Source organism: Duganella sp. GW821-FHT07F09, assembly GCF_059418705.1.
Map to the genome: position 1 here is coordinate 172,290 of NZ_JBWKQJ010000003.1, position 57,671 is coordinate 229,960.

Here is a 57,671-nt window from a genome sequence, read left to right on the forward strand (position 1 = left end):
TAGTCGGGCGGGTAGGACTGCGGCGGCGCCCCATCGGCGGCGGCGGCCGGCCCGGCGGCGGCGAGGGCGCAGGCCAGCAGGATGGCGGGGCGGATGGAGGGCGGGCTGGTCATCCCGATATTTTACCGGTATCCGGCGTGACGACCTAGATCAAATTGCTTGTTAGCCATGTCACTTTTGCATGGATAAGGGTGGAATTTTCGCTTTTATAATATTTTCAGCGCGGATCGCCGCTGCCGTCGTCAAATAAGAGGATGCCGAATGTTAATTAGCAAAGAAAAGATTGATCGGGCCGGGCGCCGTCGTTTCTTGAAGACCCTGTCCAGTGGCGCGCTGATGGCCGTGGTGCCGATGGCCGCGCAAGCGGCGGCGGGGCAGGGCGAGGCGGTCAGCATGCAGGGCGATTGGGCGGTGGGCCTGGACCGGGACGACCAAGGCATCGTCCGTGGCTGGTTCCGCGGGCCGCTGGCAGCATCCGTGCCGGCGCGGGGCTCGTTGCCTGCGGGCGCGCTGGGCGACGCCATCACCGTCGACACGCCATGGACGGCAAAGCTCTTCAACAGGCAGTTCTTCAACGACCCGGAATACGCGGCTTACCGCGCGCCGGACAACGTGAAGGTGCCGTTTTTCTTGCAGCCGGAGACGCACTATGTCGGCGCGGCGTGGTTTCAGCGCGAGATCGTCATCCCGCGCGGCTGGGCCGGCAGGCAAGCCGTCGTCTCGCTGGAGCGGCCGCATTGGGAAACGCGGGTGTGGATCGGCGACCGCTACGTCGGCCGCGACGACAGCCTGCACACGCCCCATGTGTACGACCTTGGCCGCCTCGGTCCGGGCAAGCACCTGCTGACGGTGCGCGTCGACAACCGGCTGGTGGTCGATATCGGATCGGACGCGCACGGCGTCAGCGATCATACCCAGGGCAACTGGAACGGCATCGTCGGCAAGGTCGAGCTGTCGGCGCGGCTGCCGGTGTGGATCGACGACCTGCAGGCCTATCCGGACATCCATACCCGGCGGGTCACGCTCAAGGGCGTGATCGGCAACGCCTCCGGCCGCGCGGGGACGGGCCGCCTCCAGGTCGCGGGCGGCGGCGCGGTGCGGCAGATAACCGTCAGCTGGCAGGAGCGCGGCGGCACCTTTGAAACCGTGGTGCCGTTTCCGGCCGACGCCGGGCTGTGGGACGAGTTCTCGCCCACCTTGCACGTGCTCACCGCCAAACTGGACGGCGGCCCGGCTGTCGACGTGCGCTTCGGCTTCCGCGAGCTTAAAACAGCGGGCACCCAGTTCGTTCTCAACGGGCGGCCGCTGTTCCTGCGCGGTACGCTCGAATGCTGCATTTTCCCGCTCACCGGCCATCCGCCGACCGGGATCGCGGAATGGCGCCGCATCCTCGGCATCGCCCGCTCGTTCGGCTTGAACCACCTGCGCTTCCATTCCTATTGCCCGCCCAAGGCCGCGTTCGACGCGGCCGACGAGTTGGGGTTCTACTACCAGATCGAGTTGTGCTGGCCGAACGGCTCCACCACGATCGGCGACGGCAAACCGGTCGACGCGTGGTCGATGGCGGAGGCGGCCCGCGTCTTGAAGGCCTACGGCAACCATCCCAGCTTCATGCTCATGCCCCAGGGGAATGAACCCGGCGGCAAGAACCACACTGCCTACCTGGCCGAATTCGTGCGCCATTTCGCGCGGCTCGACCCGCGCCGCTTGTGGACGTCCGGCGCCGGCTGGCCGGAACTGGCCGAGAACGAATACCATATCCTGCAGCAGCCGCGCATCCAGCAGTGGGGCGAGGAGTTGAAGTCGCGCGTCAACGCGCGGGCGCCGGCGACCATGGTCGACTACCGCGATTTCATCGGCGCGCGCAAGGTGCCGGTGGTCAGTCACGAAATCGGTCAATGGTGCGTCTATCCCGACCTCAAGGAGCGCTCGCAATACACCGGCTATCTGAAGCCGAAGAACTTCGATATCTTCGAGGACCGGCTGGCCGACAGCGGGCTGCTGGAACTGGCGCCGGCCTTCCTGCATTCTTCGGGCAGGTTGCAGACGCTGCTGTACAAGGAGGAGATCGAGTCGACGCTGAGGACGCCCGGCATGGGCGGCTTCCAGCTGCTGGACCTGCACGATTTCCCCGGCCAGGGCACGGCGCTGGTGGGCGTGCTCAATCCGTTCTGGCGCGAAAAGGGCTACGTCGGCGCGGCCGAATTCAGCCGCTTCTGCGGCCCCACGGTGATGCTGGCGCGGCTGCCAAAGCGGGTGTTCGGTGGCGATGAAACCTTGCGCGCACAGCTGGACGTGGCGCACGGCGGCGCGCGGGCGCTGGGGGCGGCGACCATTTACTGGCGCCTGGAATCGGGCGGGCACGTGCTCGAACAGGGTGAATTCCAGGTCGCCGGGGTGGCGCTGGGCACCGGGGTGCCGCTGGGCGCCATCGAAGTCGCGCTGGGACGTGTCGAGCGCGCCGCCCGGTGCAAGCTGGTGTGCGGGTTGCGCGGCGCCGGCCTGGCGGCGCCGGTGGAAAACGATTGGGATGTCTGGGTGTATCCGCAGGCTCCGGTGGCCGGGGCCGAGGTTGCCGTGGTCGACAGCGTCGCCGCCGCCTTGCCGTTGTTGGCGCGCGGCGACACCGTGCTGCTTGGGCTGCCGCCTAAAACGGTGCGCAATTTCGAGCGGCACCCGGTCAAGTTCGGCTTTTCCACGATCTTCTGGAACACGCTGTGGACCGAGGGACAGGGACCGACCACCTTGGGCATCCATTGCGATCCCGGCCACGCCGCGCTGGCGGAGTTTCCCACCGATGCACATACCGATTGGCAGTGGTGGCATGTGGTCCATCGCGCCGCGCCGCTGCGTCTTGACGGGCTGCCACGCGCCATGGCGCCCATCGTGCGGGTTATCGACGACTGGCATACCGGGCGCTCGCTCGGCCTGGTCATCGAGGCCACGGTCGGCGCCGGCCGCCTCATCGTGTGCGGATTCGAGCTGGGCGAACCGGCCGGCGCCGATCCGGTGTCGCGCCAGTTGCGCCGCAGCCTGACGGCCTACGCGGCCTCGCCGCGGTTCGCGCCGCGCGTGGCGTTGACGGAACGGATGCTCAGGGATCTGGTGGTTTGACTAGGCGGCCCGGTCCCGGCCCCGGCCCCGGCCCAGCGCCGGGTCGGCGGCGATGGTCTCGCGCAGCGCCAGCAGCAGCGCTTCGGCGCCGGGCGGCAGCACGTGGCCTTTGCGGGTGATGATGCCGTACACGTCCATGCTCAAGCCCAGCTCGAAGGGCAGGCGCGCCAACTGGCCCGAGTCCAGGTAGGCCTGCACCAGTTCCAGCGGCAGCGCGACCACCATGTCGGTGGTGCCCAGCAGCGACACGATCAGCGAAATGGCCAAGGTCTCCACCGTTTCCGCGGGCGGGTTCAGGCCCTCGGACAGAAACAGCGCGGTCAGCCGGTCGCGCAGGATGCTGCCGGTGGGCGGCACGATCCACGATTGTTGCGCCAGTTCGGCCAGCCGCAGGTCGGCGCGTCCGGCCAGCGGATGGCCCGGCCGCACGATCAGGTGATGGACTTCGTCGGCGATGGGTTCGAAATTAAGCAGGGGAACGCAGGCGGTATCCAGTATCCGCCCCAGCACGATGTCGAGCTGGCCGTCCAGCAGGCGCTCGACCATCGATTTGCTGGTGCTGAAGTCGACCACCACGTTGACGTTGACCAGGCGCGACTTGAACAGCTTGATCGCCCGGGCCAGCACGTCGGCCGCCGGGGTCAGCACGCTGCCGATCTCGACCTTGCCGCCCAGGCCGCCGAGCAGCTGGGAGATCTCCAGATGGGCCGCGTCCATCTCGGCCAGGGCCACGCCGGCCCGGCGTATCAGCATCTTTCCCGACCAGGTCGGCACCACGCCGCGCGCCGTGCGCTCGAACAGCTGCACCCCCAGCACGTGTTCGAGATCGCTGATCAGTCGCGAGGCCGCCGGCTGCGTCAGGCGGGCGGCCTTGGCCGCCGTGACGATCGACGCGTGCCGGCCCAGCTCCACCAGCAGGATCAGGTGCCGCATTTTCAGGTGGCTGCGCACGAAGCGGTCGGAGTCGGCGGTGTGGGCGGCTGGGCGGGCAGGGGCGTTCATCGGATCGGGTCGGGTGGGCGTCGGCCGATTATAAACACATATGCGGACACAGCCGGAAGACTGGCTGGCTGGAATCGTTTCCGATCCTATGCGAAACCGTTTAGCCCGCTTCGTTTTTACGTGTATATTTGCGTAACTTTTTCGCCCATTAAACTGACATGGCACGGAGACACGCATGACACGGAACTTGATCGCACGCTCGGCGGCAGCGGCGCTGCTCGCATTGATCGCCAACGGCGCCTGGGCGGCCGCCGGGGCGGCCATCCCGGAACGGGTCGAGGCGCTATTGCGCCAGATGACCCTGGCCGAGAAGGTCGGCCAGCTGAACCAGATATCGGACAAGGAATTCATCACCGGCCCTGAATCCGAACTGCGCCGCAACCTCGAAAGCGATCTGCGCGCCGGCAAGGTCGGCTCCATGCTCAACGTCAAGGGCGCGGCCGACACGCGCGCGGTGCAGGCCATCGCCATGCAGTCGCGCCTGAAGATACCGCTGCTGTTCGGGCTCGACGTCATCCACGGCTACGAGACCATCTTCCCGGTGCCGCTCGGCGAGGCGGCGTCGTGGGACCTGGAGGCCATCGAGCAGGCCGCGCGCATCGCCGCGCGCGAGGCCTCGGCCTCCGGCATCCACTGGACCTTCGCGCCGATGGTCGACATCGGCCGCGATCCGCGCTGGGGCCGGGTGATGGAGGGCGCCGGCGAGGACGCCTTCCTCGGCAGCCGCATCGCCGAGGCGCGCGTGCGCGGCTTCCAGGGCGCCAAACTGGGCGGCACCAGCTCGGTGATGGCCACCGCCAAGCACTTCGCCGCCTATGGCGCCGCCATCGCCGGGCGCGATTACAACGCCGTCGACATGAGCGACCAATTGCTGTACGAGACCTACCTGCCGCCATTCAAGGCGGCGCTCGACGCCGGCGCTGCCACCTTCATGAATTCGTTCAATACGCTCAACGGCGTGCCGGCCACCGGCAGCGCCTTCCTGCAGCGCGACATCCTCAAGGGCGCCTGGGGCTTCAAGGGCTTCGTCGTCAGCGACTGGAACTCGATCGGCGAGATGGTCCCGCACGGCTACGCCGGCGACCTGTCCGACGCGGCGGCCAAGGCGATTACCGCCGGCAGCGACATGGACATGGAGAGCAACGCCTATTCCGGCTCGCTGGCGCAACTGGTCGGCGCCGGCAAGGTCGACGTGAAACTGGTGGACGATGCCGTGCGGCGCGTGCTGACCAAGAAATTCGAGTTGGGTCTGTTCGACGATCCTTACCGATTCTCCGATGTGCAGCGTGAAAAACAGGCCGTCAACGATCCCGCGCACCGCGCCGCCGCGCGCGCGACCGCCGCCAAGTCCATGGTGCTGCTCAAAAACGAGGGCGGCGCACTGCCGATCAAACGGGGCGTCAAATCGATTGCCGTCGTCGGTCCGCTGGCCGACGCCCGCCGCGACCTGGAGGGCGGTTGGATCGTCAAGTCCAACGCCGAGCGCGTGGTCAACCTGGTCGACGCCATCCGCGCGCAGGCCGGATCGGGCACGCGTGTGAGCTTCGCCGCCGGCTGCGACATCGCCTGCGCCGGCGATGGCGGCTTCGCGGCGGCCGTGGCGGCGGCGCGCGACGCCGATGTCGTGGTGCTGGCCGTCGGCGAGTCCTGGGAAATGAGCGGCGAAGCCAAGTCGCGTGCCGACATCGGCCTGCCCGGACGCCAGGGACAACTGTTCGCGGCGCTGAAGGCGGCCGGCAAGACGCCGGTGGTGGTGATCCTGGCCGGCCGCCCGCTGGTCTTCGAGAACGTGGCCGAAGAGGCCAAGGCCATCGTGTACGCGTGGCTGCCCGGCAGCGAGGGCGGCAACGCCATCGCTGACGTGCTGTTCGGCGCGGTGAACCCGTCGGCCAAATTGCCGATGACCTTCCCGCGCCACCAGGGGCAGATCCCGATCACCTACCAGCAATACCAGACCGGCCGCCCGGTGACCGATCCGCGCGATGTACTCTACAAATCCGGCTACATCGACATGCCGAACACGCCGCGCTACGCGTTCGGCCACGGCATGAGCTATACCACGTTCGCCTATCGCGATATGAAGGTGAGCCAGAACGCGATGAAGGCCGACGGCAAGATCACGCTGTCGTTCACGCTGGCGAACACCGGCGCGGTGGCCGGCACCGAGATCGTGCAGCTGTATCTGCGCGACCCGGTCGCGTCCACCGTGCGTCCGCTGCAAGAGCTGAAGGGCTTCCAGAAGGTCGCGCTGGCGCCGGGCAAGCAGCAGACGGTCAGCTTCACGCTCAACCGCGACAGCCTGGCGTTCTTCAACCGCAAGCTGCAGTGGGTGGCCGAACCGGGCCGGTTCGAGCTGATGGTGGGCGCCGGTTCGGACGACATCCGGCTGCGCGCCAGCATCGAGTTGACCGAATGAGCCGGCCCGCCCGGCGCCAGGCCGTCGAATCAAGGTGAGGGCGTCACAGGTCGAGCGCCGACAGCAGGCGCACGCTGCCGGCGCCCCGCACCGGCCCACCGCTGTTCCACAGCATGTCGGCGGCCACCGGACCGTGCGGGGTGACGACATTGCCGGTGACCGGCACCACGATGGTGCCCGGTAGCGGCTGCCCGCCGCTGGCCTCGACCAGCTTGTTGGCGGCCGGCACCGGGCTGGCGCCGTTGGCGCCGTTCCACACCTGGGTATGGCAGCCGCCCGCGGCGCCGGGCAACGCGTTGAGGCCGTCGCAGTTGAACGCGTAGGAACGGGGCGTCGCCGCGCCGCCCGGCTGCAGGCGGATCGAGGCGTCAATCAGGTTCAGGCCGCCCGACGGCACCAGCTGCAGCTTGACGTACTGGCCGGCGGTGCGAATGCGGCCGAACAGGTTGGCGTTGTTGCCGCTCTGCGCATGGTCGAGGCAGATCTCGATGCCGAAGTCGATCGGCTTGCCGTTGGCGTCGTTGACGCCGGGCAGGCCGAACACCGCGCCGCCTTCGGCCACCCCGAGGATGTCGGCCGGAATCACCGCGCGCGGATCGAACGGCAGCACGTTGCCGGGGCCGTGCTGGATGGCCGCGCCCAGCTGGTTGACGAAGTCGATGTGGGAGATGTAGTGCTTGCGCGAGACGTAGTTGCTGTCGCCGTTGGCCGCGCCGCCGCGCTGGATCAGCGCGCTGTTGTAGATCTCGCCCATGGCGCCCGGATCGAGCAGGTATTTGCCGTTGGCGGCCTTGGCGGTCGGGAACGAGGCGCTGAGCGCGGTGCCGAACACGAACACCCAGTCCTCATAGCCGGGCTTGGCGACGAGCGCGCGCAGGCCGCCGAACAGGCCGTCCCAGCGGCCGACGTAAGGCGCCGGCAACTCCAGCTCGGCCGGCGCGTGGGCGGCCCAGCCGGTGATCATGTCGTGCAGGTAGGCGCCGCCGGCGCCGCGATAGAGGAACTCGGGCGCCATGAACACTTTCAGCGTCGTTTTGGCGTCGTCGCTTTTCTTTTTTGCCTGGGCGATGGCGTCGGCCGTGAAGGCGATGCGCGCCTCGATGTCCCAGCACTGGCCGAGCGCGTCGAGGCGCTTGTCGAGCGCGGGATTGAGCAGGCCCGAGTACCAGCCGGTGCCGGGGCGGGCGGCGGCGCGGAAGGGACCGGTGTACAGCTCCCAGGAAATGAATTGAACCTTGTTGTAGTTGCTCATGATGTTCACCTTGTTGTCAGTCGATGGAGGAATCAAAAGGGGCGGGCGCGCTAGGCGTCCAGTGCCTGGCGTGCGCGCAGCCAGTAGGCGCGGCGCTCGTCCAGGCCGTTGGTGCCGCCGTTGACGCGGCGCGTGATCTCGGCGAAGCGCGCGTCGGCGTCGGGGCCGCCGGCCTGGTCGGCCAGTTCGTTGAGGCCGTGCGCGCGCCAGAACCAGCCAGCCGACAGCGCCGCGCCGGCCGGCGTCAGCAGCAGCGCCGGGTCGGCCAGCGCGTCGATGGCCAGCGCGCGTGCCAGCGCGGCGTAGTTGTCGCGGCCGGTTAGCTGGATCAGGCCGCGCCCGCGGTAGCGCCAGCCGTCGCCGCTGGCCTCGTCGCCGTTGCCGAGCCGGTCGGCGTAGATGTGGTTGGCGAGCCGTTCCGGCGCGTGGCCGTAGGCCGCCGCCGCCTCGTCGGTGGGAAAGCGCCGCGGCCAGACCTGGCGCAGGCGTTGCGGCGAATAGTTCAGCGCCTCCTCGAGGTGGCGCAGCCCGCCCGATTCGTGCAGCACCTGGGCCAGGAAAGCCGCCTGGCGCGCCGGGGTGGCGATGTCGCAATCGTGCATGGCCGCGTTGAGGGCGTCGAGCCAGGCGCCGGGACGGGCGTCGTCGGCGGCGCAGGCGAGGATCGCGCGCAATTGTGGTTCGGTGATGAGGTTCATGGGAACTCCTGGGGGTATCGTCGGAAAGCGTCGCCGCCGGCCCGGTGCGCGGGGCGGCGGCGACGTGTCACGCGGCTGGCGCGGCGTCAGGCCGCCTTGGCCGCCGCCGGGGCGACGCGCGGCTGGATCGACGTTTGCAGGATGTCGAGCACGCGCGCCAGGCCCTCGGGCATGCCGCCATCCTCGGCCAGCACCTGCACGTGGTACTTGGCCGAGTTGTCCGAGCTGCGGGTGTTTTCCTTGTGGCTGGCGACCGAGCCCTCCAGGTGCACGCTCACGCTGAGCGGGCCCCAGCCGAACTTGGCGTCGGCCGAGAAGGCCGCCTTGGAGTCGGTCGATTCCTTGGCGCTGAACGAGGACTTGACCTCCATGTCGAAGGTGATGTCGACCTTGGTGATCGACAGGCTCGGGATCTTGACGATCGCCAGCAGCGGCACGTCGAGCGTGACGGCTTCCTCCACGGTCTTGCTGGCGTCGGCCGGATCGGCCACCGGCCGGGTGAACGCGAAATGGGCCAGGCGCGTGGTGCCGACGCCGCCGGGATCGTTCTCGCTCGGCGGCATGAAGCCGATGTACTTGATGAAGTTGGCGGTGGCGTTCGCCAGTTTCACCTGCGCGTCGCACGCCGCCGTCAGCGGGCCGCCGATCAGGTCGCCCATCGGCAGTCCCTTGAATTGCGATGCGATGTCAATAATTTCAGCCATTTTTTTACTCCAGTTAAGGTCAACCCTCGCGGGTCGTTGAATGCCACACGGGTGGCGGATATCGCTGCTCACGCGCCCCGGGATGGCGGCGGTGCGGTGGCGACATGGCTAGATTACGGCCCGGAAAACGGGCGGGGATGGCGCTTTCTGACGCCGCGCCGCCGTCAGGCGCGGGGCCGGCGCAGCAGCCAGGCGAGCGCGCGCGCGGCCACCGAGGCGCGGCGCGGCGCGCCCGCGTGCAGGCGCGAGAGCTCCGCCTGCAAGGCCGGCTCGAGCCGCACCTCCACTGCGGCCGAGGACGCGGCGGCCGGTGGCGCGACGGCCAGGTGGACGCTGGTGGCGCCGGCGTCGGCGCGCACCGTGAGCGCCAGCAGCGGCGACGGCCCCAGCAAGCGCCGCCACAGCAGCGGCGGGCGGGTGGTGAAGGTCGGTTCCATGCGCCGCTCCCAGCCGGCGCGTCTTGGCACGCAGTAGCCGTGCAGGGTCAGCTCCAGCGTATCGAGGCAAAGCGCATACTGGCGATGGAACATGGCGCCCGGGATGGCTCGCGGGCCGCCGCCTTCGGCCCGATCCGCCGGGGCCAGCGCCACGTAGCGGAAAGACGGCGGCGGCGCCACGCGGATGGCCGCGCCGCGCCGATCGGCATCGGCCGCCAGCGCCAGGTTGACGTCGCGCCACGCGTCGGCCAGCGCGCGGCGCAGGTAGGCGTCGTCGCATTCGGCGGCGGGCCGTCTAGGCGCCGCCATGCTGGTCCAGGAACAGCGGTTTGCGCTCGAAGCCGATGTGGTAGACCGCGTACTGCAGCACGATCTGGTGCTCGCCGACGTTGTACAGCCCGAAGCTCTTCTCGACGTTGAGCACGTAGCCGCGCGGCGACACCGTCAGGCAGCGGTTGACCAGGTCCATCGATTCCTGGACCTCCGCCTCGGTGCGCATGCTCTGCGGATTGTCATTGCCGACCACGACGCGCTTGATGTAGCGGATGTTGGTCAATTGGAAGGTCGCCATGCCCATGCTCCTTGAATGGCGGCTCAGGCCGCCGGTTGGGTGCGCACGGCAGCCGGGCCCTGGGCCTTGACGACGTCGTCGACCAGCCGCGCCAAGCCTTCGGACTTGTCGTTGGCGATCAGCTTGAGCTTGATGTGCACGGCGTTGCCGTTCTTGGCGGCCAGGCCGCCGTGGGCCAGGTTGACCATCAGCGCCGCCTTGCGCGCGGCCGGCGCGGCGCGGCCCAACTGATCGATGAGTTCATCGTGCGCGCCGGTGCGCTCGTGTTCCTCGAAGTCGCCCAGCTCGACGTCCAGTTCGATCTCGGCCTCGCCGATCACCAGCGAGCTGTGCGGAACGAGCGAGATCAGCGGCACGCGGTACAAATAGTTGGCGTCGGCCGGGGCGGTGCTGTGGATGGCCGGCAGTTCCAGCTCCATCACCGTGGGCTGCTTGTGGTCGTCGAAAAACGAGGCGATGTTGGCCAGTTGGGCCTTTTCCACCATGTGCTGCGCGTTCATCACGGAGCCGGCGATCGCCCGCACCATGTCTTCCAGACTCGTCAAGATAGCCATTTCTGTTCCCGTGAAGTGGTTGGGCGCCGACGGGTGTCAGCGCCCAACCAGCATAGCCAGGCGCGCCGCGCCGTTGCTGACCAATACTGGCGCGGCGCCAGCGAGCGTCAGCGCGCGCGCGGCCGGCGGCCCCACCATATTGCTGGGCGGGGCGCCGCGCCGGCCGCCATTTCCATCGGAGGACGACCATGAAATTGTTGATTTGCATCTTGGCGTGGGCGCTGGCGGCGGGCGCCGCCGCCCGGGACGGCGGGCCGGATGGCACGCGTGACCCCGGCGGCGACGACGCCTGCACGCCGCGCCTGGGCGAGCCGGCCGCCGCGCGGGTGGTGCGCCTGCGGGCGCCGGTCGCCGCCGCCATCGCCACCCTCGACAACGCCCGGGTCAGGTTGCCGTCGCCGAGCCTGGCGAGCGGCACCCTGGGCCACCTGTCCATTTCGCCCAACTTCGCCGAACGCCTCGACCGCATCTGCGTGCTCGGCTACTTCGAGCTGCGGCGCAACCGCGCGCTGTTGACGGTGCCGCTGGAGGTCGAGAGCGTGGAGATGGTCAAGAGCGCCAGCCCGCGCGACGCCGACCGGACCGAGGTGACCACGCGCGTCTACTTCCGCGTGCCGGCGGCCGACGACTTCGACAGCGCGGCCGCGCCGATGCCGTTCTGGAAGTTCTGGGAGCGCGACCAGTCGCTGCACCTGAAGATAGCCGCCTTCGCCTATGCGGACGGCCGGCGCGGCGCGCCGTACTTCGGCCGCGACCTGCCGCTCACGGTGTCGGGCAAAGGCGCCAGTCTGGTCGCCGCGCTGCTGTTCGCGGCGTTCTTTTATCTGGTGGCCGCCGCCGCCATTCCATTGGGCGCGCGCGTGCCGGGGCCGGGCGGCGCGCCGGGCCGGCGCTGGCGCGGCGGCGCCGGCCGCCTGCTGCCGTGGAATATCACCGGCGCCAACGGCCAGGCCAGCCTGTCGCAGCTGCAGATGCTGGTGTTCACCCTGATCGTCGCCACGCTGCTGTTCTACCAGTGGCTGCGCACGGGCCTGCTGCAGGAGCTGTCGACCGACCTGCTGTACCTGATCGGCATCTCGACCGCCGGCACCGCCGCCAGCCAGGCCGCCATCGCCATCCGCAAGGACCTCGATCCGGCGATCTACCAGTACGTGCAGCAACTCGGCTGGTTCACCGCGCCGGTCGCCGACATGCAGGGCAAAGGCCGTCCCAGCGGATTGTTGTTGACCAACAAGCGCTTCGACATCTACAAGTTCCAGATGCTGGTGTTTACCTTCGTCATCGCCGCGTACGTGATCGCCAGCGGCGCCAACGAGCTGGGCAACATCCAGATCTCGGCCACCCTGCTGACCTTGATGGGCATGAGCCAGGGCGCCTATGTCGGCGGACGCGCGGCGGCCGACCAGCTCACGCCGCTGCAGGACCAGTTGCGCGGCATGCAGAGCCTGCAGCTGCGCTACCGCGCCAATAGCGATCCGCGCGTGGCCGAGGAGCTGCGGCGCCAATTCCGGCTGGCCGCGACCCAGGCCGGCGCCATGTTCGGCGCCATGTTCGGGCGGGTGCTGCCGAGCTATATGCTGGACATGCCGGCCGACGCGGCCGCGCCCGCGCCGCAGGCCGACGCCCGCGCCGACGCCGACGCCGTGGCTGCCATGGCGGTGCCGGCCGCGCCCGCGCCATGAAAAAAAGCCCATCGCGGCGGGCCGCGATGGGCTTTCCCGGTGCGCGCGCGGCGTCAGGTTTTGGCTGGTGCGGCGGCGATGGCGTCATCGAGGGCACGGTGGGTGAGCACGGTGGCCGCCGCGTTGGCCGCGTTGAGCAGCGTGAAACTCTCTTCGGCGTGCGCGCGCAGCTTGCCGCCGACGTCCTCGGCGAAACCGGCGACCACGATCGCGATCTCCTCGCCGCCGCGCGCCTGGCACAGATCCTCGATGCAGGACTCGGCGCGCGCCGTCACCGCCTTGACGGCCTCGCCGCGCCGCGCCGCCAGATCGTCCGACAGCGACTGTTGCAGCGCCAGCATGTCGCGCAGCGGCACCGACCGTCCCTGCGACTGCAGCGCCGTCAACTGCGTATGCAACAGCTTGGTGAAGATTTCGTCCTGCAATTGCTTCCATTGCTGACCGAGGTCGAGCGCGGTCTTGAGCGCCAGCGCCAGCGCGGCCTGGTCGCCCGGCGGGCGGGCGCCGGCCAGGGAGGCTTGGTTCAGTTGCCGGTACATGGACAGCGACGCCTGGCTGAACGCGAGCCACGCGGAAAGTGGAGTGGAGGTCATGGTGGAGTCCTTTTCAAGGGCGGTTGGCGGAGGGGGCGGCGACGGCGGGCTGCGTGCCGCGCGGCAGACCCAGGCGGTCGATCATGCGCACGATGGCGGCCATCTGCGGCGCGCCCTTGGCGAAGAACGGCGGCTGCTTGGGATCGTAGGGCGGCGTGTTGGTGGCCGTCGAATAGCCCCAGAAGTCCCAGCAGCCCTTCGGGTTGGCCGGTATCCCGGCCGAGGCCACCGCCTGCGGGTACAGGATGATGAGGCGGTTGGTGTCGGCGAACTGGTTGTAGCCGGTGCCGCCGTGGTAGCGGTTGCCGATCTTGCTGGCACCCTGTTCGCAGCCATGCAGGGCGACGTGCACCGCGCATGACTCGCGCTTGCACACGTCGGGCACGTAGACGTAGGCCACGTTGTCCATGCTGGCCCGCTTGCTGTCGATGAAGTCGCTCTGCGAGAAGGCGGTCAGGCGGCCCGCCGGCGTGGCCTCGTTGGCCGCCCGGGTGCCCGCCCCGTACAGGTGGCGCAGCAGTTCGTGGGCCTGGACGAAGCCGCAGTTGTTGATGTACGGCGCGCTGGTCTGCGCGCAGGGCACGTCGCTGTCGACTTTCGTGACGATCGCATGCCCGGCCGGGCTGCTCTTGTTGTACAGGATGCGCGCCGCCGGCACGCCCGCCTTCAGGTAGTATTTTTCCACGGCGTCGACGACGATGGTCTTGACCGTGCGGTCGCCGCTGCCGCTGAACGCGTAGAGCCGCTGCCTGCCGATATGGGAGACCGGGTCGATCAAGCCCTCCTCGGCGAACTGGTTGGCGTGGATCCACGAGACGCCGGCGTCGGGCCCGGCCGCCGCTATCGGCGGTGTCATGCAGGTGGTGGTGGCGTTGGCCATCAGGCTTTGCGACGGGTAGGTGCCGGCGCAGTAGTAGGGGCCGCCGGCGATGACGCCGACGCCGACGAAGCGCGACGAGTACGCCGTGGCCAGCTGGGCGGCCATGAAGGCGCCGGAGGACAGCCCGGATACCGTGGTGCGGGTCAGGTCGGCGCCGAGGGCGGGCAGGGAGGCTGGTTCGGCCAGCGCGAGCCGGCAGGCGCCGGCCAGCAGGGCGGCGGGGATATGGCGTGTCATGATCTACCTTTCAGGAGTGGGTCGGACGTAACGCAGGCCGAAGGCGCTGCCGTTCAACTATAGGGAGCGCGCGGCGCCCGGGCATGGCCATTGCTGACCATGCGCCACGGGAAAGGCATCAAGGCGGATCAAGGCAGATACTGGTCGCCGGTGCGCGCCGCCGCCTCGTACACCAGCGGCAGTTCGAAGCCCCTGGCGCGCATGGCGGCGCCGTTCATCGTGACGATGAACTGGCGCGACGCCATCACCGGCGGCATGGCCGGCGGGCCTTCCCCGAGCGCGAGGCGCAGCGCCATGCGGCCGGCGAGCTCGCCCTGTTCATACGGCGAACTGCCGATCGCCAGCATGCCGCCGTCCTCGATGTAGAAGCCGTTGAACGAGACCACCGGCGCCGCCGAGTGGGCCTCGGTCCAGGCCACCACCTCGGGCGCCGGCACCAGCGCGGGCAGGCGCGCGTCGGCCGCGCGGCGCAGGCGGCGGTAACCGCTCACCAGCACGACGTCGTGGCTGGCGGACAACGCCAGCACCCCGGCCTGCCATTCGGCCCAGGTGTCGACCTGCAGCACGGTGCCCAATTCCAGCGGCCCCCAGGCGTAGCGCCGGACCTGGCCGGCGTCGCCGCCGACGGTCTCGGAGCGGTCGCCGATGAAGGCGACCCGTATCGGCCGCGACAAGGCCTTGAAGCCGCCGGCGCTGCGCAGGGCTTCGCGCATGGCGGCCAGCGGAATGCGTTCGAGCACGCCGGTGACGTTGGCCGCGCGCGCGTAGCCATAGTCGGCGGCGTCGCGGTTGACGCCGGCGAACACGATCTTGATGTGCGGATCGTTGGCGTAGTGGCGCGCCACATACTCCTGGGCGTCGTCGTCGATGGCGATCACCACGTCCGGCCGGGCGGTGTCGATGACGTTGCGCGCGGCGACGCCGGCGCTGGCCTTGAACGCGGCCGACGGATGGCGCTTGGTGTCCATGTAGTACCAGCGCACCTGGTACAGGTACTTGCGGTCCAGTACGCGGTCGAGGCCGACGTTGATGTCGCGCACCCAGGCGTACTCCGGATCGTAGCTGTGCAGTACCAGGATGCTCGGCTTGCTGGCGTTGTACCAGCCGAACAGCAGCAGCGCGCCGCACATGAACAGGCCGGGCAGGGTTTTTTCGAGGCGGCCCATCAGCGTATCCCCAGCATTTTCCAGTAGGGGAAGGCGGCGTACACGGCCAGCAGGCGCACCAGGTTCAGCATGGCGTTGAGCAGCAGGAAGCGGGTTTCGTCGTACAGCGGCGCGGCGCGGTTCATCTGCCGCATCGGCAGGTAGTAGCTGCACTGGTAGGGCAGCCACCAGATCTCGGAGAACACCAGGATGATGAAGCCGACCAGCCATTCGTTCACGCCGTTGACCTGCGCCAACGGCATCAGGATGGCGGCCAGGATCACCGTGGTGGCGTTGCTCGGCGCGGCCAATCGGATCAGGTTGACGACGGCGTACAGCGCCAGCACGAACAGGGCGAAGTGGTCGCGCATGGCGGCGCCCAGGTTGGGCAGGCGCGATGCGAGCGCCCGGTCCAGCCCCAGGTGGTCGAAGGCGGCGACGATGCCGGTGACGCCGCTCAGGTACAGCAGGAAGGTCCAGTCGACCTTTTGCTGCAGTTCCTTTTTGTCCAGGGTGCCGTACAGCAGCAGCCCGAACAGCATGGCAAAGCCCAACCACGGCGCTTGCACCTTGTGTAGCGAGCCGGTGACGATGCCGGCCGCCATGAAGGCGACGCCGGCCAGCGCGGCCCGCTCGCGCCCGGTCAGGGCGCCGAGCAGCGCGCACTGCCGGTCGAGCCGTGACCGGGACAGATGGGGCTGCTCCGCGTTGCGCCAGCCCAGGGCGATGACCACCGCCTGCGCCGCCAGCAGCACGCCGCCCGTCGCCAGCGCCGCCCGCAGCCAGGCCATCCACTGGAAGTGGTCCTGTCCCTGCGGCGAGAGCAGCCCGAAGACGGCGAAGTTGACCGACTTGCTGGTGATGAAGATGGCCGAGAACAGCGTGCCGCCGCCGAAGCAACTGAGCGCCAGCCGGCCCGCGGCCGGGCCTGGCGCGCGCAGTCGCAGGTTGTCGACCATGTCGGCATAGAACGGCGCCAGCAGGGCGATGCGGCCGTTGGCGGTGGGGATGATCGGCGTCAGCAACAACCCGGTGGCGAACAGGCCGGCGTTGTGCCAGCCCTGGCGGTTGGGCAGGCGCCGCAACAGCAGCAGCATGACGCGGTAGCCCAGGCCCGAGCTGACCACCACGGTGCCCAGCGCCAGTGTGCTGAGCGCCATCATGAAACCGTCCGAGGCGAAGCCGGACAGGATCACCGGCACCGGCACCAGGCCGGTCAGCAAGGTCGCCAGCAGCGCGAACAGCGCCGGGATGTAGTCGTCGACGAGGCTGAAGATCCACATCGCTATCGTCGCCGAGAAGATTGCCAGGAAGATCACGCCGCCACGGCCGACGCCGAGGCCGTCGCCGAAGGCCAGGGTCAGCAGCGGCAGCGTGATCACCAGCAGCCAGCCGGGCGCCACGTGGCGTGGGCGCGCGGCGGCCGGCGCCGGCGCCGACGAACAACGCGGCTGGCGCGCCAGCGTTTCGCCGGCCAGGTGGCTGGCCAGCGACAGCAGCAGGTCGGTGCGCAGCGCCGGATTGGCCTGGGCCAGCGCCTGCATCGCCGCGCGCGGCAGGCACAGCACGGTGGTGTCCGCCGTCGCCACGGCGCCGGTCAGGTAGGCGTGGGCGTCCGACGCCGCCTCCTCGCCGAAGCGCCCGGCGCGCACCGGGCTGCGCCTGCCCAGCGGCGAGACCAGGGTGACGGCGCCGTCGAGCAGCAGGTAGAAGCAGTCGGCGGCGTCGCCGGCCGCGTAGATCGGTCCGCCGGCGACGAATTGGCGCCGCCGCGCCTGCGCCAGCAGGCGTGCCAGGCTGGGGCGGCTGGCACGGCCGAGCAGGGCGTCGTCCAGCAGGTGCGCGGCGGTGTCCATGCTGGCGCGGGCATCGGATTCGGGGGATCGCATCGGCCTACTCCTTGTGCTTGTCGGCGCCCGCCGACGGATCGCCCGACGGCGCCGCGTTGAACCACTTGAGCACCACCAGTACGGCCGAAAAGACCGATACCGCCAGGCCGATGGTGGCCTTGAGCTGTTCCAGCAGTGCGCGCGAGAACAAGGGCTTGTCGCGGTCGATGAAGCGGCGCGTGCCCTCCGACGGCGCCGAGCCGCCGGCCGACAGGATGGCCTGTTCGTCGAGGCGCATCGGCAGGCGCGCCGCCAGCGCCGGGCCGTACAGCGTCTCCAGCAACTTGACGATGGCGCCGGCGTCGACGTGGCGGTTGGCCACCAGGCGCAGCTTGATGCCGACGGTCTTGATGGCGCGCGGCGGAACCGGTGGCGCCCCGCTGTACGTGTAGGCGCCGATCTCGGCCTCGGTGGCCCAGGTGTGGCGCAGCGCGAAGGCTGGCGCGAACGGCACCTCCAGCAACCGGTAGCCCTGCTCGTTGACGAGGTAATTGACCACGTCGGACGGCGCGAAGGAGGTGATGACGATGGCGTCGGGCAGGCGTTCGCCGCGCTGCTCGAGCAGCTGTTCGGTGGCGATGTTCGATTCGATGTAGTCGATCCCGGCGCGCAGGCCGGCGAAGGCCAGGATCTGGTGGGCGATCAGGCGGGTGCCGCCCTTGCGGGTGTTGAGGTTGACGCGGCGGCCACGCAGCGCGGTGATGCCGTCGATGCCGGGGCGCGCCAGGAAGTGCAGCAGCTCCGGCGCCACGGTGGCCACCTGCACCACGTTCTGGTCGGGCTGATCGAGGCCGCCCTGGATGAAGGCCAGATCGAGCTTGTTGGCCGCCACCAGCGCCAGCGCCTCCTGCGAGCCGCCGGTCGGGCGCAGCGCGAGCCGCACGCCGTTGCCGGCCGCCGCCTCCTGCAGCGCCCGGGCGAGGAAGTGGCGGTTGCCGGTGAGGTCGCCGCCGGAGATGGTCAGCGCGTAGTCGTGCGGCAGCAGCGCCAGCAGCGAGGCGCCCGCCAGGGCGGCCAGCGCCAGCATGCCGGCCGCCGCCAGCGCGCGCGCCGCGCGGCCGTGTTGACGCCAGCGGCGCGCCAGCGGCGCCAAGGTGGGAAGGTGGGGCATGGTGGCTTTCCGTCGAGGTCGGTCAGCAAACGGCGACCAGGCCGAAGCCGGACACCAGCGCCTGGCCGGCGCCGCCGCGGGCGAAGCGCACGAAGGCGTCGCGCTCGCCGCCGGGTTCGCCGTGCAGCAGCAGGTGGAAGCCGTGCGTGTACGGGTAACGTCCGGACAGCACGGTGGCGGCGGTGGCCGGCACGCCGTCGACCGACAGTAGCGTCACCGGCTCGCGCCCGGCGCGCGCGTGGCCGGCCAGATAGCCGATGGCTCCCGGATCGGCTGCCACCGCCGCCGCCAGCGCGGCCGCGCCGGCAAGCTCGCGCGCCTCCGGCGAGAAGTCGGCGCCGTCCAGCAGCAGCTGTTCGGTCGACTGGCGGGCGGGCGCGCCGCGCGGATGGGCGTACACCGTCACCGGCCGGTCCGGCCCGCCGAGCACGCGCCAGTTGGCGATGGCGCCGGTGAGCAGTCCGCGCACCTGGGCGCGCGTCAGGTTGGTCAGCGGCAGGGTGCGGTGGGCGATGATGCCGATGTCGTCGCGGGCGATCAGGTGCTGGCGGGCGCCGGGTCCGTCCTCGGCGTCGGAGAGCGCGCGGGTCATCGCCGCCACGTCGATGGCCCGCCGGCTGGCGGCGATGTAGGCCGGCAGCGAGCCGCCGCGTTCGACGATGACGTCGAGCGCCCGGCGCTCGCGCAGGAAGGCTTGCACCAGCGCCCTGACCAGCGGCAGCATGGCGTCGGCGCCGCTGATCAGCAGCGAGTGGCGCGCCATGCCGCCGTTGGGCGCGCACGCAGCGCCGGCCAGCGCGCCGGCCAGCACGGCGCAGGCGTCGCGCCTATTCACGCGGTTCTCCCGGCGCGGCCGGCGCGCCGGCGCCGATGGCGTAGGCGATGAAGCGCGCCGCCGCCGGCGCCGGCGGGCCTAGCGTGACCAGCATCATCGGCGCGTGCAAGGGGTAGCGTTGCGGCGACAGGCCGGCCGCGATGCCGTCGACGCGCAGCGTTTTCACCGGGGCCGCCAGCACGGCAGCCTCGGGCATGAAACTGATGGCGAACGGCCGCAGCGCCACGCGCGCCAGCCGCGCGGCCGCGTCCAGCACCAGGCACGAGGGCGTGTAGGTGTCGTCCGCGCCCAGCACCTGCTGGCGCCAGCTGATCGAGACGCCGCCGGTGGGCGGGCCGACCAGCACCTCGATCGGCGCGTCGGGCCCGCCCAAGGCGCGCCAATTGTCCGTGCGTCCCGTGAAAATATTGCACAGCTGGCGCAAGGTCAGGGTCCCGACCGGGTTGCCGGGGTGCGCCACGGGAACGATGGCGTCGCGGCTGAGAACGCTTTCGTGGAAGGCGGGGCCGCGCGCGCCGGCCGTGGCCGACAGCACGTCGGAGCGGGTGGCGCTGGCCATGGCGATGTCGGTCACGCCGTCGAGCAGCGTCTTGTAGCCGCGTGCGGTGCCGCAGCCGCCGTTGATGACGATGCGGGCGTCGTGATCGCGCATGTACGACTCGGCGACGCGCTGCATGCGCGGCTGCAAGGTTGTCGAGCCGGTCAGCTGCAGCGCCGGCGCCGGGCGGGGGGCGGGCGCGCTCATAGGTCGATGATCAAGGCGTCGCCGAACGAGAAGCCGCGCACGCGCTCCGTGTTCAGCGGCAGTTTGACGCCGGTGCGCACCTCGATCTTTTGGCGCAGGCGGCGCACCAGCGTATCGATGCGGTTCTGGTCGTAGCTGAGGTAGTCCTCGCCGAAAGCCTGCACGATGAGCTTGCGCGACACGGCCTCGCCGACCTCGACCACGGTGAACATCTTGATGAAGGTGAACTCCAGGCTGGTCAGCTCGATCACCGCGCCGCCCGGCGTTTCCAGATGCCGGTGGCGCATGCTCAGGCGCCAGCCCGGCGTCAACTGGCGGGCCAGGCTGACGATGCACTCCCGCAATTGCTCCTCGCGGGAGTCGGCGCGACGGCCCGCCTTGGTGGAGTCGGCGTTGAGAATGGTAATGGCGCGGTGGTCGTTAGCCGCCGGCAAGTCCTGCCTCGGCGGCGCGTCGGGGGTTGCTGTCGACGCAATATTTTGTCGTAACTGACGGCAGCAAGCGATCACATCCTTAACTTCGACGACTTTATAGCCGGCATTTTGGAAGATATTCGCCAATTCGTCGGTTGCGTCCGAACTGCGTCCCAGTAAAAGAAGATCGTTCATATTAGCCCAATATTGTTTGTTGCCAACGGATAAATATTAGGCCACGAAAAACATTCTATTCTGACGTTATCTGGCGTCGGGCATTTGCTTACAACACCATCGCAAGAAATAAGAAAAATGCAACACTTTTATTTTAGAACTCGACTCATCCGGATAACGCGGCGGTCAATAAAAGAGGCGGATAGCCATTTTATTAATTTTGATATTTAAAAATTAACAGCTTGGGTGTGGTCAGGTTTTCCCGTGCCATGCCGGCGTGGCTTTTCTTTATTAATTCAAGGAGGCGGCTGGATGCGGGAATCGCGGGGAATATATTGGCGCGGTGGAGTAAGGGGATAGCCGGGTAATTAAAGATCGGTTGCGAAAAATGCCCGCCCGACGATTATCCAGGAGGGAGTCCGGCTTATATCCGGCCCCGGTTATTCAGTATGATACGGCTTCACCGAATGCGCTTGCATGTCGTAGCCGACGGCGTCGAGCAGGCCGGCGGCGCTGTCGGGCGCGCGGTTGCGGGCGGCGCGCAAGGTGCCGCTGACGAAGACGGCGTCCATCATCTTGACGCCGTCGATCGGTTGGCCCGAGAACACGTGGATGACCTGGTTCGCCGGCGGCGGCGGGGCGTGGATGCAGGCGCCGAAGTAGGGCACCAGCAGGAATTCGCGGAACGCCCGGCCCTCGCCGTCGAGCGGGATGACGTAGCCGCCGATGCGCACCCGCGCGCCGTCCATCGAGGGCTCGACCGGCGCGGTGGCCCACGCCTCGCGCAGCTTGGCCAGCGCCGTCATCGCGCGCGGATCGTTGTCCTGCAGGCGCGCGATGTCTTCATTGAAGGTCTTGGCCGGCTCCCAATCGGCCGGAACCAGCGCGAACCACTCGATCTCCTCGAACGGCGCCGTCGCCGGCTTCATGTCGATCGCGTGGGGTGGCGGTGCCTCCTTGGGCGCAACCCGGGCGGCGGCGGGTGCGGCTGGTTTGCCTTCCCCCTTGCAGCCGGTTAGCGCCACGCCGGCGAGCGCCACCATCGCCACGGCCAGCGTCAGGGTCTTGTGTTTGCTCATACCTTCGGCGCCAATCCGTCGATCAGCGAGAGTCGATACGCGCGCACACCCGGCACGATGCTGGCGATCAGGCCCGCGCCGACGACGGCGGCGAGCAGCCATGCTTCGCCCAGGCCGGGGGCGGAAGCGTCGATCGCCAGGCCCCATTTCGCCAACGCCAGCGGCGCCAGCGCGAACGATGCCACCTCCACCAGCGCGAAACCGCCGGCGGCGCCGGCGATGGTCAGGCCGAGGCCTTCGCACACCAGCAGCAAGAAGATTTGCCATGGACGGGCGCCGACCGCGCGCAGGATCGCCAGCTCGCGCCGCCGCTCGCCGAGTCCGGCCAGCACCGCCGCCGCGAGGCCGGCCAGCGCCACCACCAGCACCAGCAACGACACCGCGCGCAAAACGCGTTCGGCGGCGCCGGTGATATCCCACAGCTGTTGCAGCGCCACGCCGGGAATGACCGCCGACAGTGCCTCCTTGTCGTCGGCGCCGAAAATTCGCTGCATGCGCAGGACGGCGGCGCGCTGCTTCAACCCGACCAGCACCGCCGTCGCCTGCTTGGGACGCAGGTCGAACTTGTGCAGTTCCGCGCGTCCGATCGACACGCCCGGCACGTGCGCGCCGCCGTGCCAGTCCAGATGGATCGCCTCCATCGCCTGCAAACCGATGTGCAGTGTGCGGTCGACCGGCGTGCCGCTCGCCGCCAGGATGCCGACCACGGTGAACGGCTTGTCTTCGTGGTCGGCATGTCCGGCATGGCCGGCGCCATGGCTAAGGGTCAGTTCGTCGCCCAAACGGTAGCCGAGGCGGCGCGCGACCTCGGCGCCGATCACCACGTCGAACAGGCCGTTGAAGCGTGTCCCGCTTGAGAACGTCAGCGCTTGCGCGCGGCCATGGCGATAGTGGTCGAAGTAGGCCGTGGTGGTCGCCACCACCGGGAAGCCGCGGTGCGAGTCGCCCAGCGTGAGCGGAATGGTCCAGGCCACCGCCGGGTGCGCGCCGATGCGCTCCACGCTGTCCCACGTCATGCCGGCGTCGGTTTCGCCGATGTGGAACACCGAGTACAGCAGCAATTGCACCGGGTGGCTGCGGGGGCCGACGATCAGGTCGGTGCCCGACAGCGCGGCCGTGAAACTGTCGCGCGCGCCGTGGCGCAGGCGCTCGACGGCCAGCAGCAGGGCCACCGACAGGATGATGGAGCCCAGCGCGAGCAGCAGCGCGTAGCGGCGGCTGCGCGCGCTTTGCCAGGCCAGCGATAGCATCGTCATTCCGTGTTGTCCATTCGGGTGGCGCGGTTCAGGTCCGCCAGCGCGACGCTGCGGTCGAAGCGCTCGGCCAGGCGCAGGTCGTGGCTCACCAGCACCAATGACGACGGCGCGGCGCATTCGGCCAGCAGCAGATCGAGGAAATGGCGCTGGTTGCGCGCGTCGAGGGCGGAGGTCGGTTCGTCGGCGACGATCAGGTCGGGCGCGCCGATCAGGGCGCGGGCGGCGGCCACGCGCTGCTGCTGGCCGACGCTCAGTTCGGCGACAGGCCGCTGGCGCAGCGCCGGATCGATGCCGAGGCGGCCGAGCAGGCGGTCCGCCTCGGCGCGCGGGCTCACGCCGTCTTGCGATGCGCGCCGGCGCCGTTGCGCCGAAAAGCGGCAAGGCAGCAGCACGTTGTCGCGTATCGACAGGTAGGGCAGCAGATTGAACTGCTGGAAGATAATGCCGACGTGGTCGGCGCGGAAGCGATCGCGCGCGCCCGCCGGCAGCGCCGCCACGTCGACGCCGCCGATCCTCACGGCGCCCGCCGCCGGCACGATCACGCCGGCCAGGATGCCGAGCAGCGTGCTCTTGCCGCAACCGCTGGGGCCGTGCAGGAACAGGCGTTCCCCCGGCGCGATCGCGAATCCCGGAATGTCGAGGCAGGCATAGTGTGCGCCGGGCCAGGCGAAGCGCAGGCCATCGAGCGCCACGGCCGGCGGCGCGCCGACTGACGAAACCTCGAGTTCCGGCGTCATCGCCGGTCTTCATGCGCGAGCTTGCCGGCTGCCGCCCGGCGGCAGCAAACCCCGTTGCGCAGATGGGCGGCGCAGAGCAGGATGGCGCCGGCGACGCTGAGCGCGGTCTCGGCCGATTCGCCATAGCGCGGCCCCACCAGGAACACCGCCACCGCCAGGCCGGCGAGGCCCGCGCCGCCCAACAGCAGCACCGGCGCGCGCCGGTGCGCGAGGTAGCCGGGGCCGAGCGACAACAGCGCCGCCACCAATGCCACCCCGATCAGCGCCTTGTGCGTGTGTTCGCCGGCGGCCCATCCCAGTGCCGGCAGCGCGAGCAATAGCAGCGGCATGGCCAGGCAGTGGAGCAGGCACAGTGTGGAGGCGGCGATGCCGGTGGCGTTGGCGATGCCGGCCAGCTTGTTCATCGTTTGCCCCGCCATCAGAAGAAGTAGCGCAGCGACGCTTCGAGCTGGGTGCGCGGCACCGTCGACACCAGCAGGCCGGCGGCGCTGCCGTAGGCGATGTCGCTGGCAAATTCGTGCGGCTGCAAGGTCACCGCCAGCGAGCCCAGAAGCTTGCGGTAGTCGTAGCTGGCCTTCAGGGTGTAGCGCACGTAGGTTGGCATGTCGCGCCGCGCGGAGGGCGTGCCGCTGTAGTACGGGTTGCGGGAGGTCACATAGACGTCGCCGTTGAGGCTCAGGGTGCCCGGACCGACGCGGTCGCGGTACTGGGCGCCGGCCTTCCAGGTGTGGGCCGGCACCGAGAGCAGCGCGCCGCTCCCCGGCGGCGGATTGTCGAGCCGTGCCCGCAGGATGCGGCCGTAGCTCAGGTAGGCGCCGAGCGCGCGGTCGAACCGGTAGCGCGTGTCGAACTCGAATCCTTTGCGCGTGGTCCGGCCGGAGGCCAGGTAGACGTCCGGCGCCGTGTTGATGATCTCGTCGTCGTTCCGGATCGAGTAGACCGAGGCGCCGACGTCCCAACCGGCCGCCGGGCGCGCGTTCACGCCCAGGTCGTGCGAGCGCACCTTGCTGGGGTCGATGTCCGCGTTGATACGGCCGCCGGACGCGCCGAGCGGACCGAGGCTGCCGCTTGAGCTGATCTGCTCGGCGGACGGCGAGCGCAGGCCCTGCGCGACGTTGGCGTACACTTCCAGGTCCGGCAGGGCGTTCCAGACCGCGCCGTATTTGGGCGTGAACGCCGCGCCCCGGTAGCCGGTCGAGGCGGCCGGCAGCTTGCGGTTGAGCAGGTCGTAGTCGAAACGGTCGTAGCGGGCGCCGGCGTGCAGTTTCAGCGAGGGCGCCACGCGGTACTGGCCCTGCACGAAGGCGCCGTACGATTGCAGGTCCAGATCCTGGTTGTTGAGATAGTTGGCGGTCGGCCGGTGGAACTGGTATTGGCGGCGCAGCGCGTCGCCGCGATCGATGCGGGTTTCGGCGCCGGCCGTCAGCACGGCGTCGTCGCCGAAGCGCCAGGTGTTGCCGGCGCGCGCGCCGTAGATCTTGCGCTCGTCGTAGCCGAAGGTGTGCTGGGTGGCGCTGGTGGCGATCGCGCGGCTGCGTTCGAAATCCTCGGCGTAGGCGCTGGCGAACCAGCCGGCGTCGCCGCTCGGGCGGCGGTTGAACACCAGGCTGGTGCGGTGGGCGTCGCCGAAGCCGGGCAGGCCGAATTGCGCGCTGTGCGGATCGAGTCCCGCTTGCAGGGCCGGCAGCGGCAGGTAGCCGGCGCCCGCGTAGTCCGACCTGTAGTGGCTGGCGCGCAGGCTGTAGACGCCGTCGCCGATATTGGTCGACAGCTTCCAGAACACGTTGGCGCGCTCGTTGCGGGCGCCGTGGCGGAAGCCGTCCATGCGGAAGCGGTCGGCCACCAGCAGCGAGCGCACCGCGCCGTAATCGCCCGACAGCGTCAGCGACGCCCGGCGCCCGCCGTAGCTCGACAGCGTGAGGGCGGCGCTGGACGGGGTGGCGGCGCCGCCCTCGCGGGTGTCGATGGCGACCGCGCCGGCGCGGTTCTGATCGCCGTACAGCGCCGACACCGGCCCCTTGATCACGTCGACGGTGGCGATCATGTCCGCCGTCAGCCATTCGAGGAAGACCGGGCCGTGGCCGGCGCCGCCCTGGCTGGACGGGATGTTCTGCGGCACGCCGTCGATGGTGACGGCGGTGTCGGCGCCGTGGGTGCCCTGGGTGGCGAAGCCGCGCATGCGGAAGCCGTTGCCGGTGTCGCCCTGGTCGATGTTGTTGGCGACCACGCCCGGCACGCGCTGGAAGACGTTCGACATATCGCGGCCGACGGCCAATGTGGCGATGTCGTCGGCGGTGATCGTGGTCACCGTGCCGGGCAGGCCGCTGGCGGCGGCGCTAGGCGCCACGCGGCCGTCGTCGGTCTTGCTGCCCTTGATCTCGACGATCTGGTCCGGCGCCCACTCGAGCGGGTCCTCCCCGGCCATGGCGTCGCCCTGCAGCGCGAAGGCGAATAGCACGGCGGGGGAGAGGGCGTGGACGGAGCGTGAAATCATAAGAGTCGGGAATAGGCAGTAAATGCAAGAAGGTTGCAATAATAAACGGCTGCGCCGCATAATGCAATACGGTTGCATTTGCGCCATGCGCGTCGAATTGTGGCCTTATCCCGAATCCGTGCTTACCTTATACGCGGAACGATCATATCGAACTGAAAATCGCTTGGTTCTAAAACGATAGCGCGGCGGATAAGCTGCACCCCGGTTGAGTAAATCGCTCAGCTTTTGCCGGAGATCGTCAGTGACCAAACAGATACGCCTGAACGCATTCAATATGAACTGCGTGGGACACATACACCACGGCCTGTGGAAGCACCCGCGCGACAACTCCGTCGATTACACCAAACCGCAGTACTGGACTGACCTGGCCAAACTGCTTGAGCGCGGCTTGTTCGACAGCGTCTTCCTGGCCGATATCGTTGGCGTCTACGATGTGCTGGGCGGCGGCATAGACGCCACCGCGCGCGAGGCGGTGCAACTGCCAGTCAACGATCCGACGTACGTGGTGCCGATCATGGCGCAGGCCACCGAGCATCTCGGCTTCGGCGTTACCTGCAATTTAAGCTATGAGCACCCCTATCTGTTCGCGCGCCGCATGGCGACGCTCGATCACCTGACCTCCGGCCGGGTGGCCTGGAATATCGTCACCGGTTATCTCGACAGCGCCGCGCGCGGCGTCGGCTTGAAGCAGCTGCAGGACCACGACGACCGGTATGACCGTGGCGACGACTTCCTGGAGGTCTTTTACAAGCTGCTTGAGGGTAGCTGGGAGGACGACGCCGTACTGGCCGACCGTGTGCGCGGCATTTATGCCGACCCGGCCAAGATCCATCGCATCTTCCACGAGGGCCCGTATTACAAGGTGGACGGCGTCTACAACCTCACCGAGCCGTCGCCCCAGCGCACGCCGGTCCTGTTCCAGGCCGGCGCTTCCGAGCGCGGAAATCAGTTCGCGGCCAAACATGCGGAATGCGTGTTCACAGGCGGCCCCGATCGCGCCGGCACCGCCCGCATCGTCGCCAATATCCGCAGCCTGGCGGTGGACGCCGGAAGGCAGGCGGACGATATCAAGGTGTTCTCCAGTCTCACCGTGGTGACCGACCACAGCGAGAAAGCGGCACGCGAGAAGTTCGAAGACTACAAACAGTATGCCAGCGCGCAGGGATCGCTGGCCCATATGGTCAGCGGCATGGGCGTGGACCTGGAAAAGTTCGGCCTGGACGAGGAGATCACGGAGGAAAAGCTGGAGGACCTGTATCCGAACCGCCTGCGCCGCGTGGGCGAGGCGCGCGGCCGCCGCTTCGCCCCAGGCACCACGCGGCGCCAGTTGCTGGCCACGCGCGGCTTCGGGTCGCAGCAGTCGGCCATCGTCGGCACGCCGTCCCAGGTGGCCGATGAAATCGAAAAGCTGGTGCGCGAAACAGACCTCGATGGCTTCAACCTGACACGCACGGTGGCGCCGGAGACCTTCAGCGACTTTGTCGACCTGGTCATCCCCGAGCTTCAGCAGCGCGGCCTGTACAAGACGTCTTACGAGACGGGAACGCTGCGCCAGAAGCTGTTCGGCCGCGACCGCGCGCGCCTGCCCGCCAACCACACCGCCGCCTCGTACCGCCCATGGAAATGACACCCGCATGGCGCCGGGCGCAGGCCGGCCGCGACGACGCATCCTCTTTGCTGGCGATACGTGGACTCGAGGTCTGCTATCCGGGCGGCGCCGCCGTCACCGATTTCAACCTGTCGATCCGCCACAACGAGGTCGTCGCGCTGGTGGGCGAATCCGGTTGCGGCAAATCGACCGTGGCGGCGGCCATCACCCGGCTCTTGCCGGCGAAGGCGCGCACCGCCGGTGAGATTCTCCTGGACGGCACCGACTTGCTGGCGGCGCCCGAATCGGTGCTGCGCGGGGTGCGCGGCAACGACGTCGCGATGATCTTCCAGGACCCGATGACATCGCTCAATCCCGTGCTGAGCATCGGCGTGCAGATCATCGAAGTGCTGCGCCGGCACAAGGGGTTGACAGGGGCGGCGGCGCGCGCCCGCGCCATCGAGCTGCTGGACCTGGTGCGGATCGCCGACCCGCATCGGCGCGTGGACGATTTCCCCCATCACCTGTCGGGCGGACAGCGGCAGCGGGTGATGATCGCGATGGCGGTGGCCTGCGAACCGCGCCTGCTGGTGGCGGACGAACCCACCACCGCGCTCGACGCCACGATCCAGGCGCAGGTGCTGGAGCTCGTGGCCGGATTGCGCGAACAGCTGTCGATGTCGTTGTTGTTGATCACACACGACCTGGGCGTGGTCGGGCAGTGGGCCGACCGCGTGGCGGTGATGCGCGCGGGGCGCAAGGTGGAGGAGGGCACGCGCGACGAGATCTTCTTCTCGCCGCGCCACGCGTATAGCCGGGGACTGCTGGAGGCCACCCTGCACGTGGCGGCGGACAGCCACTACAAGCGCGTCAGGCTGGCCGAAATGCGCAGGGTGGACGATGCGGCTCCGGGGGAGAACGATTTTACCTTCACTCCGGGCAGCGTCCGCGCGCCATTGCACGATTCGCCGGCGGCGGCGCCGGCGGTTCTATCCGTGCGCGATCTGGTCGCGCAGTATTCCACCCGCTACGGCACCATCTCCGCCGTCAAAGGTGTCTCGCTGGCCATCGGGCAAGGTGAAACCCTCGGTCTTGTGGGCGAATCGGGTTGCGGAAAATCGACGCTGAGCAAAACCATCATCGGCCTCAATCCCGTGGTGTCGGGTGAGGTGGTGCTCGACGGCGTCGATATCGCCCGCCTGCGTGGCGGCGCGCTGCGACCGCACCGGGCGAAGGTGCAACTGGTGTTCCAAGATCCCTACGCCTCGCTTAACCCGCGTCTGCGCGTCGGCGACATGCTCGAAGAAGTCCAGCTGGTGCAGGGCCAGCGCGACCGCACCGAGCGGCAGCGCCGCGTGCGCGCCATGCTCGACGCGGTCGGCCTGCCGGCGGACGCCGTGGCGCGTTATCCGCACGAGTTCTCCGGCGGCCAACGCCAGCGCATCGGCATCGCCCGCGCACTGATCCTCCGGCCGAAACTGCTGATCTGCGATGAGCCGGTATCGGCGCTGGACGTGTCGGTGCGGGCGCAGATACTGAACCTGTTCGTCGATCTCAAGCAGGAGTTCGGCCTGTCCTACCTGTTCATCTCGCACGATCTGGCCGTGATCAACTACATGGCCGACCGCGTGATGGTGATGCAAAAGGGCGAGGTGGTAGAAACCGTGGACCGCGACCGCCTGTTCAGCGCCGCCTCGCATCCCTACACCCGCCAGCTGATGGCCGCGACGCCGGCATGGCCCTCGCCACCAGTGCGGACGCACGCGCCGCTGGCGCGCATGGCATGAGGACCGCCCCATGAAAACCTATCTCAAACGCCGGCTGACGCAATTTATCCCCATCATCCTCGGCATCTGCATCCTCAACTTCGCGCTGATCCAGCTCGCTCCGGGCGACCTGGCGGAAGTCGTCGCCGGCGAGTCCGGCCAGGGCGACAACGCCGGCGGCACCGCCGAACAACTGGCGGAGCTGCGCACCTCGTTCGGCCTGGACGCACCGCTGCACATGCAGTTGCTGACCTACCTGAAAAAGCTGCTGATGCTGGACCTGGGCTACTCGCACCGCTACGGCGCGCCGGTGGCGGAGTTGATCGGCGACCGAATCGGCGCCACCGCCTTGCTCGGCCTGAGCGGGCTGGCCGTCGCGCTGGTGGCCGGCGTGACCATAGGCATGCTGTGCGCGCGCCATCGCGGTTCCTGGTTCGACCGCTCGGTGACGGCGCTAATGGCGCTGTGCTACTCGATTCCGATGTTCTGGCTGGCGCTGATGCTGGTGGTGCTGTTCGGCGTCAAGCTGCAAATGTTCCCCATCGGCGGCATGCGGGAGGTGGAGGGCGTCGCGCTCGAGGGCTGGGCGGACGTGCGGGACGTGCTGTGGCATCTGGCGTTACCGATGCTGACCCTCGCCGTGTATTCGTGCGCTGTATACGCGCGCTTCACCCGCGCCTCGATGGTGGACGCGCTGCAGGAGGACTACATCCGCACCGCGCGCTCGAAAGGTCTGTCCGAACGGCTCGTGTACTTCCGCCACGCGCTGCGCAACGCGCTGCTGCCGGTGCTGGCCCTTGCCGGCGCCAGCGTCGGCGAACTGCTTGGCGGCAGCATCGTCATCGAGACGGTGTTTTCTTGGCCCGGTCTGGGCAAGCTGGCCTACGACGCGGTCGGCGCCCGCGACACCAACCTGCTGCTGTCGATACTGTTCCTCAGTTCCCTGGTGGTGATGGCCGTCAGCCTGCTCACCGATCTACTCATGGCGCGGCTCGACCCGCGCATCGAGCTGGCATGAAGAACATGACTTTCCAGGCAAAGATCGGCGTCGCGGTGCTGTTGTCGGTGCTGTTATTCGCCTTGTTCGCGCCGCTGCTGTTCCCGGGCGATCCGCAGGACATGTCGCTGGCCCCTTACCTGTGGCCGGGCGAGGATTGGCGCCATCCGCTCGGCTCGGACCTGATGGGGCGCGACATCGCCGCCGGCCTGGCGCACGGCGCCCGCGTGTCGCTGCTGGTCGGCGCCGCCGCGGGCGCGTTGACGCTGCTGCTTGGCGTCGTCACCGGCACCTTGGCCGGCTACTGCGGCGGCTGGGTCGACAATGTCTTGATGCGCGTGACCGACGTGTTCCAGATCGTGCCGCGCTTCCTGCTGGCGGCGATCATGGTGGCGCTGCTGTCGCCGTCCGTCTGGGTGGTGGTACTGGCGCTGGCCGTGACCTCCTGGACGCATACCGCGCGCGTGGTGCGCGGCGAGGTGCTCGGCCTGCGCAACCGCGAATACGTGCAGGCGGGACTGGCGGCCGGCATGTCGCACCCGCGCATCGTGCTGCGCCACATCCTGCCCAACGCGCTGACGCCGATCATCGTCAGCACCTCGATCGTCGTCGCCGGTTGCATCCTGGCCGAGTCGGGACTGTCGTTCCTCGGCCTGGGGGACCCCAATGCCGTCAGCTGGGGCGCGATGATCGGCACCGGCCGCGAGGCGATCCGCACCGGCTGGTACATGATCGCCATCCCCGGCCTTGCGGTGATGCTCACCGTCTGGTCGCTCAACATCCTGGGCGATTCGCTCAACCAGTACTTCAACCCCAAGCTGCGAGACTGATCATGACCACCCACATCACATCCATCGGCGCCGGCAAGGCGCACATCATCCGCGACGACGCCGAGGCACTGGACGTCGCCCGCGCGCTGGCGGCCGAAGTCGCGCCCGGCGCGGCGCTGCGCGACCGCGAACGGCGCCTGCCCGTGCATGAACTCAAGCGCCTTCGCCAGAGCGGCCTGTGGGGCATCACGGTGCCGAAGGAGTACGGCGGCGCCGGCGTGTCCTACGCCACGCTGGCCGAGGTGTTCGCAGTGTTGTCGGCGGCGGACGGCTCGATAGGGCAGATCCCGCAGAACCATTACTTCATCCTGGAGATCATCCGCCACGAAGGTAGCGACGCGCAAAAGGCGTTCTTCTTCGAACGCGTGCTCGCGGGTGATCATTTTGGCAACGCGCTGGTGGAACCGGACGTGCGCAAGCCCGAGGACCGCAAGGTCAGCCTGACGGCCGATGGCGACGCCTACCGCGTCAGCGTGCGCAAATACTATTCGACCGGCGCGCTGTTCGCCGACTGGGTGCCGATCGCGGTGGCCGACGCAGACAAGCGGCACTTCCTGGCCATCTATCCGCGTGCGGCCGAGGGCATACGCATCGTCGATGACTGGGCCTCGTTCGGCCAGCGCACCACGGCCAGCGGCACGGTGATCGCGGAAAGCGCGCCGCTCAAGGCCGAATGGCTGGTGCCGCACAGCGTGACGCCCGACCATGTCAAACCGGTCGGACCTGTCGGCCAGATTATGCACGCGGCGATCGATACTGGCCTGGCGCGCGCCGCCTTCGAGGCGACGGTGGCCTTTATCCGCCAGCGCAATCCGAAGGCGGACGACGCCCCGGCCGACGCGGTGTGGGAGGAGGACCAGTTGAGCATTCGTGAACTTGGCGAACTGGCCGTGTCGCTGCACGGGACCGAGGCCTTGCTGGAGCGCGCGGGCCGTGCGATCGACCGCGCCTATGCTAGCGGCTTGGCGGACCACTGGACCCGGGCGGCGGTGGCCGTGTCCGAGGTGCGCGCGGCCAGCACCGCCAGCGCTTTGCTGATTACCAATAAGCTGTTCGAACTGGCCGGCACCCGCTCGACGGCGCCCGAGCATGCGCTGGACCGCCTGTGGCGGGACGCCCGCACCCACACGCTGCACGATCCGGTGCGCTGGCGTGTTTTCGACGTCGGCAACTACTACCTGAACGACAAGGCGCCGCTGCGCCGCGCCAAGTACCTGGCCGACGACAAGCCGCCGAAAGCGATGCCCGAAGGTCCGGAGCCGGTCACCGGGGCACCGCCGGTGCCGCGCCTAGCCGCTGGTCTATAAGGAGGCCGCGATGACCAAAACGCCACACCGAAACCCGGTATATGCCGGCATCGCCGACGACCAGCGCCGCCGCCTGCTGCGCTGGGCCGGCGCCGCGTTGGCGGGCGGGCTGCTGCCGGCGGGCGCCCATGCCCATGGCGCGGCAGCCACCGCCTTCATGGCCACCGCAAGCGCCGGCGCGGCGGCTACAATTAAGGATGCGGCGGCCGAAACGCCGGTGCGTGGGGGGACGCTGGTCGGCATCGCCTATCCGGAGCCGCCAACCTTGGCCACGCATCTGAACGGCGCCAATCCGATCTCGCTGATCACTTCCAAAATCTACGACCGCCTGTTCGCCGACGGGAACGCCGGCGAACTTGTGCCGCGCCTGGCGCTGGGCCTCGTCACGTCGGCCGATGGACGTACCGTGACGATCAAGCTGCGCCCCGGCGTGCGCTGGCACGACGGCCACGCCTTCGCCGCCGACGATGTCAAATATTCCATAGAGGAGATATGGCCACGCAGCGTCAGCAACATCTCGGCCGTGATCGAGCGGGTCGACACGCCGGACAGCCTCACGGTTGTACTGCGGCTCAAGCAGCGCTGGCCGGTGTTGACGCGCTATCTGGGCACCAACAGTGGACAGATCCTGCCGCGCCATCTTTACCACGGCAAGGACCTCGCCACCAATCCGTACAACACAAAGCCGGTGGGCACCGGCCCGTTCATGTTCAAGGAGTGGCAGCGCGGCAGCCACATCGTCCTGGAGCGCAATCCCAACTATTACCTGGCCGGCCAGCCTTATCTCGACCGCATCGTCTGGAAGGTCATCAACGATTCGTCGAGCCGGGCGGCCGCGCTGGAGACCGGCGCGGCGCATTTCGCGGTGCGCAATCCCGTCACCTTCAGCGACGCCGCGCGGCTGCGCAAGCTCGATAGCCTGGTGCTGGACACACGCCAGTACGAGCCGACTTCGTTCTGGCTCGAGTTCAACCTGCGCGATCCGATCCTCGGCAGGCAGGCGGTGCGCCATGCGATCGCGCACGCGATCGACCGCGCGGCGCTGGTCAAGACCGTGTGGGGCGGCTATGGGGCGCCGCTCGACGGCCCGGTGCCGTCGGGGATACCCGAGTACCACACCGGCGACCTGCCGCGCTATCCGTTCGATCCGGCGCTGGCCGAAAAACTGCTCGACCAGGCGGGTTATCCGCGCAAGGCCGGCGGCTGGCGCTTCCGGTTGGTGCATGACTTCATTCCGTTCGGCGACGACTACCGCCGCACCGGCGAATTTGTGCGCCAGGCGCTGCGCCGCATCGGCATCGACGCCAGCCTCGGGGCCAAGGACCTGTCGACCTGGTCGCGCGAGGTGTTCACCAACCGCGACTTCCAGTTGATCAGTTCCTGGGGCGGCTGGATACGCGATCCGCAGGCCAGTCTGGAAATCCGCTACGGCAAACGCGGCGACAGGGTTGGCGTCCCCTGGAGCAAGGCGTCCGGCTACAGCAACGCGGAAGTCGACGCGCTGCTCGAACAAAGCCGCTCCGGCGAAAACCCGGCGCAGCGCGTCGTCAACTACAAGCGCCTGCAGCAGATCGTGCAAACCGACTTGCCGGTGCTGCCGCTGCTGGAGGTGAAGTGGTTCTCGATCTATTCCAGCCGCTTGCGCAATGTCGATGAATTCCCCGCGCAGACGCGCAACAACTTCGCCAATGTCTGGCTGACCAAAACATAAGGATGGCAATGAGTCAGGGTATCGATTACGAACGGTTCGACGGTTGCCGGGCTGGCAGGGTGGCCCGTCCATGAGCGCGGCGACCCCGCCTCGACATGTACCACCACAGCATGCTGAAACCATCGATGTACAGGCCATGCCCGAGGTGCTGGGGCGCCTGATGGCGCTCACCGGCCGCTATCCATGGCGCTGCGCGGCGGCGCTGGGTTGTGCGCTCGGCGCCGCCGTCTTCAATCTTGTGATGCCCCGCCTGCTCGGGCAGGCGGTCGACCAGACCGCCCATTTGCTGCCGGGCGGCGGCGCCGCGGCCGCGCCGGTCCAGGACGCGCTCACGCTTACCGCCTTGCTGATCGTCGCCACCTGCGCCGTGCGCGGCGTGCTGGCCGGCTTGCAGGGCTATCTCGGCGAGACGCTGGCGCAGCAGGTCGGCTACGATTTGCGGTTGGCCTACTACGACAAGCTGCAACGGCTCGGCTTCGGCTATCACGACGGCATCCACACGGGCGAGCTCATTTCACGCGGCATGCTCGATCTGGAAGGCGTGCGCGCCTTTCTCGAATTCGGCGTGCTGCGCGTGCTCACGCTGCTGCTGTTGCTGGGTATCGGCTCCTGGCGCCTGCTCAGCGTCGACGTCACGCTTGGCCTGCTGGCGCTGAGTTTCGTGCCCTTCGTGCTGGCCAACTCGGTGACGACCGGCCTGCGCCTGCGCGTGAGCTGGCAGCGGCTGCAAAAGATGATGGCCGAACTGACCCTGCGCATGGAGGAGAACCTGCAAGGCGTGCGGGTGGTGCGCGCCTTCCACTCGGTGCGCGCCGAACTGGCGCGCTTCGACGACATCTCGCGGCGCGCGCTGGTGCTGTCGAATCTGCGCATCACACAGCGCATGCGGTCGATGAGCCTCATGACCCTGGCGTACTACATTTCGATGGGACTGGTGCTGTGGGCCGGCGGCCTGCGGGTGGCGGCCGGCACGTCGACGGTGGGCGAACTGACCGAATTCCTGACCTTTATCACGATTTTGCAGCAGCCGTTGCGGCAGATCGGCATGATCGTCAACGCCAGCGCGCGCGCCACCAGCTCCGGCGCCCGACTGTTCGACGTGCTTGACGCGGTGCCCGGCATTCACGACGCCTCCAGCGCGGCACAACTGACACGCGATGGCGCCGGCGTCTTGCGTTTCGAACGGGTCGGCTTTAGTTATGGACACGGCGCCACGGAGCGGCCGGTCCTGGCGGACATCAGCTTCGAGCTGGCGCCCGGCCAGGTGCTGGGCGTGGTCGGCGCGCCCGGCAGCGGCAAATCGACGCTGGCGCATCTGATACCCCGCTTCTACGACGTCTCGAGCGGCCGCATAACGCTGGACGGCGTGGACGTGCGCGACATCGCCCTGGCATCGTTGCGGCGCGCGGTCGCCGTCGTCCAGCAGGAGAATTTTTTGTTCAATACGTCGGTGCACCACAACGTCGCCTACGCGGCGCCCGACGCTGCCGCACCGGCGGTGAAGTCGGCTGCCGCCGTCGCGGGTATCCACGACCATGTCGAGCAGCTTCCGGCAAAGTACGACACGGAGGTGGGGGAGCGCGGCGTGGCCCTGTCCGGCGGTCAGCGCCAGCGCATGACGATCGCGCGCGCGCTGGTCGAGCGGCCCTCGATTCTTGTGCTGGACGACTCGACGGCGGCGATCGATGCCGTCACGGAGCAGCAAGTCCGGCAGTCGCTGCGCGCGTCCATGCGGGACGCGGCGACCATCATCATCGCCCACCGGCTTAGTTCCCTGCGCCACGCGGATCACATCATCGTGCTGGAACAGGGCCGCATCGTGGAACGCGGCGGGCACGAGGAGTTGCTGGATCTGGGCGGACGCTATGCGGAGTTGTGGCGCCTTCAGCACCGCGCAGCCAGGTCGGAGAGCACAGGCGGCGTCGTAAGTCAGACCGCCGATGAACAGGAACAGGAGTTGCAATCTTGAGTACCGGCCGATCAGATGCCGTCGAGGCGCTACTGCGCGATCGCGGCGAACAGGTTTTCCTGCGTTTCGATCGCAGCGTAACCGCGCGCATGTGGCGCTTCATGCGGCCGCACCGGCTTGCCGCCGCCGGCGTGCTGGCGACGGTGGCGCTTTACACGCTGGTGCAGGTGGCGATACCGGTGGCGGTGCGCCACGCGGTGGACAGCGCGCTGGGTCGCTCGCCATTCAGTTTTACGGCGGTGCTGGCGTTGTTCGCGGTCCTGATCGGGTTGAACGCCGGCTTGACGTTTCTGCAGGAGTGGGTGGCGGCGCGCCTGGCGCAAACAGTGATCTTCGACCTGCGGCGCGCCATGTTCGAGCATTTGCAGCGCCTGTCGTTGTCGATCATGGACAGAACCCAGGTTGGACGGTTGATGTCGCGTCTTCAGGGCGACGTCAACGCGCTGCAGGAATTCATGGAGACATCCGTGTCGGCGTTGAGCGATCTTTTCCTGCTGATCGGGATCATCGCGCTGCTGCTGACGATGGATGTGAAACTCGGCCTGTTGACCCTGTGCGTGTTGCCGGCGTTGCTGTTGATACGGCTGGTGTGGCTGCCGTGGGCGCGGATAGCTTTCACGCGAGCGCGGGAAGCTTCGTCGAGTGTGAACGCGGCGCTGGCGGAAAACATCAACGGCATCCGCACGGTGCAGGAGAACCGCCGCGAACAGGTCAACTTCGGCCGCTTCGAGCTGCGCGCGCGTGAAAACCTGGCCGCGCAAGTCGACTCGTCGCGCGCCTCGCAGGTGATGGTGCCGACGGTCGACGTGCTTACCGGCGTGGCGATGGCCATCGTTGTGGTGGTCGGCGGGCGCGCCGTGGTGGCGGGGGAGCTGGACGTCGGGGTCATCGTGGCCTTCATCTTCTGCGTGCAGCGTTTTTTCGATCCGATCCGTACGCTGACCATGCAGTACACGGTCATGCAGCGCGCCATGGCGTCGGGCCAGCGCATTTTCGAGGTGCTCGACGTGCCGGTGACGCTGGAGGACCGTCCCGGTGCCCGGCCGATGTCGTCGGCGCCACCGTCCATCGTCTTCGACAAGGTCGATTTCGGCTATCGCCCGGGACAGCCGGTGCTGCACGATCTGAGCCTGCGCATCGAGCCTTATCAAACCGTCGCGCTGGTGGGCGCCACCGGCTCCGGCAAAACCAGCATTGCCGCGCTGGTGCACCGGTTTTACGATGTGTGGGGCGGATCGGTCACCGTGGCGGGCGACGATGTGCGCGATTTGTCGCTGGAGTCGCTGGGGCAGGGCGTGGGTATGGTGCTCCAGGAGCCGTTCCTGTTCAGCGGCACGGTGGAGGAGAACGTGCGCTACGGCGTGCGCGACGCCACCCGCGAGCAGATCGTGGCCGCCTGCAAAGCCGTACACGCGCACGAATTCATCGTCGCGCTGGCGCAGGGGTACGACACGCCGCTGGGCCAGCGCGGGCGCAACCTGTCGGTTGGCCAGCGCCAGTTGCTAAGCTTTGCGCGGGCTTTGTTGGCGTCGCCGAAGATACTGATCCTGGACGAGGCCACGGCCAATATCGACAGCTTTACCGAATTGAAAATCCAGAGCGCGCTGGAACTGCTGCGCAAGGGGCGCACGACGATCATTATTGCCCACCGCCTTGCCACCGTGCGCGACGCCGACCAGATTGTCGTGCTGCGGCATGGCCGGATCGCCGAACAGGGCGACCACCGGCAGCTTATGGCCCATAACGGCCTGTATGCGGCGCTGCACGCGAGCAGCAGCGCCTCTTTCGACGACCTTCCAACCACCTGAATCAGGAACAGCAGAAATGACCACTATTCAAGAATACCGTCCCTTCGGACGCACCGGCGTCAAGGTATCGCCACTGGCGCTGGGCACCATGATGTTCGGCTCGAAGACACGATATGAAGAATCTGCGCGCATCATCGACATCGCGATCGATGTCGGCATCAATTTGATCGACACCGCCAACGTCTACTCGCGCGGTATCAGCGAGGAGTTCACCGGCAAGGCGCTGAAGGCCAACGGCCGGCGGCAGCACGTGTTCCTGGCGTCCAAGGTGCACCTGCCGATGCACGACACCGACGCCAATCTGCGGGGCAGCTCGCGCCGGCATATCATCGAGCAGGCGGAGAACAGTCTGCGCCGGCTTGGCACGGATTATCTGGATCTGTATCAGATCCACAGGCCGGCGCCGGACACCGCCATCGACGAGACCTTGCGCGCTTTGGACGACTTGGCTCGTTCGGGGAAAGTGCGCTACATCGGCTCCAGCACCTTCGCCGGCTGGCAGGTGGTGGAGGCGCTGTGGGCATCCAAGGAGCTTGGATTGAACCGTTTCGTGTCGGAGCAGCCGCCTTACAATCTGCTCGACCGCCGCATCGAGCGCGAGCTGGTGCCGGTGGCGCAGAGTTGGGGCCTGGCGCTGCTGCCATGGAGTCCGATCGGTGGCGGCCTTTTGTCGGGAAAATATCGACTCGGGCACGCGCCGGCGGAGGGGCGCTACGTCGATCCGAGTCCGCTCCAGGCGCGGCGCATGACGACGCGTATGTACGATGTGATCGAACCGCTGGCGCAACTGGCGGAGGAGAAGGGCGTGCCGTTGTCGCAACTGGCGCTGGCGTGGACCGTGCGGCAGCCCGCCGTCACCAGCTCGATTATCGGTCCGCGCACGCTGGAGCAGTTCGAGGACGCGCTGGCGTCGCTGAAAGTCGAATTCAGCGCGGCGGATCTGGAGCGCATCGACGCTATCATCCCGCCCGGCACCCACGTCGCGCCGTTCTATGAAGCCGATTTCTCGGCCAGCCGTTATCGTTGGTGAGTTGTATGTGGCGCTGGTGGCCAAAACTTCGCACCGCGCCCTCTCCGTCGGTGATGATCACGTAGGGCGGATTAGGCGGAACGCCGTAATCGGCCATCCAAGAGCCGCCGACGGCGCATCCATGGCCGATTACGCTTCGCTAATCCGCCCTACGTGGAACGCGTTTCAGCGCTTCCAACGCGACGATCATTGCGAATTGGATGCCGTTGCCAGCTTGAGATGTCGACGCCGAAATTGTTCACCCCATACGCGTGGCAGCGCCATTCCGGCAGCACCGTACGAAAGCTCAACACGCTCCGGGGTATCGCGTGGAGCTTGCACAACAAGTTTGTGCTTGATGGTGTGGCGTGCCGAAGACAAACAGGGTTCGGGAATCGATATCTTCCCTCGGCCCGAAAAGGTAATCCGTGACCGAAGCGATTGTCATGCGGGCAGGCGTTCTTCGGCGGCGCGCTCCAGCGGCAGGCCGGGGGCGAACATCTCGATGAAGCGGTACGCGAAGCTGGGCAGGAAGACGCCTTTGCGCACCGCCAGCATTGTGCTGCACGTGCCGAACAATTCGCCCTGTGTCGGTAATACCACAAGTCCGTCGCGCTGGATGTCCTCCAGCGCCATCTCGGCGACGATGCCGACCCCCAGCCCACGCCGCACATAGGTCTTGATCACGTCCGCGTCCATCGCCGTCAGGCGCAGATCCGGTGTCAATCCGGCCTGACTGAAGGCCGCGTCGACGCATTTGCGCCCCGTGAACTGCTCGTTGTACGTCACCAGCGGATATTCGGCAATCTGCGCCAGCGTCACCGGCGCCTGGCGCAGCAGCGGATGGTCCAGCGGCACCACCACCTGGTGGTTCCAGGTGAAGCAGGAATAAGCCTGCACCTCGCTGGCCTTGTCCAGCGCCTCGCTGGCGATGCCGATGTCGGCCTCGCCATTGGCCAGCATGTCGGCGATCTGGCGCGGCGCGCCCTGGTGCAGCTCCAGTTTCACCTTCGGGAACGCCTGGTTGAACTCCTCCACCACCTTGGGCAGGGTGTAGCGCGCCTGGGTGTGGGTGGCGGCGATCACCAGCCGCCCGCTATCGACGCCGGCGTACTGGCTGGCGTAGCGGCGCAGGTTTTCCGTCTCCTGCAGGATGCGGCCGACGATCTGCACGGCGCCGTCGCCGGCGCGCGTGAGCCCCGTCAGGCGCTTGCCGCTGCGGACGAACAGTTCGATCCCCAGTTCATCCTCCAGATCCTTGATTTGCTTGCTCACCCCCGACTGCGAGGTGTAGAGCACAGCCGCGACCTCGGTGAGGTTGAGATTGTTCCGTATGGCTTCGCGCACAAAGCGCAGTTGCTGGAAATTCATGTCGCGTCCGATCGATTGAAGTAAAGAGCTTGGCAACATGATAAATATTCCGCGCCAGCTTACAACGAACGCTTCCGAATATGCATATCCGAACTACGTTGGCCGGCAAAGCAAAGCCCCTTCGTGCTGCCATGCTTATATCGTCGCAGCTTCTATCGTTACCACTTTTGATTGTTTGTGCGTGGCCGATTTGCCATGTAACTTCCGTCACACTATTCAACGCAAGACGGATCGGCGACATGACACCCAAGCAAATGAGCATCGGCATGAACATCCTTGGCCTGGGAGGCCACAGCGCCGCGTGGCGGCTGGGGGAGGTGCCGCCGTCGGCACTGTTCGATGTGGACTACTACACCAACATCGCCCGCATCTCAGAGCGCGGCATGTTGGACGCGATCTTCCTGGCCGACGGCCCTGCCTTGTTCGGCGACGTCGCCACTACGCCGACCGGGCGGCTGGAGCCGACCTTGCTGCTGACGGCCGTGGCGCTGGCGACCCGTCATATCGGTGTGATCGCCACCGCGTCGTCAACTTACAACGATCCATACAATCTGGCGCGCAGGCTGGCGTCGCTCGACCATATCAGCGGCGGGCGCGTGGCATGGAACGTGGTCACCACCGCCGGCGACTCCACCGCGCGCAACTTCGGCTTGACCGGCGCGCCGCTGCACGCCGATCGCTATGGCCGCGCCGCCGAATTCATCGATATTGCCAACAAACTGTGGGACAGTTGGGAGGACGACGCCGTCATCGGCGATCGCGAAGCAGGGACCTACGCCGATCCGTCGAAGATTCACGAAATCCGCCATGACGGCGCACATTTTTCGGTTCACGGCCCGCTCAACGTTCCGCGTGCGCCGCAGGGCCGCCCCGTGCTGGTGCAGGCCGGATCCTCCGAGGATGGGAAAAGTCTCGGTTCGCGCTACGCAGATGCCATCTTCACAACCCAGACCACGCTGGAGGACGGCATCGAGTTCTACAACGAGATGAAAGGGCGCGCCCGAAGCTGGGGCCGCGATCCCGAGTCGCTGAAGATCATGCCGGGTCTGTCGACCGTCATCGGCTCGACCGAGGCGGAGGCCAACGCCCGCTGCGACCTGCTCGACACCTTCCAGGGCGAGGAAGGGCTGGTGGGCCAGATCGCCCAGCGCATCGGCATCTCCGTGGCGGAGCTGGACCTGGACAGCGAACTGCCGTGGGAGCGCATTGGCGATGTGCGCGATTTGACGACCGGTTCGCACGGCTTCTTCCAAGCCCAGATCAACTTGGCACGCCGCGAGAAGCTGACGGTGCGCCAGCTGTCTCGCCGCATCCGCAGCGGCCACCGGCTGCTGGTCGGCACCCCCGAGCAGGTCGCCGACAGCCTTGAACAATGGTTCTTGGCCGGCGCCGCCGACGGCTTCAACATCATGCCCGACGTGTTCCCGTCCGGTGCCGAGATCTTCGTCGACCATGTGGTGCCGCTGCTGCGCAAGCGCGGCATCTTCCGCCACGAATACAGCGGCAGCACGCTTCGCCATCACCTCGGCCTGGAACGGCCGGCCAGCCAGTACACCGCACGTCGTCTCGCCCGCAGCGCTGCCTGACCCATGACGAGCCGTGTTTCCATCTCACCGATCGCGTCACCAACACGCCCGCGCAACGCAACGCCGCCGCGCGCCGGCCTGACGCTGGCCGCAATCTTCGTGACCTTGCTGCTGCTCGCCGCGATCGCGCCCGGACTGCTGGCGCCGGGCGATCCGTTCGATGGCAGCGCCCGCGACGCCTTTGCCGCGCCGGGCATCGCCGGGCACTTGCTGGGCACCGACGAAAACGGCCGCGATGTCTTCACCCGCCTGGTCCACGGCGCCCGCCCGTCGCTGTTGTTGGGTCTCGGCGCCACAATTATCGGGGTCGGCATCGGGGCGGCGCTCGGCCTCTTGGCCGGATTGGGCCGCCGCTGGCTGGATACCGCCGTGATGCGCTTCGTCGACATCCTGCTGGCGTTCCCCGATTTGCTGCTGGCATTGGTGTTCATCGCGATCTGGGGCCAGGGCCTGCTCAACGCCACACTGGCCGTCGGCATGGCCAGCGTGCCGCGCTACGCCCGCCTGGTCCGCGCCCAGACGGCGCAGGTGCGTTCCTCCTTGTATGTGGAGGCGGCGCGCACGCAGGGCTGGCATCCGGTGGCGATCCTGTGGCGCCATGTGCTGCCCAACGCTGTGCGCCCGGTGCTGCCGCTGGCCACGATCGGCATCGGCACCAAGATCGCACTCGGCGCCGCCCTCAGCTTCCTCGGTTTCGGCGCGCCGGCGCCATCGCCGGAGTGGGGCGCGATGCTGGCCCTAGGGCGCAACTTCATGTCGAACGCGTGGTGGCTGGTCGCCGTGCCGGGTCTGACCATCACCCTGACCGTCGTCTCCATTACCGTGCTCGGTCGCGAACTCCTGCTGCGAAGCGAAGGAAAAACATCATGAACATGCCAATCTCGATTCTGCATCAACTCAAGCCCGTGCTGCTGACGGTCGAGCGCTTGCGCGTGGGCTTCGGCCAGGGCGATAACGTCGTCAAGGGCGTCACATTCGAGGTGCGCGAGGGCGAATGCGTCGCCATCGTCGGCGAATCCGGCTCGGGTAAAAGCGTGACCGCGCGCAGCCTGCTCGGCCTGGCCGGCGATGGCGCCCGTGTGAGCGCCGCGCGCCTGCGCTTCGGCGACCAGGATTTGAGCACCTATGGCGAGCGTCAATGGCGGTCGCTGCGCGGCGACCGGATCGGCTTTGTCATGCAGGATGCCCTCAACGCGCTCGATCCGATGCGCACCCTGGGCCGCGAGGTGGGCGAGCCGCTGGACCTGCACCGCGAGCTCGATGGCGCCCAGCGCGCCGCCAAGGTGGTCAACCTGCTGAAATCGGCCGGCATGGCGGACGCGGAACAGCGCGTCGGCCTGTACCCGCACCAGTTGTCGGGCGGCTTGCGCCAGCGCGCCCTGATAGCCTCGGCGATCGCCTGCGGCCCGCGCCTGTTGATCGCCGACGAGCCGACGACGGCGCTCGACGCCGCCGTGCAGGCGCAGGTGCTCGATCTGCTTCTGCGGCTGCGCGGCGATGGCATGGCGATGCTGTTGATTAGCCACGACCTGGCGCTGGTGGCCAAGCTGGCCGACCGCGTGGTGGTCATGCTCAACGGCGAGGTGGTGGAGCAGGGGCCGACGCAGCAGATACTCCATGCGCCCCGGCATTCGTATACGCGCCGTCTGGTGGCCGCCGCCCACGCGGTGCGTGGCCGCGACGATGGCGGCGCGCCCCGGCGGTCCGCCGCGCCACCGCACCGTGTGCCCGCCGTGTTGCAGGCGAGCGGCCTGTCGAAAACCTTCGCCACGCCGGGCGGCGGCGCGCGCCGGGCGCTGGCCGACGTGTCGCTGACGTTGCGGCGTGGCGAAACGCTGGGCATCGTCGGCGAGTCCGGCTCCGGCAAGACCACCCTGATCCGCGTGTTGCTCGGCCTGGAGCACGCCGATAGCGGCCGCGTGCAGTGGTTCGGGCAGGATGTGCAGGCGCTGTCGAAGGCGCAACAACGCCGCGAGCGGCGCCGCGTCCAGGTCATCTTCCAGGACACGTTGGGATGCTTCGATCCGCGCCACACGGTCGAACGGGTGCTGGACGAGGCGCTGGCCGCCGCCGGCGTCGCGCGCGGCGCGGCCCGGCGCCAACGCTCGCTGGAACTGCTGGAGCTGGTGCGGCTCGACGCCGGCTGCCTGGCGCGCCGTCCGCTGCTGCTGTCGGGGGGACAGCGCCAGCGGCTCGCCATCGCGCGGGCGCTGGCTGCCGAGCCGGACATACTGGTGTGCGACGAGCCGGTATCCGCGCTCGACGTCTCGGTGCAGGCGCAGGTGCTCGACCTGCTGGCCGATCTCAAACGCCGGCTGGGACTGTCCTGTTTATTCATCTCGCACGACCTGGGTGTGGTGCGCCGCATCTGCGACCGCGTGGCCGTCATGAAGGACGGCGCCGTCGTCGAGCAGGGCCATGTCGACGAAATCTATGCCCAGCCGCGCCACCCCTACACCCGCCTGCTGTTGTCCGCGCAGGCCAGCATGCCGCAACCCGATTTTTTGTTCAATTCGATAAATGAAGAAAGCTGGATCAATGAAAAAGCAAATGTATTGGGCGCAGCCTGAAGCAAACATCTTCCGACAGAGCGGCGCGGCCTCGGGCCGCCGCTTTTCCAGAACCCTGATCGCCACCGCCGTCGGCACCTTGTGCCTGGGCGGCGGGGCGATCGCCGCCGACGAGGCGGATGCGGCGCAAGCCGCGACGGTGGAGAGCGCCTCCGCGTTGACGATGGTATCGGTCGTCGTCAAAGGCAAGGCCCTCGGCGGCGCCGAGCGCGCCAAGCTGCACCTCGACGAGATCCCCGGCGGCACCAGCGTCATCAGCGCCGAGCAGGTGGAAAAAGGGCGCGTGTTCACCAACGAGGACGTGCTGGCCTACCAGCCGGGCGTCTATGCCCAGGCGGCCGGCGGCACCGACGGCATCAAGATTTCCATCCGCGGTTCGGCCATCAACCGCGGCACCAACTTTTTCCGCTCCGGCACCTTGTTCCTGTTCGACGGCCTGCCAGTGACCGGTCCGGGCGGCACGCCGTATGAATTGTTCGAACCATTGGGGCTGTCGCACACCGAAGTGCTGCGCGGCGCCAACGCCTTCAATCTGGGCGCGCTGATGCTCGGCGGCGCCATCAATTACGTCACCCGCACCGGCGCCGACGCCACGCCGTTCGAGGCGCGCATCGAGGGCGGCAGCTATGGCTACCGCAAGGTGGCGCTGACCTCGGGCGGCGTCAACGGCGCGTGGGACTACTACGCGGCCGGCACCTACTCGGAACGGGACGGCTACCAGCAGTTGTCGAACGGCCGCTCGCGCGGTTTGATCACCAACGTGGGCTACAAATTCAGCCCGGATGTGCAAACCCGCTTCTATCTGCGCTATCGCGAAACCGATAATTACCAGCCAGGCGCGCTGACGGTGGCCCAGATCGAGGCCGATCCGCGCCAGGCCAACCCGGTGGCGGTGGCGCAAAACGCCCACCGCAAGCAGCCCGGTTCAACCTGGATCGCCAACAAGACCACGTGGAATATCGACGAGGACTCGCGCCTGGAGGCGGGCCTGGTCTACCACGACTACCCGATCGACCAGCAACTGAGCGTCAACGCCGGCAAGTGGGGATTCCGCGACTTTTCGGCGTCGCTGCAGTACGCCCGCAACGACAACTGGTGGGGTAAGCGCAGCGAAACCAAGGTCGGCTTGCTGTCGACCCGCCACCTGAACGCCTCGCTCGATACCTATGTCCGCATCCCGGCCGGCCCGACCGCCGCACTGCCGGTGGGCACCAAGATCCGCCGCGCCCGCTATGACGGCTCCGACGATATTCTTCACGCCGGCAACGACCTGGAGCTGGCGCCGGAGCTGTGGCTGAGCACCGGCGTGTCGGCCATCCACACCAAACGTTACACCGAGGTGACCTTCCCGGTCACCAACGAGCCGTACAACCGCAGCACCACGGCGCTGGCGCCGCGCGTCGGCCTGCGTTACACGCTCGACAACGATATCCAGCTGTACGGTAACGTCAGCCGCTCGATCGAACCGCCCAACAGCTGGGCCTTCCTGACGATCCCGCCGACTTTCACCAGCGGGCCGGCCACGGGGCTGTCGCGCCGGGGGCTGGATCTGGCCGACCAAGCCGCCAACACCATCGAGATCGGCAGCCGGGGCAAGGCGTTCAACTCCAACTGGAGCCTGAGTCTGTACCGCTCCTATGTGCGCAACGAGCTGCTGTCTGTGGAGGTGATCCCGGCCAGCGCCACCACGGCCGCCATCACCGCCGAGTCCAACGCCAGCCCGACCATCCACCAGGGTATCGAGGCCGGGCTGGAATCGGAGCTGTGGAAGGGCGCGGCGGGCAAGCTGTCGGCGCGCCAATCGTTCACGCTCAACGATTTCTATTTCCGCAACGACAAGCGTTTCGGGCGCAACACCTTGCCGGGCATTCCGCGCCGCTATTACCAGGGCGAGGTTCAGTTCGAGCATGCCAGCGGCTTTTATGTCGGCATCAGCGCGCAGGCCGCGTCACGCATCGATGTCGACTACGCCAACTCGTTCCGCACCCATGGCTACGGCATAGTCGGCGCCAGCCTCGGCTTCGACCATCCGACCCAAGGCTGGAAGGCGTTCGTCGACTTCCGCAACCTCGGCGACAAGCACTACGTTTCCAGCGTGGCGCCGGCCTACAACGACGCCGGGACCGACCAGCGCCGCTCGGCGCCGGGCGACGGCTTCGGCGTCTACGCCGGCCTGACCGTGAGCTTCCGCTAAGCCATGACGCGGCTCGCTCACCTATTCATCGGTGCGGCCAAGGCAGCGGCGCTCGCATCCGTGGTCTTGCTCGCGCTGACGGCCTGCGATGCCCCGGCCGACACCGGCCCGGCGCGGCAGGCCGGCGCGCGGCCGTTCTCCGCCGCCGATTACGCCGAGTCCCAGCCGGGCAAGGCCGGCGGCACGCTGCGAATATCGACCTATGGCGATCCGACGTCGCTGGACTTTCACTCGATCGCACATGGCGATGTGCAGTGGCTGGGGCGCATGATCTACGACAATCTGGTGTATCTGGATGCCGACGGCAAGATCTCGCCCTGGCTGGCCACACGCTGGGAAGTTTCGCCCGACGGCAAGACTTACACCTTCCACCTGCGTGAGGACGTCACTTTCAGCGACGGCGCAAAATTCAACGCCGCCGCCGTCAAGGCCAATCTGGAGCACATGCGCGCGCCGGCCACGCGCTCGCCGCTGGCGGCCGCCTATATCGCGCCCTACGTTGACGGACGTGCGGTCAGCGAGTACGTGTTCGAGGCGACGCTGCGCGAACCGTACACGCCGTTCCTGTACGTGCTGGCGCAGTCGTGGCTGTCGATGGAGTCGCCGCGCGCGATCAGGGACAACCCCTCCAAGCTGGGCGAGTTCCCGGTCGGCTCCGGACCGTTCGTGGTCGAGCGCTATACCCGCCAGCAGGGCATACGGCTGGTCAAGCGCGCCGACTATCTGTGGTCGCCGCCGCAGCTCAAGCACCAGGGCCCGGCGTATCTGGACCGGGTCGAGGTCGACTTCGTGCCCGAGCAGCTGATCCGCTACAACACGCTGTTGTCCGGGCAGTACGACCTGACCATGGACGCGCCGACGCAGAACGCGGCGGCGATCCGCGCCGATCCCGCCTTTGTCTTCGACAACCGGATTCGCACCGGCTCGCCGTGGCGCGGCTTGGCGTTCAACACCGAACGCGAACCGTTCAACGATGTGCGGGTGCGGCGCGCGCTGGCGATCGGCGTCGACCGGGAGGGGATCGTCAAGGTGGTCGGCTTCGGCGAGTTCCAGCCCAAGGCGGATTTTCTGGCGGCCACGACGCGCTATTACGATCCTTCGTTCCAGCAGGCGTTGCGCTACGACCCGCCGCAGGCCGCCAAACTGCTCGACGAAGCCGGATGGACCGAACGCGACGCCCAGGGCTATCGCACGCGCGCCGGCAAGCGCCTGAGCGCCGAGGTGCTGCTGTCGTCGGCATTCCAGCCGAGCCCCATGCCCGCAGCGATCCAGTCCGACGCCCGCAAACTGGGCATGGAGCTGACCGTCACCCAGCTACCGACCGGACAGATGATCGACCGCCGCAGCGCCGGCACCTATCAAGCCGTGTTCGCCGGCGTGTGGCACACCAACACCCCGGACGCGCTGTTCATCGGTTACCACAGCGCGGAAATCAGCTCGGACAAGCGCATCGGCCAGAACATCTCGCGCCTGCGCGACGCCAAGCTCGACGGTTGGCTGGCGCAAGGCAGGCAAACGCAGGACGCCGCGCTGGCGAAGTCGGCCTACGCCCAGGCCCAGCAGCGCCTGACGGAACTGGTGCCCGCCATCCCGATCCACGAAAACTACTCCTCGATCGCCTACAGCAAGCGGCTCAAGGGGCTGGTGTTCGATACTTCCCACAACACGGTGTTCTTGCCGAGCGTCTGGCTGGAGAAAAAATGAAACCGATCCGCAATGTCGTCTACAAGGTCCTGGGCGCGCTGGGCGTGATGCTGGGGGCGGCCACGCTGGCTTTCGCCGCCGTCAGCCTGACCGGCGGCGACACGGCCGTGGCCATCCTCGGCGGCGAAACCGCGCAGCCGACGCCGGAAGCGCTGGCGCGCGTCCGCGTCGACTACGGCCTGGACCGCCCGTTGCCGGTGCAGTACGCGATCTACCTCGGCAAGGTGGTGCGGGGCGACCTGGGGACTTCCTACCGCCTCAACGCGCCGGTGACCGAGCTGATCGCCCAGCAGCTCGGCTACACGGTGACCTTGTCGCTGAGCGCGGCCGCCCTGGCGCTGCTGCTGGCCGTACCGCTGGCGGTGGCGACAGCCGGCCGGCGCCGCAGCCGCTGGCGCGGCGTCGCCTCGGCCAGCGAACTGGTGCTGGCGTCGATGCCGGGCTTCGTGCTGGGGTTGCTGCTGTTGTTGTTGTTTTCCTTCCGCCTGCGCTGGTTTCCGGCCTCCGGCTCGGACGGCTGGCGCGCGCTGGTGCTGCCGACGCTGACGTTGGCGCTGCCGATCACGCCTTGGCTGGCGCAGGTGCTGCGGCAGGAACTGGACGATATCCTCGAACAGCCCTTCATCGCCATGGCCCGCGCGCGCGGCATGGGCGAGGCCGGCGTGCGGCTGCGCCATGCGATGCGCCACGCGCTGCTATCGCTGGTGACACTGACCGGTTTCATCGTCGGCACCTTGCTGGCCGGTACGGCCGTGGTGGAGACATTGTTCGCCCGGCGCGGCATCGGCCGCCTGATGGTGGAGGCCACCGCCGGCAAGGACATCCCGCTGGTGCTTGGCATCACGCTGCTGTCGGCCCTGCTGTACGCCGTCGTGCATATCCTGGTGGACGCGAGCTACGTGCTGATCGATCCGCGCCTGCGCCGTCCATCGCAACCCCTGTCTGAAAAAATCTCATGAACCAAGCCTATATCCCCACGCACGACGCGCCCACCGACGACCAGCTGCGCGCGCGCTTCGGTCCCATTTTCGACCGCATCGCCGAAGGCGCGGTCGAGCGCGAGCAGCAACGCAGCCTGCCGTTCGAAGCGGTCGGCTGGCTGCGCGAGGCCGGCTTCGGCGCGCTGCGCGTGCCGCAGCGCTACGGCGGCATCGGCGCCACCTTGCCGCAGTTTTTCGCGCTGCTGCTGGAGCTGGCGACGGCCGATTCGAACGTCTCGCACCTGTTGCGCGGGCATTTTGCCTTTCTTGAAAGCCGCCTCAATCACGAGGACGAGGCCACCCGCGAGCTCTGGTTTCCGAAGGTGGCCGACGGCGCCCTGATCGGCTACGCAATGGCCGAGCGTACCGAGACCACCGGCACCAGCGCCACCATCACCCGCGACGGCACGTCGTGGCTATTGAACGGCAAAAAATACTACAGCACCGGCACCATTTACGCCGACTGGATCGTGGCGTCGGTGGTCGACGGCGAGGAGCGCGTCAGCGTGGCGTTCCCGGCGACGCTGGAAGGCGTGACGCGGCTCGACGATTGGGACGGTTTCGGCCAGCGCATGACCGGCAGCGGCACCACCTTGTTCGACAATGTGCGGCTGTCGGACGAGCATATCGTGCGGCGCTTCCCTTCGAAACCGCCGAGCTCTTACCAAAAGGCCTTCCTGCAATTGGTGCTGCTGACCAGCATCGCCGGCGTCGGCCGCGCGGTGCTGCGCGACGCTGTCGCCTTCGTGCAGCCGCGCACGCGCGCCTTCGACGTCCAGGGGCAATCGAGCCCGCGCCTCGATCCGCTGGTGCAGCGGGTGGTGGGGCGCATCGCCAGCCTGTCCTACGCGGCCGACAGCCTGGTGCACAGCGTGGCGCGCGCGCTCGAACACAACTGGCAACAGGCGAGAGCCGGGACCGCCGACGACGCGTTGTATGTGGCGACCGAGATCGAGGCGTTCCAGGCGCAGCAGGTGGTGATCGATCTGGTGCTGCAGGCGAGCACCTTGTTGTTCGAGGTCGGCGGCGCATCGGCCACCAGCGAGTCACGGCGCCTCGACCGCCACTGGCGCAACGCCCGCACGGCCGCCTCGCACAACCCGGCCATCTTCCGCGAGCGCGCCATCGGCGACTACCTTCTGAACGGAACGGTGCCGGACTCGGGCTGGTGGAAGGAACCGTCCGAAGGGCAGCTGCCGCCGGCCGATCCGGCGTGACCGCGCCATCGACAGCTGAGTGGGTTAAGGGGCGGCTAGGCTTGAGCTGTGGCGCCCAGATAGCGCGCGGCGAATTCTTCCGGCGGGATCGGCTTTCCGAGCAGGAAGCCCTGGACGATGTCGCAGCCGGCCTCGCGCAGCCAGTCCAGCTGCGGCTGTTCCTCGACGCCTTCGGCCACGACCGCCAGGCCGAAGCCGCGCGCCAGCGCCAGGATGGCGTGGACGATGGTTTCGCCGCGCTTGGGCAGCAATTGCACGAAGCTGCGGTCGACCTTGAGCTGGTTGATCGGGAAGCATTGCAGGTAGGCCAGCGACGAGTAGCCGGTGCCGAAATCGTCGATCGCCAGCCGCACGCCGAGCGCGCGCACGGCCTGCATGAAGGCGATGGCGCCGTCGACGTCCTCCATCAGCACGCTCTCGGTCAGCTCCAGTTCGAGCCGGCCCGGCGCCAGGCCGCTTTGCGCCAGCGCGCGCGTGACATCGTCGATGAAGCACGGCTCGCGCAGCTGGCGCGCCGACATGTTGACCGCCAACATCAAGGCCGGCGCGCCGGCGTGCTCCCACGCGGCGACCTGGTCGCAGGCGCGGTGCAGCACCCAGCGGCCCAGCTGCACGATCAGTCCGCTGTCCTCGGCGATCGGAATGAACTCGGCCGGCGACACCGGGCCGTGCTCGGGATGGTCCCAGCGCAGCAGCGCCTCGACCCCGACCAGCGCGCCGTCGGCGCAGCCGAATTGCGGCTGGTAGTGCACGGACAGCCGGTCCTGCTCGATGGCGCGGCGCAGCTCCCGTTCCAGCGCGGCGCGGCGCTGGGTGGCGGCGGTCATGGCCGGCACGAATTCGGCGAGCCGGTTGCGCCCGCCGTGCTTGGCGTGGTACAGGGCGGTGTCGGCGCTGCTCATCAGCTCGCCCATGGTGCCGGCATCGTCCGGATACAGGCAGAAGCCGACGCTGGCGGTGGCGAAGAACTCGCCCTGCTTGAGCTGGAACGGCGTCTGCAGCGCCCGCGTCACGCCGGCGGCCAGCGCCAGCGCGGTGGCGCGGTCCGGCACGGGGCCGGCGATGATCGCGAACTCGTCGCCGCCGATGCGGCCCACCAAGTCGGTCGGGCGCACCGCGCCGGTCAGCGCCTCGGCCACGTGCTGGAGCAGTTCGTCGCCGACGGCGTGGCCGGCGGTGTCGTTGACCAGCTTGAAGTTGTCGAGGTCGACCAGCAGCAGCGCCAGTTGCCGGCCCTCCGCCTGCGCGCGCTCCAGGTCGGCGGCCAGGCGGGCGTAGGTGGCGTGGCGGTTGGGCAGGCGCGTGACGTGGTCGGTGTGGGCCATGTAGTCGAGCTTGCGCTCGGCGGCGGCCACCCGGGCCCGCGTTTTGCGGCTCAGCGCGGCCACCACCAGCATGGCCAGCAGCGAGGCGACCGTCAGCAGGCCGACATAGCGCAGCAGCACCGCGCGCAGCTTGGCGGTGCTGGTGTGCAGCACCGTGCGGCCCAGCGTGGTGTCGCGGTAACGCACCGTGTCGGTCACGGTGATCATGCCGTCCGGCGCGGCGTCGTCGGACGGCTGGCGCGCCGGCAGGCGACTGTCCGGATAGGAGAACTCGGCGAACAGATTGCCGTCTTTGTCGTAGACGCCGACCGCGCGCAGGCCGGGAGCGTAGCGGAACGCGTGCAGCGCGTCCCGGCCGGCATCGCGGTCGCGGAACATCAGCGGGGCGGTCACGCTGTCGGCCACGATCGCCGCCTGCACCCGGGCGCCCTCGACCAGCGAGTGGCGCATGTCGAGCAACTGGTAGGCGATCAGCACGGCGCCGGCGATCACCAGCGCGGCGGCGGCGGCGATGATCTGGCCGGTGCCGAGCGCGCTGGAGATCGGCGCCGGCGCGAGGGCGGACTGGCGCTTCATCGGACGTTCCTCGCCAGCTTCAACAGGCGCGAGCTGAAGCGCAGGCCGGCGCGCGCCGCCTCCGCGGTGTCGATGTCGAAACGCAGATGCTGGTCCTCCTCGACCAGCGCGACGGCGCCGGCGTAGCCGTTTTTGGGCTCGTCGACGATGGCCAGGGTGCCGCCGGCGGCGCCGGCCGGGCGCTGGGCGCCGGCGCGCAGGACGACGACATCGCACTGGATTCCCGGGCCGGGTTCGAGCACGGCGAGCTTGCGCTCGCCGACCGGCTTGCCCTGCAGCTTGCGCAGGCTGTCCCACAGGGCGTGCGCGCTGCCCAGGCAAACGGTCAGCGGCCGCGCCGACTCGGCGCCCGGCCAGGTGGTGAACTGGGCGATGTTGTAGACGTAGGCCGCCTTGAGCGCGGCGTCGTCGGACTGCGCCCAGCCGGCCCGCGCCAGCACGAGCAGCGACAGCGCGGTGCACCACAGCAGCAGGAGTTTCATGGTGTTCGGTTCAGAATGCATAACCGATCTTGGCGGAAATGGTGCGCCCCTCGCGTGGAATCGCTTCCTGCACGAACGCCGGACCGGCCGGGTCGGCGTAGCGGTGGTCGGCCGCGTTGTAGAAGCTGATGGACCAATCCAGGCCGCCCGCGCGCCTGCGCGCCGGCACCAAGGTCAGGTTCCAGGTGCAAAAGCCGGCGGTGGCGGCGTTTTCGGTGCGCCGGCCCGACATGCATTGTCCCTCCACGCCTAGCCCCAGCGCGTCGCCGGTGCCGGGCAGCGGCCAGGTGGCGTTGAGCTTGGCCAGGTGGCGGGGCGAATTGACCGGCCTGGCGCCGTCGCCATCGCGCACCTGTTGCCAGGAGTAGTTGGCGCGCAGCCGGGCGCCGCCGGCGAACAGGCGCTCGGCCGACAGTTCGATGCCCCGCGCCGAGGCGCGCTCGGTATTGCCGAAGACCAGCATGCCGTCCTCGCGCAGGGTCTCGGCGATCAGGCCGTCGATGTGGTAGTGGAACACCGCCAGCGACAGTTTGCTGTAGGCGTCGGGCCGGCGCTCCCACACCAGTTCATGGGTGGCGATCTCCTCGGCGCGCAGCCCCGTGTTGGCGGCCTGGCCGCCTTCGCCCACGCCCGCCGCGTAGTACGACTCGTAGGCGTTGGGCGAGCGGTAGGCGGTGCCGTGGATCAGCTTGAGCGTGTCGAGCGGCGTGGCTTGCCAGATCAGCGCCGCGCGCGGATTGAAGCGGGTGCCGGTGATGCTGTCGCGGTCGAAGCGCAGGCCGGCGTTGAGCAGCAACTGCGGCGTCAGCCGCATCTCGTCCTCGACGTAGGCGCCCAGGCGGTTGTCGGCGCGGCGGTCGTCCAGATTGCGCTGGTACGGGTCCAGATCGAAGTTGAACTGGTCGCGCCGCGCGTTGCGCTGGGCGTCCAGGCCCGCCACCAGCTTGTGTCCGGCGATGCCGGTGAACGTGGCGTTGACGTTCACGCCGTACCACGCGGCGTGGTCGCCATCGATGTTCCGGCGCGGCAGGCCCTCGTCGTCGGGGTAGCTGCCCGCGCCCAGGTAATCGGCGCGGCCCCAGTCGAGGCGGGTCGACACCGCCACCGTGTCGCTGGGCGCGGCGCTGTACGAGAGGCTGGCGAAGCTCTGCGCGTCGCGCGTGTAGTTGGGGGTGTTGAACACCGCGCCGAAGGAAGCCGTCGGCACGCCCTTGACGCGCGTGACATGGCCGGCGCTGAAGCCCCAGCCGTCGCGGCCGGCCTTGATGAAGGCGCCGCGCGTGCGCTGGTAGTCCAGGCCCTCGGCCAGGCCGTTGTTCTGGTCCGGCGTATCGAACTCGGACGCGTACAGCGCGCCGCCGCGCCGCGTGGTCGCCCTGACCGACAGCAGCACGTCGGTGCCGTCCTGGGTGTGGTAGCCGTAGCTGGCGCGGGCGCGCCGCTCGCCCTTGCCGCCGACCGACAGCGTGCCCTGCGGGCCGGCCATGGCGCTGCCGGTCTTGGTGATGACATTGATGACGCCGAACAGAGCGTTCGAGCCGTAGACGGCGGCGCCGGGGCCGGGCACGTACTCGATGCGCTCGACCAGGTCCATGTCGACCAGGCTGTCGTCGCCGATGCAGGCCTGGTCGTACACGCTGTCGTTGACGCGCACGCCGTCGATCAGCAGCAGGAAGCGGCTGTCGTAGTCGCCGGGGCGCAGGAAGCCGCGCGCGCCCAGGTAGTCGTAATTGCGGTCGCTCGATACGTACAGGCCGGGCAGGGTGGCCAGGGCGTCGCCCAGCGTGCGCCAGCCGTGCTCGCGGACATCCTGCGAGGTCAGCACGGAGACCGCCGACGGCGCCTCGCTGACGCGCTGGGCGAAACGGGACGCCGAGGTCACCATGGTGACCTCCATCAGGCTTTCCAGTGGCAGGGTGCTCAATTCCTCCGGCGGGGAGACGTTGGCCGCCTGGAGGCGGCCGGCCTGCAGCGCCAGCATCACGGACAATGTGACGCGGCGTAAGCGCGTTGCGCGGCAATCGGAGGAGTTCACGGTATCGATCAAATTATTGGTTTATGGAAAGTATGTTACTCCCTGTGAAGACCATAAACGCCGTTTTTTAGCATTTAAGAAATGTTCCTGTGCGTTGTAGCAACAGCGCACAGGTCGGGGGCGCGCGACGCCGTGGGCGCCCGGGCCGGAATCGCTAGGCCGGAATCGCCTCAAGCAGCAGCGCGCGCTCGAAGCGCAGCGTCACCCGGGGGGCGCCGGCACCGCCGCGCACCTCGCCCAGGTCGCGTCCGTCGACATAGTCGCGCAGGCGCCAGCGCCCGGCGCCAAGGCCGCGTATCTCGACCGGCCCGTCCCAGCGCGCCGCGTAGAAGGCGAAATACAGCCTGCCGTCCTTCTCCACCGCGTGGCCTTCGGGCTTGTCGAAGCCGATGTCGTACAGCTCGCCCCGGTATATGCCCTTGGGCAGCATCTTGTCGCGGTAGATGCCGATCCACTTGCGCCACTTGTCCTCGCGCCGCGGCGTCAACAGGAAACTGTCCTTGGGCTTGGGATCGACCGGCCAGGTGAATTTGGTCGACAGCACAGCGCCGATGCCGATGGTCGAGGCGAAATCCTCGCCGCCGTCGCTCAGCTCGACGTGGTCGCCCGCGTACGGCGCCGACGGCCCCATCAGCGCTTTCAGCGTCTTGCCCTTGTGGCGCACCTGCCACGACGACAGCGGGTCGGCGGCGGGCGCCTGGTTCATGTACGGCATGTTGTGGAAGGAGTACGAGGTGCCGCACGGGCACAGCTCGACCACCGCCTTCGGGTTGATTTCCATCGCCGTGTCGTACACCATCTTCCAGAAGTCCTGCAGCTTCTCGACCGATTCCTCGGGACGCGCGTGCTTGTGGGCCGGGTTGTGGCAGGGCGCCACGCCGTTCAGGTGCTGGCCGTCGAGCTTGAGGCCCTGGTAGCCCCATTCGCCGAGGATCTTGCGCACCAGGTCGCGGGTCATGTCGATGGTGGGCTGGTAGGCCGGGCACAGGTACAGGCTGTTCCACCAGCTGACCAACTGCGGCGCGCCGTCCTTGTCGAGCAACAGCATGTCGGTGTGGTCGTGCAGCAGGTCCGAGCCCGGGTCGACGGCCAGTGGCGTGATCCACAGGCGCGCCTTCAGGCCGGCGTCCTTGATCGAGCCGACCAGGCCGCGCATGTCGGCCTCGCCGCCGGGGAATTTTTTGGTGTCGAGCTTCCAGTCGCCCTCGTTGGTTTGCCAGCCGTCGTCGAGCACCGCCCATTCCAGGCCCAATTCCTTGGCTTTTTTCAAGGTGCCGACCATCAGCGGGACCGTGAAGTCGCGCTCGTAGCCCCAGGCGCACCAGATCGGCTCGTAGCATTCGTCGGGGCAGTCCGGCGAGCGCAGCCCGCGTTCGGCCATCACCCGGCGGTAGCGGTCCAGCGCACCGAAGTAGTCGCCCGTGTGCAGCGCCAGGAAGGTGTCGAGCGTGGCGAGCGATTCGCCCGGTTGCAAGGTCGTCTCCTGCTCGCATTCGACGGCGAGCGCGGCGCCGCCCTTGACCGCGCGCACCGGCAGGGCCACCAGGCGCGGGACGGTGTCGATATGGCCGACGGCCAGGCCGCAGTCGCGCTGCCAAACGTCGGCCGCCGGCGTGCCGCTGCCGTAGTCCGAGGCGTTCATGCCCATGAAGTTGCGCTGGTCGAAGCCGGCCGTCAGCGGCTGGACCCAGTCGCGCCGGTCCAGGTGGCTGGCGCCGGAATACGTCCAGAACTCGGGCTTGCGGCCGGCGGCGGGCTGCAGGGTGTGTGCGCTGTTGCTCCAGGCGGCGATGGCGAGCGGCGCGGTCCCGGTGTTGCGGTAGCCGACGTGGATGATGGCGAAGCCGGGGTGGCGGTCGTAGAAGGTGACGTTGACGGTCTTCTCGACGCCTTCGGCGGCCACGCCGGTGAAGCGGTGGCGCAGGCCGGCGCCGTGTGGGCCGTCGACGCGGTCGGCCGCCTGCGCCGTCAGGACGAAGCGTTCGATCCAGCGGCCGCTTTTGAGGCGCAGCCGTTCGCTGGGCGCGAAGGCGGTGATGGCGGCGGCGCGGGGCCCGTGTTTGGACACTACGCGGCAGCGCAGCTGGCCGTCGAATTCGAGCGCCATGGCGGCGTCGCCGATGCGCGCGACGTTCTTGCCGCCGGCCTTGGTGGTCGCCGTTGTGGCCGCCTCGGCGGCCCAGGCGGTGGAGGCCACCGGCACCGCGACCGCCGTTCCGGCCAGCCAGCCCAGCAGCGTGCGGCGCCGCTGGTCGTGCTGCTGGTCGTGTTCCTTGTCGTGGTGGTTGACGTTGTCCCGGTCGTTGGCTTTTTGATGCGCTTGCTTCATACATCTCCTCGTCTGTCTTGTAGGTGGACTGCATGGCCGGCGCGGGCGGCCGCAGCGACCACCTACACCAGCACGACTTGCGCGCCGCGTGCCCGCAGCGCTTCGACCGTTTCCGGCGCCGCGCCGGCGTCGGTGATGATGCGGTCGACTTGTTCGATCTTCGCGATCACGGACAGGCTGCGCCGTCCGATCTTGGACGAGTCGCCCACCGCGACCACGCTGCGCGCGATCTCCAGCATGCGCGAGTTCAGGCGCGCTTCCAGCAGATGCGGCGTCATCACGCCGATCTCCGGATCGAG

At 68.3% G+C, this 57,671-nt stretch carries 46 protein-coding genes (2 of these 46 cut by a window edge); 19 read left to right on the plus strand and 27 right to left on the minus strand.

Annotation, left to right across the window (positions count from 1 at the left end):
* Positions 1-113, minus strand: the 5' end (the start) of a protein-coding gene (locus AC07P1_RS09370; protein ID WP_494695529.1) for a TonB-dependent receptor plug domain-containing protein. The gene continues 1,891 nt to the left of window position 1, outside the view; 113 of the gene's 2,004 nt are visible here — the first part of the coding sequence; it begins with the start codon at positions 111-113; its stop codon lies off the left edge, out of view.
* Between the two features lie 148 nt (positions 114-261).
* Here AC07P1_RS09370 and AC07P1_RS09375 point away from each other — a divergent pair, with 148 nt between their 5' ends.
* Entirely contained in the window at positions 262-3,114 is a 2,853-nt protein-coding gene (locus tag AC07P1_RS09375; RefSeq protein ID WP_494695530.1) for a DUF8487 domain-containing protein, read from the plus strand.
* Here the strand turns inward: AC07P1_RS09375 and AC07P1_RS09380 are convergent, their stop codons facing one another.
* The gene (locus tag AC07P1_RS09380; protein WP_494695531.1) at positions 3,115-4,116 is read right to left on the minus strand and encodes a LysR substrate-binding domain-containing protein; all 1,002 of its coding nucleotides are present in this window, start codon (positions 4,114-4,116) and stop codon (positions 3,115-3,117) included.
* A gap of 175 nt (positions 4,117-4,291) precedes the next feature.
* On the opposite strand from AC07P1_RS09380, the gene AC07P1_RS09385 reads away from it, so the two are divergent.
* On the plus strand, positions 4,292-6,532 hold the full coding sequence (locus tag AC07P1_RS09385) for a glycoside hydrolase family 3 N-terminal domain-containing protein (RefSeq protein WP_494695532.1): 2,241 nt from the start codon (positions 4,292-4,294) through the stop codon (positions 6,530-6,532).
* Between the two features lie 43 nt (positions 6,533-6,575).
* Here the strand turns inward: AC07P1_RS09385 and AC07P1_RS09390 are convergent, their stop codons facing one another.
* From AC07P1_RS09390 to AC07P1_RS09415, 6 genes are all read right to left on the minus strand, one after another.
* Positions 6,576-7,784: a hypothetical protein gene (locus AC07P1_RS09390; protein WP_494695533.1), complete on the minus strand. Its 1,209-nt coding sequence runs from the start codon at positions 7,782-7,784 to the stop codon at positions 6,576-6,578.
* A 50-nt stretch (positions 7,785-7,834) separates the two neighbouring features.
* The gene (locus AC07P1_RS09395) at positions 7,835-8,482 is read right to left on the minus strand and encodes a glycoside hydrolase family 19 protein (protein WP_494695534.1); all 648 of its coding nucleotides are present in this window, start codon (positions 8,480-8,482) and stop codon (positions 7,835-7,837) included.
* An 86-nt stretch (positions 8,483-8,568) separates the two neighbouring features.
* Positions 8,569-9,186 carry a DUF2589 domain-containing protein gene (locus tag AC07P1_RS09400; protein WP_315213294.1) on the minus strand — a complete coding sequence of 206 codons (618 nt, stop codon included), beginning with the start codon at positions 9,184-9,186 and terminating at the stop codon, positions 8,569-8,571.
* 164 nt (positions 9,187-9,350) lie between these two features.
* On the minus strand, positions 9,351-9,932 hold the full coding sequence (locus AC07P1_RS09405) for a hypothetical protein (protein ID WP_494695535.1): 582 nt from the start codon (positions 9,930-9,932) through the stop codon (positions 9,351-9,353).
* Positions 9,919-10,194, minus strand: coding sequence for a hypothetical protein (locus tag AC07P1_RS09410; protein WP_315213299.1), 276 nt, complete (start codon positions 10,192-10,194; stop codon positions 9,919-9,921). Before AC07P1_RS09410 ends, AC07P1_RS09405 begins: the two co-directional genes overlap by 14 nt.
* Before the next feature lie 23 nt (positions 10,195-10,217).
* Complete coding sequence (locus AC07P1_RS09415) at positions 10,218-10,748, minus strand: DUF2589 domain-containing protein (RefSeq protein ID WP_494695536.1); 531 nt, start codon at positions 10,746-10,748, stop codon at positions 10,218-10,220.
* Positions 10,749-10,936: 188 nt separating this feature from the next.
* Between AC07P1_RS09415 and AC07P1_RS09420 the strand changes: the two genes are divergently transcribed.
* A complete protein-coding gene (locus AC07P1_RS09420) occupies positions 10,937-12,430 on the plus strand; it encodes a hypothetical protein (protein ID WP_494695537.1) in 1,494 nt (497 codons plus the stop codon).
* A gap of 53 nt (positions 12,431-12,483) precedes the next feature.
* On the opposite strand, the gene AC07P1_RS09425 is transcribed toward AC07P1_RS09420, so the two are convergent.
* The 13 genes from AC07P1_RS09425 to AC07P1_RS09485 form a co-directional block, all read right to left on the minus strand.
* A complete protein-coding gene (locus AC07P1_RS09425; protein ID WP_494695538.1) occupies positions 12,484-13,023 on the minus strand; it encodes a hypothetical protein in 540 nt (179 codons plus the stop codon).
* A 13-nt stretch (positions 13,024-13,036) separates the two neighbouring features.
* Positions 13,037-14,140 (minus strand): extracellular catalytic domain type 2 short-chain-length polyhydroxyalkanoate depolymerase, encoded by a 1,104-nt coding sequence (locus tag AC07P1_RS09430; protein WP_494695539.1) that lies wholly within the window; start codon positions 14,138-14,140, stop codon positions 13,037-13,039.
* Between the two features lie 128 nt (positions 14,141-14,268).
* Positions 14,269-15,306: an ABC transporter substrate-binding protein gene (locus tag AC07P1_RS09435; protein WP_494695540.1), complete on the minus strand. Its 1,038-nt coding sequence runs from the start codon at positions 15,304-15,306 to the stop codon at positions 14,269-14,271.
* Positions 15,306-17,174, minus strand: coding sequence for an SLC13 family permease (locus AC07P1_RS09440; protein ID WP_494695541.1), 1,869 nt, complete (start codon positions 17,172-17,174; stop codon positions 15,306-15,308). Before AC07P1_RS09440 ends, AC07P1_RS09435 begins: the two co-directional genes overlap by 1 nt.
* A gap of 4 nt (positions 17,175-17,178) precedes the next feature.
* Positions 17,179-18,285: a TAXI family TRAP transporter solute-binding subunit gene (locus AC07P1_RS09445; RefSeq protein ID WP_494695542.1), complete on the minus strand. Its 1,107-nt coding sequence runs from the start codon at positions 18,283-18,285 to the stop codon at positions 17,179-17,181.
* Between the two features lie 22 nt (positions 18,286-18,307).
* A complete protein-coding gene (locus AC07P1_RS09450; RefSeq protein WP_494695543.1) occupies positions 18,308-19,120 on the minus strand; it encodes a substrate-binding domain-containing protein in 813 nt (270 codons plus the stop codon).
* Positions 19,113-19,865, minus strand: a complete 753-nt coding sequence (locus AC07P1_RS09455; protein ID WP_494695544.1) for a substrate-binding domain-containing protein — start codon at positions 19,863-19,865, stop codon at positions 19,113-19,115. Before AC07P1_RS09455 ends, AC07P1_RS09450 begins: the two co-directional genes overlap by 8 nt.
* Positions 19,862-20,299, minus strand: coding sequence for a helix-turn-helix domain-containing protein (locus AC07P1_RS09460; protein WP_494695545.1), 438 nt, complete (start codon positions 20,297-20,299; stop codon positions 19,862-19,864). The genes AC07P1_RS09455 and AC07P1_RS09460 overlap by 4 nt, the downstream gene beginning before the upstream one ends.
* 593 nt (positions 20,300-20,892) lie before the next feature.
* On the minus strand, positions 20,893-21,531 hold the full coding sequence (locus AC07P1_RS09465) for a DUF3299 domain-containing protein (RefSeq protein WP_494695546.1): 639 nt from the start codon (positions 21,529-21,531) through the stop codon (positions 20,893-20,895).
* Positions 21,528-22,787, minus strand: a complete 1,260-nt coding sequence (locus AC07P1_RS09470; protein ID WP_494695547.1) for an ABC transporter permease — start codon at positions 22,785-22,787, stop codon at positions 21,528-21,530. Before AC07P1_RS09470 ends, AC07P1_RS09465 begins: the two co-directional genes overlap by 4 nt.
* Positions 22,784-23,524 (minus strand): ABC transporter ATP-binding protein, encoded by a 741-nt coding sequence (locus AC07P1_RS09475; RefSeq protein ID WP_494695548.1) that lies wholly within the window; start codon positions 23,522-23,524, stop codon positions 22,784-22,786. Before AC07P1_RS09475 ends, AC07P1_RS09470 begins: the two co-directional genes overlap by 4 nt.
* The gene (locus AC07P1_RS09480) at positions 23,521-23,943 is read right to left on the minus strand and encodes a MerC domain-containing protein (RefSeq protein WP_494695549.1); all 423 of its coding nucleotides are present in this window, start codon (positions 23,941-23,943) and stop codon (positions 23,521-23,523) included. Before AC07P1_RS09480 ends, AC07P1_RS09475 begins: the two co-directional genes overlap by 4 nt.
* The gene (locus AC07P1_RS09485; RefSeq protein ID WP_494695550.1) at positions 23,943-26,018 is read right to left on the minus strand and encodes a TonB-dependent receptor; all 2,076 of its coding nucleotides are present in this window, start codon (positions 26,016-26,018) and stop codon (positions 23,943-23,945) included. Before AC07P1_RS09485 ends, AC07P1_RS09480 begins: the two co-directional genes overlap by 1 nt.
* A 241-nt stretch (positions 26,019-26,259) precedes the next feature.
* Here AC07P1_RS09485 and AC07P1_RS09490 point away from each other — a divergent pair, with 241 nt between their 5' ends.
* The 9 genes from AC07P1_RS09490 (at position 26,260) to AC07P1_RS09530 (ending at position 39,024) form a co-directional block, all read left to right on the plus strand.
* Positions 26,260-27,645: an LLM class flavin-dependent oxidoreductase gene (locus AC07P1_RS09490; RefSeq protein WP_494695551.1), complete on the plus strand. Its 1,386-nt coding sequence runs from the start codon at positions 26,260-26,262 to the stop codon at positions 27,643-27,645.
* On the plus strand, positions 27,636-29,393 hold the full coding sequence (locus AC07P1_RS09495) for an ABC transporter ATP-binding protein (protein ID WP_494695552.1): 1,758 nt from the start codon (positions 27,636-27,638) through the stop codon (positions 29,391-29,393). The genes AC07P1_RS09490 and AC07P1_RS09495 overlap by 10 nt, the downstream gene beginning before the upstream one ends.
* Positions 29,394-29,403: 10 nt before the next feature.
* Positions 29,404-30,390, plus strand: a complete 987-nt coding sequence (locus AC07P1_RS09500; RefSeq protein WP_494695553.1) for an ABC transporter permease — start codon at positions 29,404-29,406, stop codon at positions 30,388-30,390.
* Positions 30,387-31,199: an ABC transporter permease gene (locus tag AC07P1_RS09505; protein ID WP_494695554.1), complete on the plus strand. Its 813-nt coding sequence runs from the start codon at positions 30,387-30,389 to the stop codon at positions 31,197-31,199. Before AC07P1_RS09500 ends, AC07P1_RS09505 begins: the two co-directional genes overlap by 4 nt.
* A 2-nt stretch (positions 31,200-31,201) precedes the next feature.
* Positions 31,202-32,506, plus strand: coding sequence for an SfnB family sulfur acquisition oxidoreductase (locus AC07P1_RS09510; protein WP_494695555.1), 1,305 nt, complete (start codon positions 31,202-31,204; stop codon positions 32,504-32,506).
* A 10-nt stretch (positions 32,507-32,516) separates the two neighbouring features.
* Positions 32,517-34,217 carry an ABC transporter substrate-binding protein gene (locus tag AC07P1_RS09515; protein WP_494695556.1) on the plus strand — a complete coding sequence of 567 codons (1,701 nt, stop codon included), beginning with the start codon at positions 32,517-32,519 and terminating at the stop codon, positions 34,215-34,217.
* Between the two features lie 70 nt (positions 34,218-34,287).
* On the plus strand, positions 34,288-36,186 hold the full coding sequence (locus AC07P1_RS09520; RefSeq protein ID WP_494695557.1) for an ABC transporter ATP-binding protein: 1,899 nt from the start codon (positions 34,288-34,290) through the stop codon (positions 36,184-36,186).
* Positions 36,183-37,994, plus strand: coding sequence for an ABC transporter ATP-binding protein (locus tag AC07P1_RS09525; RefSeq protein ID WP_494695558.1), 1,812 nt, complete (start codon positions 36,183-36,185; stop codon positions 37,992-37,994). The genes AC07P1_RS09520 and AC07P1_RS09525 overlap by 4 nt, the downstream gene beginning before the upstream one ends.
* Positions 37,995-38,010: 16 nt before the next feature.
* A complete protein-coding gene (locus tag AC07P1_RS09530; RefSeq protein WP_494695559.1) occupies positions 38,011-39,024 on the plus strand; it encodes an aldo/keto reductase in 1,014 nt (337 codons plus the stop codon).
* A gap of 423 nt (positions 39,025-39,447) precedes the next feature.
* Here the strand turns inward: AC07P1_RS09530 and AC07P1_RS09535 are convergent, their stop codons facing one another.
* Positions 39,448-40,374, minus strand: a complete 927-nt coding sequence (locus tag AC07P1_RS09535) for a CysB family HTH-type transcriptional regulator (protein WP_494695560.1) — start codon at positions 40,372-40,374, stop codon at positions 39,448-39,450.
* Positions 40,375-40,613: 239 nt separating this feature from the next.
* Between AC07P1_RS09535 and AC07P1_RS09540 the strand changes: the two genes are divergently transcribed.
* The 7 genes from AC07P1_RS09540 to AC07P1_RS09570 are packed head-to-tail and all read left to right on the plus strand — an operon-like array spanning position 40,614 to position 50,625.
* Positions 40,614-41,960 (plus strand): LLM class flavin-dependent oxidoreductase, encoded by a 1,347-nt coding sequence (locus tag AC07P1_RS09540; protein ID WP_494695561.1) that lies wholly within the window; start codon positions 40,614-40,616, stop codon positions 41,958-41,960.
* A 3-nt stretch (positions 41,961-41,963) separates the two neighbouring features.
* Positions 41,964-42,830: an ABC transporter permease gene (locus AC07P1_RS09545; protein ID WP_494695562.1), complete on the plus strand. Its 867-nt coding sequence runs from the start codon at positions 41,964-41,966 to the stop codon at positions 42,828-42,830.
* A gap of 2 nt (positions 42,831-42,832) precedes the next feature.
* The gene (locus AC07P1_RS09550; protein WP_494695947.1) at positions 42,833-44,530 is read left to right on the plus strand and encodes a dipeptide ABC transporter ATP-binding protein; all 1,698 of its coding nucleotides are present in this window, start codon (positions 42,833-42,835) and stop codon (positions 44,528-44,530) included.
* Positions 44,499-46,724, plus strand: coding sequence for a TonB-dependent receptor family protein (locus tag AC07P1_RS09555; RefSeq protein ID WP_494695563.1), 2,226 nt, complete (start codon positions 44,499-44,501; stop codon positions 46,722-46,724). The genes AC07P1_RS09550 and AC07P1_RS09555 overlap by 32 nt, the downstream gene beginning before the upstream one ends.
* A 3-nt stretch (positions 46,725-46,727) precedes the next feature.
* Positions 46,728-48,428, plus strand: a complete 1,701-nt coding sequence (locus tag AC07P1_RS09560) for an ABC transporter substrate-binding protein (protein ID WP_494695564.1) — start codon at positions 46,728-46,730, stop codon at positions 48,426-48,428.
* Complete coding sequence (locus tag AC07P1_RS09565) at positions 48,425-49,387, plus strand: ABC transporter permease (RefSeq protein ID WP_494695565.1); 963 nt, start codon at positions 48,425-48,427, stop codon at positions 49,385-49,387. The genes AC07P1_RS09560 and AC07P1_RS09565 overlap by 4 nt, the downstream gene beginning before the upstream one ends.
* On the plus strand, positions 49,384-50,625 hold the full coding sequence (locus AC07P1_RS09570) for an acyl-CoA dehydrogenase family protein (RefSeq protein WP_494695566.1): 1,242 nt from the start codon (positions 49,384-49,386) through the stop codon (positions 50,623-50,625). Before AC07P1_RS09565 ends, AC07P1_RS09570 begins: the two co-directional genes overlap by 4 nt.
* 35 nt (positions 50,626-50,660) lie before the next feature.
* On the opposite strand, the gene AC07P1_RS09575 is transcribed toward AC07P1_RS09570, so the two are convergent.
* The 5 genes from AC07P1_RS09575 to AC07P1_RS09595 all read right to left on the minus strand — a co-directional run.
* A complete protein-coding gene (locus tag AC07P1_RS09575; protein ID WP_494695567.1) occupies positions 50,661-52,526 on the minus strand; it encodes a putative bifunctional diguanylate cyclase/phosphodiesterase in 1,866 nt (621 codons plus the stop codon).
* Positions 52,523-53,008, minus strand: coding sequence for a YfiR family protein (locus AC07P1_RS09580; RefSeq protein WP_494695568.1), 486 nt, complete (start codon positions 53,006-53,008; stop codon positions 52,523-52,525). The genes AC07P1_RS09575 and AC07P1_RS09580 overlap by 4 nt, the downstream gene beginning before the upstream one ends.
* Before the next feature lie 10 nt (positions 53,009-53,018).
* On the minus strand, positions 53,019-55,043 hold the full coding sequence (locus AC07P1_RS09585) for a TonB-dependent receptor plug domain-containing protein (protein WP_494695569.1): 2,025 nt from the start codon (positions 55,041-55,043) through the stop codon (positions 53,019-53,021).
* Between the two features lie 154 nt (positions 55,044-55,197).
* The gene (locus tag AC07P1_RS09590; protein ID WP_494695570.1) at positions 55,198-57,372 is read right to left on the minus strand and encodes a glycoside hydrolase family 36 protein; all 2,175 of its coding nucleotides are present in this window, start codon (positions 57,370-57,372) and stop codon (positions 55,198-55,200) included.
* A 62-nt stretch (positions 57,373-57,434) separates the two neighbouring features.
* A protein-coding gene (locus AC07P1_RS09595) for a DeoR/GlpR family DNA-binding transcription regulator (protein ID WP_494695571.1) crosses the window boundary here: on the minus strand, positions 57,435-57,671 show its end. 591 nt of this gene lie beyond the right edge of the window; only the last 237 of its 828 coding nucleotides appear in the window; the start codon falls outside the window, past its right edge — the gene reads right to left on this strand; it ends in the stop codon at positions 57,435-57,437.

Excerpts from the sequence above, each read along its gene's own strand:
- AC07P1_RS09375 (WP_494695530.1), top strand. The coding sequence starts at position 262 with ATGTTAATTAGCAAAGAAAAGATTGATCGGGCCGGGCGCCGTCGTTTC.
- AC07P1_RS09380 (WP_494695531.1), bottom strand. The coding sequence starts at position 4,116 with ATGAACGCCCCTGCCCGCCCAGCCGCCCACACCGCCGACTCCGACCGC.
- AC07P1_RS09385 (WP_494695532.1), top strand. The coding sequence starts at position 4,292 with ATGACACGGAACTTGATCGCACGCTCGGCGGCAGCGGCGCTGCTCGCA.
- AC07P1_RS09390 (WP_494695533.1), bottom strand. The coding sequence starts at position 7,784 with ATGAGCAACTACAACAAGGTTCAATTCATTTCCTGGGAGCTGTACACC.
- AC07P1_RS09395 (WP_494695534.1), bottom strand. The coding sequence starts at position 8,482 with ATGAACCTCATCACCGAACCACAATTGCGCGCGATCCTCGCCTGCGCC.
- AC07P1_RS09400 (WP_315213294.1), bottom strand. The coding sequence starts at position 9,186 with ATGGCTGAAATTATTGACATCGCATCGCAATTCAAGGGACTGCCGATG.
- AC07P1_RS09405 (WP_494695535.1), bottom strand. The coding sequence starts at position 9,932 with ATGGCGGCGCCTAGACGGCCCGCCGCCGAATGCGACGACGCCTACCTG.
- AC07P1_RS09410 (WP_315213299.1), bottom strand. The coding sequence starts at position 10,194 with ATGGCGACCTTCCAATTGACCAACATCCGCTACATCAAGCGCGTCGTG.
- AC07P1_RS09415 (WP_494695536.1), bottom strand. The coding sequence starts at position 10,748 with ATGGCTATCTTGACGAGTCTGGAAGACATGGTGCGGGCGATCGCCGGC.
- AC07P1_RS09420 (WP_494695537.1), top strand. The coding sequence starts at position 10,937 with ATGAAATTGTTGATTTGCATCTTGGCGTGGGCGCTGGCGGCGGGCGCC.
- AC07P1_RS09425 (WP_494695538.1), bottom strand. The coding sequence starts at position 13,023 with ATGACCTCCACTCCACTTTCCGCGTGGCTCGCGTTCAGCCAGGCGTCG.
- AC07P1_RS09430 (WP_494695539.1), bottom strand. The coding sequence starts at position 14,140 with ATGACACGCCATATCCCCGCCGCCCTGCTGGCCGGCGCCTGCCGGCTC.
- AC07P1_RS09435 (WP_494695540.1), bottom strand. The coding sequence starts at position 15,306 with ATGGGCCGCCTCGAAAAAACCCTGCCCGGCCTGTTCATGTGCGGCGCG.
- AC07P1_RS09440 (WP_494695541.1), bottom strand. The coding sequence starts at position 17,174 with ATGCGATCCCCCGAATCCGATGCCCGCGCCAGCATGGACACCGCCGCG.
- AC07P1_RS09445 (WP_494695542.1), bottom strand. The coding sequence starts at position 18,285 with ATGCCCCACCTTCCCACCTTGGCGCCGCTGGCGCGCCGCTGGCGTCAA.
- AC07P1_RS09455 (WP_494695544.1), bottom strand. The coding sequence starts at position 19,865 with ATGAGCGCGCCCGCCCCCCGCCCGGCGCCGGCGCTGCAGCTGACCGGC.
- AC07P1_RS09465 (WP_494695546.1), bottom strand. The coding sequence starts at position 21,531 with ATGAGCAAACACAAGACCCTGACGCTGGCCGTGGCGATGGTGGCGCTC.
- AC07P1_RS09470 (WP_494695547.1), bottom strand. The coding sequence starts at position 22,787 with ATGACGATGCTATCGCTGGCCTGGCAAAGCGCGCGCAGCCGCCGCTAC.
- AC07P1_RS09475 (WP_494695548.1), bottom strand. The coding sequence starts at position 23,524 with ATGACGCCGGAACTCGAGGTTTCGTCAGTCGGCGCGCCGCCGGCCGTG.
- AC07P1_RS09480 (WP_494695549.1), bottom strand. The coding sequence starts at position 23,943 with ATGGCGGGGCAAACGATGAACAAGCTGGCCGGCATCGCCAACGCCACC.
- AC07P1_RS09485 (WP_494695550.1), bottom strand. The coding sequence starts at position 26,018 with ATGATTTCACGCTCCGTCCACGCCCTCTCCCCCGCCGTGCTATTCGCC.
- AC07P1_RS09495 (WP_494695552.1), top strand. The coding sequence starts at position 27,636 with ATGGAAATGACACCCGCATGGCGCCGGGCGCAGGCCGGCCGCGACGAC.
- AC07P1_RS09500 (WP_494695553.1), top strand. The coding sequence starts at position 29,404 with ATGAAAACCTATCTCAAACGCCGGCTGACGCAATTTATCCCCATCATC.
- AC07P1_RS09505 (WP_494695554.1), top strand. The coding sequence starts at position 30,387 with ATGAAGAACATGACTTTCCAGGCAAAGATCGGCGTCGCGGTGCTGTTG.
- AC07P1_RS09510 (WP_494695555.1), top strand. The coding sequence starts at position 31,202 with ATGACCACCCACATCACATCCATCGGCGCCGGCAAGGCGCACATCATC.
- AC07P1_RS09515 (WP_494695556.1), top strand. The coding sequence starts at position 32,517 with ATGACCAAAACGCCACACCGAAACCCGGTATATGCCGGCATCGCCGAC.
- AC07P1_RS09520 (WP_494695557.1), top strand. The coding sequence starts at position 34,288 with ATGAGCGCGGCGACCCCGCCTCGACATGTACCACCACAGCATGCTGAA.
- AC07P1_RS09530 (WP_494695559.1), top strand. The coding sequence starts at position 38,011 with ATGACCACTATTCAAGAATACCGTCCCTTCGGACGCACCGGCGTCAAG.
- AC07P1_RS09535 (WP_494695560.1), bottom strand. The coding sequence starts at position 40,374 with ATGAATTTCCAGCAACTGCGCTTTGTGCGCGAAGCCATACGGAACAAT.
- AC07P1_RS09540 (WP_494695561.1), top strand. The coding sequence starts at position 40,614 with ATGACACCCAAGCAAATGAGCATCGGCATGAACATCCTTGGCCTGGGA.
- AC07P1_RS09545 (WP_494695562.1), top strand. The coding sequence starts at position 41,964 with ATGACGAGCCGTGTTTCCATCTCACCGATCGCGTCACCAACACGCCCG.
- AC07P1_RS09550 (WP_494695947.1), top strand. The coding sequence starts at position 42,833 with ATGCCAATCTCGATTCTGCATCAACTCAAGCCCGTGCTGCTGACGGTC.
- AC07P1_RS09555 (WP_494695563.1), top strand. The coding sequence starts at position 44,499 with ATGAAAAAGCAAATGTATTGGGCGCAGCCTGAAGCAAACATCTTCCGA.
- AC07P1_RS09560 (WP_494695564.1), top strand. The coding sequence starts at position 46,728 with ATGACGCGGCTCGCTCACCTATTCATCGGTGCGGCCAAGGCAGCGGCG.
- AC07P1_RS09565 (WP_494695565.1), top strand. The coding sequence starts at position 48,425 with ATGAAACCGATCCGCAATGTCGTCTACAAGGTCCTGGGCGCGCTGGGC.
- AC07P1_RS09570 (WP_494695566.1), top strand. The coding sequence starts at position 49,384 with ATGAACCAAGCCTATATCCCCACGCACGACGCGCCCACCGACGACCAG.
- AC07P1_RS09575 (WP_494695567.1), bottom strand. The coding sequence starts at position 52,526 with ATGAAGCGCCAGTCCGCCCTCGCGCCGGCGCCGATCTCCAGCGCGCTC.
- AC07P1_RS09580 (WP_494695568.1), bottom strand. The coding sequence starts at position 53,008 with ATGAAACTCCTGCTGCTGTGGTGCACCGCGCTGTCGCTGCTCGTGCTG.
- AC07P1_RS09590 (WP_494695570.1), bottom strand. The coding sequence starts at position 57,372 with ATGAAGCAAGCGCATCAAAAAGCCAACGACCGGGACAACGTCAACCAC.